General features: G+C 65.0%; 60 protein-coding genes (1 of these 60 only partly in view). 38 read left to right on the top strand and 22 right to left on the bottom strand.

What is annotated here, in order from left to right; genetic code table 11:
* On the bottom strand, positions 1–520 hold the 5' portion of the coding sequence (locus tag ACOYW5_RS00300) for a GNAT family N-acetyltransferase (protein ID WP_423067274.1). It extends 164 nt beyond the left edge of the window; the window shows 520 of its 684 coding nt (coding positions 1–520); the start codon lies at positions 518–520; its stop codon lies off the left edge, out of view.
* A gap of 117 nt (positions 521–637) precedes the next feature.
* Here ACOYW5_RS00300 and ACOYW5_RS00295 point away from each other — a divergent pair, with 117 nt between their 5' ends.
* The 3 genes from ACOYW5_RS00295 to ACOYW5_RS00285 all read left to right on the top strand — a co-directional run bounded on the left by ACOYW5_RS00295 (position 638) and on the right by ACOYW5_RS00285 (position 4,684).
* On the top strand, positions 638–1,129 hold the full coding sequence (locus ACOYW5_RS00295; RefSeq protein ID WP_423067273.1) for a hypothetical protein: 492 nt from the start codon (positions 638–640) through the stop codon (positions 1,127–1,129).
* A 204-nt stretch (positions 1,130–1,333) separates the two neighbouring features.
* The gene (gene corA / locus ACOYW5_RS00290) at positions 1,334–2,320 is read left to right on the top strand and encodes a magnesium/cobalt transporter CorA (RefSeq protein WP_423067272.1); all 987 of its coding nucleotides are present in this window, start codon (positions 1,334–1,336) and stop codon (positions 2,318–2,320) included.
* A 1,272-nt stretch (positions 2,321–3,592) separates the two neighbouring features.
* A complete protein-coding gene (locus ACOYW5_RS00285; RefSeq protein ID WP_423067271.1) occupies positions 3,593–4,684 on the top strand; it encodes a hypothetical protein in 1,092 nt (363 codons plus the stop codon).
* Between the two features lie 58 nt (positions 4,685–4,742).
* Here the strand turns inward: ACOYW5_RS00285 and pip are convergent, their stop codons facing one another.
* Together pip and ACOYW5_RS00275 are read right to left on the bottom strand one after the other, a co-directional pair.
* Entirely contained in the window at positions 4,743–5,705 is a 963-nt protein-coding gene (gene pip / locus ACOYW5_RS00280) for a prolyl aminopeptidase (RefSeq protein ID WP_423067270.1), read from the bottom strand.
* Complete coding sequence (locus tag ACOYW5_RS00275; protein WP_423067269.1) at positions 5,702–6,154, bottom strand: MarR family winged helix-turn-helix transcriptional regulator; 453 nt, start codon at positions 6,152–6,154, stop codon at positions 5,702–5,704. The genes pip and ACOYW5_RS00275 overlap by 4 nt, the downstream gene beginning before the upstream one ends.
* 79 nt (positions 6,155–6,233) lie before the next feature.
* On the opposite strand from ACOYW5_RS00275, the gene ACOYW5_RS00270 reads away from it, so the two are divergent.
* Entirely contained in the window at positions 6,234–6,608 is a 375-nt protein-coding gene (locus ACOYW5_RS00270; RefSeq protein WP_423067268.1) for a cupin domain-containing protein, read from the top strand.
* 39 nt (positions 6,609–6,647) lie between these two features.
* Here ACOYW5_RS00270 and ACOYW5_RS00265 read toward each other — a convergent pair whose 3' ends face one another.
* Positions 6,648–7,850, bottom strand: coding sequence for a pyridoxal phosphate-dependent aminotransferase (locus ACOYW5_RS00265; protein ID WP_423067267.1), 1,203 nt, complete (start codon positions 7,848–7,850; stop codon positions 6,648–6,650).
* A gap of 89 nt (positions 7,851–7,939) precedes the next feature.
* Positions 7,940–8,380, bottom strand: a complete 441-nt coding sequence (locus ACOYW5_RS00260; protein WP_423067266.1) for a DUF4864 domain-containing protein — start codon at positions 8,378–8,380, stop codon at positions 7,940–7,942.
* 142 nt (positions 8,381–8,522) lie between these two features.
* On the opposite strand from ACOYW5_RS00260, the gene ACOYW5_RS00255 reads away from it, so the two are divergent.
* From ACOYW5_RS00255 to ACOYW5_RS00225, 7 genes are all read left to right on the top strand, one after another.
* The gene (locus ACOYW5_RS00255) at positions 8,523–8,861 is read left to right on the top strand and encodes a hypothetical protein (protein ID WP_423067265.1); all 339 of its coding nucleotides are present in this window, start codon (positions 8,523–8,525) and stop codon (positions 8,859–8,861) included.
* Positions 8,862–9,026: 165 nt separating this feature from the next.
* Positions 9,027–10,916 carry a hypothetical protein gene (locus ACOYW5_RS00250; RefSeq protein ID WP_423067264.1) on the top strand — a complete coding sequence of 630 codons (1,890 nt, stop codon included), beginning with the start codon at positions 9,027–9,029 and terminating at the stop codon, positions 10,914–10,916.
* 113 nt (positions 10,917–11,029) lie between these two features.
* The gene (locus tag ACOYW5_RS00245; protein ID WP_423067263.1) at positions 11,030–11,458 is read left to right on the top strand and encodes a CBS domain-containing protein; all 429 of its coding nucleotides are present in this window, start codon (positions 11,030–11,032) and stop codon (positions 11,456–11,458) included.
* 251 nt (positions 11,459–11,709) lie between these two features.
* The gene (locus ACOYW5_RS00240) at positions 11,710–12,309 is read left to right on the top strand and encodes a Spy/CpxP family protein refolding chaperone (protein ID WP_423067262.1); all 600 of its coding nucleotides are present in this window, start codon (positions 11,710–11,712) and stop codon (positions 12,307–12,309) included.
* 805 nt (positions 12,310–13,114) lie between these two features.
* Positions 13,115–14,347: an aminotransferase class V-fold PLP-dependent enzyme gene (locus ACOYW5_RS00235; RefSeq protein WP_423067261.1), complete on the top strand. Its 1,233-nt coding sequence runs from the start codon at positions 13,115–13,117 to the stop codon at positions 14,345–14,347.
* 75 nt (positions 14,348–14,422) lie between these two features.
* A complete protein-coding gene (locus ACOYW5_RS00230; RefSeq protein WP_423067260.1) occupies positions 14,423–14,632 on the top strand; it encodes a hypothetical protein in 210 nt (69 codons plus the stop codon).
* Between the two features lie 59 nt (positions 14,633–14,691).
* The gene (locus ACOYW5_RS00225; protein ID WP_423067259.1) at positions 14,692–15,597 is read left to right on the top strand and encodes a DMT family transporter; all 906 of its coding nucleotides are present in this window, start codon (positions 14,692–14,694) and stop codon (positions 15,595–15,597) included.
* Here the strand turns inward: ACOYW5_RS00225 and ACOYW5_RS00220 are convergent.
* Entirely contained in the window at positions 15,594–15,989 is a 396-nt protein-coding gene (locus tag ACOYW5_RS00220; RefSeq protein WP_423067258.1) for a hypothetical protein, read from the bottom strand. The two genes, ACOYW5_RS00225 and ACOYW5_RS00220, sit on opposite strands and share 4 nt — an antisense overlap.
* Positions 15,990–16,331: 342 nt before the next feature.
* Between ACOYW5_RS00220 and ACOYW5_RS00215 the strand changes: the two genes are divergently transcribed.
* The 5 genes from ACOYW5_RS00215 to arfB all read left to right on the top strand — a co-directional run bounded on the left by ACOYW5_RS00215 (position 16,332) and on the right by arfB (position 19,570).
* A complete protein-coding gene (locus ACOYW5_RS00215; protein WP_423067257.1) occupies positions 16,332–16,943 on the top strand; it encodes a thymidine kinase in 612 nt (203 codons plus the stop codon).
* Positions 16,927–17,319, top strand: a complete 393-nt coding sequence (locus ACOYW5_RS00210; RefSeq protein ID WP_423067256.1) for an acyl-CoA thioesterase — start codon at positions 16,927–16,929, stop codon at positions 17,317–17,319. The genes ACOYW5_RS00215 and ACOYW5_RS00210 overlap by 17 nt, the downstream gene beginning before the upstream one ends.
* A 355-nt stretch (positions 17,320–17,674) precedes the next feature.
* On the top strand, positions 17,675–18,244 hold the full coding sequence (locus ACOYW5_RS00205) for an SH3 domain-containing protein (RefSeq protein ID WP_423067255.1): 570 nt from the start codon (positions 17,675–17,677) through the stop codon (positions 18,242–18,244).
* Between the two features lie 158 nt (positions 18,245–18,402).
* The gene (locus ACOYW5_RS00200; protein WP_423067254.1) at positions 18,403–19,047 is read left to right on the top strand and encodes an SH3 domain-containing protein; all 645 of its coding nucleotides are present in this window, start codon (positions 18,403–18,405) and stop codon (positions 19,045–19,047) included.
* A gap of 1 nt (position 19,048) precedes the next feature.
* Complete coding sequence (arfB, locus tag ACOYW5_RS00195) at positions 19,049–19,570, top strand: alternative ribosome rescue aminoacyl-tRNA hydrolase ArfB (RefSeq protein WP_423069538.1); 522 nt, start codon at positions 19,049–19,051, stop codon at positions 19,568–19,570.
* Here the strand turns inward: arfB and ACOYW5_RS00190 are convergent.
* Entirely contained in the window at positions 19,567–20,724 is a 1,158-nt protein-coding gene (locus ACOYW5_RS00190) for a DUF2652 domain-containing protein (RefSeq protein WP_423067253.1), read from the bottom strand. The genes arfB and ACOYW5_RS00190 overlap by 4 nt on opposite strands.
* Before the next feature lie 134 nt (positions 20,725–20,858).
* Between ACOYW5_RS00190 and ACOYW5_RS00185 the strand changes: the two genes are divergently transcribed.
* From ACOYW5_RS00185 to uppS, 3 genes are read left to right on the top strand one after another with little or no spacing between them, the layout of a single operon-like run.
* Entirely contained in the window at positions 20,859–21,470 is a 612-nt protein-coding gene (locus ACOYW5_RS00185) for a hypothetical protein (protein WP_423067252.1), read from the top strand.
* Positions 21,460–21,846, top strand: coding sequence for a transcriptional regulator (locus ACOYW5_RS00180; protein WP_423067251.1), 387 nt, complete (start codon positions 21,460–21,462; stop codon positions 21,844–21,846). The genes ACOYW5_RS00185 and ACOYW5_RS00180 overlap by 11 nt, the downstream gene beginning before the upstream one ends.
* Positions 21,847–21,905: 59 nt before the next feature.
* Positions 21,906–22,574: a polyprenyl diphosphate synthase gene (gene uppS / locus ACOYW5_RS00175; protein WP_423067250.1), complete on the top strand. Its 669-nt coding sequence runs from the start codon at positions 21,906–21,908 to the stop codon at positions 22,572–22,574.
* A gap of 132 nt (positions 22,575–22,706) precedes the next feature.
* Here the strand turns inward: uppS and ACOYW5_RS00170 are convergent, their stop codons facing one another.
* Both ACOYW5_RS00170 and ACOYW5_RS00165 read right to left on the bottom strand, forming a co-directional pair.
* Positions 22,707–23,657: a Kelch repeat-containing protein gene (locus ACOYW5_RS00170; protein WP_423067249.1), complete on the bottom strand. Its 951-nt coding sequence runs from the start codon at positions 23,655–23,657 to the stop codon at positions 22,707–22,709.
* A gap of 64 nt (positions 23,658–23,721) precedes the next feature.
* Complete coding sequence (locus ACOYW5_RS00165; protein ID WP_423067248.1) at positions 23,722–24,123, bottom strand: DUF2177 family protein; 402 nt, start codon at positions 24,121–24,123, stop codon at positions 23,722–23,724.
* Between the two features lie 113 nt (positions 24,124–24,236).
* On the opposite strand from ACOYW5_RS00165, the gene ACOYW5_RS00160 reads away from it, so the two are divergent.
* Entirely contained in the window at positions 24,237–25,580 is a 1,344-nt protein-coding gene (locus ACOYW5_RS00160) for an NAD(P)/FAD-dependent oxidoreductase (RefSeq protein ID WP_423067247.1), read from the top strand.
* Positions 25,577–26,368 (top strand): DUF1365 domain-containing protein, encoded by a 792-nt coding sequence (locus tag ACOYW5_RS00155; protein ID WP_423067246.1) that lies wholly within the window; start codon positions 25,577–25,579, stop codon positions 26,366–26,368. The genes ACOYW5_RS00160 and ACOYW5_RS00155 overlap by 4 nt, the downstream gene beginning before the upstream one ends.
* 173 nt (positions 26,369–26,541) lie before the next feature.
* Here ACOYW5_RS00155 and ACOYW5_RS00150 read toward each other — a convergent pair whose 3' ends face one another.
* Positions 26,542–27,288, bottom strand: a complete 747-nt coding sequence (locus ACOYW5_RS00150) for an SDR family NAD(P)-dependent oxidoreductase (protein ID WP_423067245.1) — start codon at positions 27,286–27,288, stop codon at positions 26,542–26,544.
* 120 nt (positions 27,289–27,408) lie between these two features.
* Here ACOYW5_RS00150 and ACOYW5_RS00145 point away from each other — a divergent pair, with 120 nt between their 5' ends.
* On the top strand, positions 27,409–28,071 hold the full coding sequence (locus tag ACOYW5_RS00145; RefSeq protein ID WP_423067244.1) for a GntR family transcriptional regulator: 663 nt from the start codon (positions 27,409–27,411) through the stop codon (positions 28,069–28,071).
* Here ACOYW5_RS00145 and ACOYW5_RS00140 read toward each other — a convergent pair whose 3' ends face one another.
* The 5 genes from ACOYW5_RS00140 to ACOYW5_RS00120 all read right to left on the bottom strand — a co-directional run bounded on the left by ACOYW5_RS00140 (position 28,072) and on the right by ACOYW5_RS00120 (position 32,651).
* Positions 28,072–28,482: an allophanate hydrolase-related protein gene (locus tag ACOYW5_RS00140; protein ID WP_423067243.1), complete on the bottom strand. Its 411-nt coding sequence runs from the start codon at positions 28,480–28,482 to the stop codon at positions 28,072–28,074.
* Positions 28,483–28,539: 57 nt separating this feature from the next.
* On the bottom strand, positions 28,540–29,598 hold the full coding sequence (locus tag ACOYW5_RS00135) for an ABC transporter substrate-binding protein (RefSeq protein WP_423067242.1): 1,059 nt from the start codon (positions 29,596–29,598) through the stop codon (positions 28,540–28,542).
* A gap of 68 nt (positions 29,599–29,666) precedes the next feature.
* Entirely contained in the window at positions 29,667–30,521 is an 855-nt protein-coding gene (locus ACOYW5_RS00130; protein WP_423067241.1) for an ABC transporter permease, read from the bottom strand.
* 12 nt (positions 30,522–30,533) lie between these two features.
* Complete coding sequence (locus ACOYW5_RS00125) at positions 30,534–31,295, bottom strand: ABC transporter ATP-binding protein (RefSeq protein WP_423067240.1); 762 nt, start codon at positions 31,293–31,295, stop codon at positions 30,534–30,536.
* A gap of 195 nt (positions 31,296–31,490) precedes the next feature.
* Positions 31,491–32,651: an MFS transporter gene (locus ACOYW5_RS00120; RefSeq protein ID WP_423067239.1), complete on the bottom strand. Its 1,161-nt coding sequence runs from the start codon at positions 32,649–32,651 to the stop codon at positions 31,491–31,493.
* Positions 32,652–32,913: 262 nt separating this feature from the next.
* Here ACOYW5_RS00120 and ACOYW5_RS00115 point away from each other — a divergent pair, with 262 nt between their 5' ends.
* From ACOYW5_RS00115 to ACOYW5_RS00105, 3 genes are all read left to right on the top strand, one after another.
* Positions 32,914–33,588: a dihydrofolate reductase family protein gene (locus tag ACOYW5_RS00115; RefSeq protein ID WP_423067238.1), complete on the top strand. Its 675-nt coding sequence runs from the start codon at positions 32,914–32,916 to the stop codon at positions 33,586–33,588.
* A gap of 487 nt (positions 33,589–34,075) precedes the next feature.
* On the top strand, positions 34,076–35,278 hold the full coding sequence (locus ACOYW5_RS00110) for a hypothetical protein (protein ID WP_423067237.1): 1,203 nt from the start codon (positions 34,076–34,078) through the stop codon (positions 35,276–35,278).
* Positions 35,275–36,372 carry a hypothetical protein gene (locus ACOYW5_RS00105; RefSeq protein ID WP_423067236.1) on the top strand — a complete coding sequence of 366 codons (1,098 nt, stop codon included), beginning with the start codon at positions 35,275–35,277 and terminating at the stop codon, positions 36,370–36,372. Before ACOYW5_RS00110 ends, ACOYW5_RS00105 begins: the two co-directional genes overlap by 4 nt.
* Positions 36,373–36,547: 175 nt before the next feature.
* Here the strand turns inward: ACOYW5_RS00105 and ACOYW5_RS00100 are convergent, their stop codons facing one another.
* Positions 36,548–37,489: a LysR family transcriptional regulator gene (locus tag ACOYW5_RS00100; protein ID WP_423067235.1), complete on the bottom strand. Its 942-nt coding sequence runs from the start codon at positions 37,487–37,489 to the stop codon at positions 36,548–36,550.
* 100 nt (positions 37,490–37,589) lie between these two features.
* On the opposite strand from ACOYW5_RS00100, the gene ACOYW5_RS00095 reads away from it, so the two are divergent.
* Positions 37,590–38,657, top strand: coding sequence for a nucleoside hydrolase (locus ACOYW5_RS00095; protein WP_423067234.1), 1,068 nt, complete (start codon positions 37,590–37,592; stop codon positions 38,655–38,657).
* A 419-nt stretch (positions 38,658–39,076) separates the two neighbouring features.
* Complete coding sequence (gene uvrB, locus ACOYW5_RS00090; protein ID WP_423069537.1) at positions 39,077–41,455, top strand: excinuclease ABC subunit UvrB; 2,379 nt, start codon at positions 39,077–39,079, stop codon at positions 41,453–41,455.
* A 1,376-nt stretch (positions 41,456–42,831) separates the two neighbouring features.
* On the opposite strand, the gene ACOYW5_RS00085 is transcribed toward uvrB, so the two are convergent.
* The gene (locus tag ACOYW5_RS00085; RefSeq protein WP_423067233.1) at positions 42,832–43,470 is read right to left on the bottom strand and encodes a hypothetical protein; all 639 of its coding nucleotides are present in this window, start codon (positions 43,468–43,470) and stop codon (positions 42,832–42,834) included.
* A 589-nt stretch (positions 43,471–44,059) separates the two neighbouring features.
* On the bottom strand, positions 44,060–44,257 hold the full coding sequence (locus ACOYW5_RS00080) for a hypothetical protein (protein WP_423067232.1): 198 nt from the start codon (positions 44,255–44,257) through the stop codon (positions 44,060–44,062).
* A gap of 269 nt (positions 44,258–44,526) precedes the next feature.
* Here ACOYW5_RS00080 and ACOYW5_RS00075 point away from each other — a divergent pair, with 269 nt between their 5' ends.
* Entirely contained in the window at positions 44,527–44,856 is a 330-nt protein-coding gene (locus tag ACOYW5_RS00075; RefSeq protein WP_423067231.1) for a hypothetical protein, read from the top strand.
* A 3-nt stretch (positions 44,857–44,859) separates the two neighbouring features.
* On the opposite strand, the gene ACOYW5_RS00070 is transcribed toward ACOYW5_RS00075, so the two are convergent.
* On the bottom strand, positions 44,860–45,066 hold the full coding sequence (locus ACOYW5_RS00070) for a hypothetical protein (RefSeq protein WP_423067230.1): 207 nt from the start codon (positions 45,064–45,066) through the stop codon (positions 44,860–44,862).
* 170 nt (positions 45,067–45,236) lie between these two features.
* Here ACOYW5_RS00070 and ACOYW5_RS00065 point away from each other — a divergent pair, with 170 nt between their 5' ends.
* The 8 genes from ACOYW5_RS00065 (at position 45,237) to ACOYW5_RS00030 (ending at position 49,827) form a co-directional block, all read left to right on the top strand.
* Positions 45,237–45,974 carry a hypothetical protein gene (locus ACOYW5_RS00065; protein ID WP_423067229.1) on the top strand — a complete coding sequence of 246 codons (738 nt, stop codon included), beginning with the start codon at positions 45,237–45,239 and terminating at the stop codon, positions 45,972–45,974.
* A 634-nt stretch (positions 45,975–46,608) separates the two neighbouring features.
* Positions 46,609–47,052: a Crp/Fnr family transcriptional regulator gene (locus tag ACOYW5_RS00060; RefSeq protein ID WP_423067228.1), complete on the top strand. Its 444-nt coding sequence runs from the start codon at positions 46,609–46,611 to the stop codon at positions 47,050–47,052.
* Positions 47,053–47,127: 75 nt separating this feature from the next.
* Positions 47,128–47,448 (top strand): hypothetical protein, encoded by a 321-nt coding sequence (locus tag ACOYW5_RS00055; RefSeq protein WP_423067227.1) that lies wholly within the window; start codon positions 47,128–47,130, stop codon positions 47,446–47,448.
* 79 nt (positions 47,449–47,527) lie between these two features.
* Positions 47,528–47,923 carry an SH3 domain-containing protein gene (locus tag ACOYW5_RS00050; protein ID WP_423067226.1) on the top strand — a complete coding sequence of 132 codons (396 nt, stop codon included), beginning with the start codon at positions 47,528–47,530 and terminating at the stop codon, positions 47,921–47,923.
* Between the two features lie 142 nt (positions 47,924–48,065).
* On the top strand, positions 48,066–48,434 hold the full coding sequence (locus ACOYW5_RS00045) for an SH3 domain-containing protein (protein WP_423067225.1): 369 nt from the start codon (positions 48,066–48,068) through the stop codon (positions 48,432–48,434).
* 195 nt (positions 48,435–48,629) lie between these two features.
* Positions 48,630–48,992, top strand: a complete 363-nt coding sequence (locus ACOYW5_RS00040) for an SH3 domain-containing protein (protein WP_423067224.1) — start codon at positions 48,630–48,632, stop codon at positions 48,990–48,992.
* Between the two features lie 134 nt (positions 48,993–49,126).
* Complete coding sequence (locus tag ACOYW5_RS00035) at positions 49,127–49,534, top strand: SH3 domain-containing protein (protein WP_423067223.1); 408 nt, start codon at positions 49,127–49,129, stop codon at positions 49,532–49,534.
* Positions 49,535–49,602: 68 nt separating this feature from the next.
* Positions 49,603–49,827 (top strand): hypothetical protein, encoded by a 225-nt coding sequence (locus tag ACOYW5_RS00030; RefSeq protein WP_423067222.1) that lies wholly within the window; start codon positions 49,603–49,605, stop codon positions 49,825–49,827.
* Positions 49,828–49,837: 10 nt separating this feature from the next.
* On the opposite strand, the gene ACOYW5_RS00025 is transcribed toward ACOYW5_RS00030, so the two are convergent.
* The 3 genes from ACOYW5_RS00025 to ACOYW5_RS00015 all read right to left on the bottom strand — a co-directional run bounded on the left by ACOYW5_RS00025 (position 49,838) and on the right by ACOYW5_RS00015 (position 51,733).
* Positions 49,838–50,308, bottom strand: a complete 471-nt coding sequence (locus tag ACOYW5_RS00025) for a hypothetical protein (protein ID WP_423067221.1) — start codon at positions 50,306–50,308, stop codon at positions 49,838–49,840.
* Positions 50,309–50,391: 83 nt separating this feature from the next.
* Positions 50,392–51,339 (bottom strand): DMT family transporter, encoded by a 948-nt coding sequence (locus ACOYW5_RS00020; protein WP_423067220.1) that lies wholly within the window; start codon positions 51,337–51,339, stop codon positions 50,392–50,394.
* A gap of 70 nt (positions 51,340–51,409) precedes the next feature.
* A complete protein-coding gene (locus ACOYW5_RS00015) occupies positions 51,410–51,733 on the bottom strand; it encodes a hypothetical protein (RefSeq protein WP_423067219.1) in 324 nt (107 codons plus the stop codon).
* 260 nt (positions 51,734–51,993) lie between these two features.
* Here ACOYW5_RS00015 and ACOYW5_RS00010 point away from each other — a divergent pair, with 260 nt between their 5' ends.
* Both ACOYW5_RS00010 and uvrC read left to right on the top strand, forming a co-directional pair.
* Complete coding sequence (locus ACOYW5_RS00010) at positions 51,994–52,800, top strand: SDR family oxidoreductase (protein WP_423067218.1); 807 nt, start codon at positions 51,994–51,996, stop codon at positions 52,798–52,800.
* On the top strand, positions 52,761–54,671 hold the full coding sequence (gene uvrC / locus ACOYW5_RS00005) for an excinuclease ABC subunit UvrC (RefSeq protein ID WP_423067217.1): 1,911 nt from the start codon (positions 52,761–52,763) through the stop codon (positions 54,669–54,671). The genes ACOYW5_RS00010 and uvrC overlap by 40 nt, the downstream gene beginning before the upstream one ends.
* Positions 54,672–54,972 lie beyond the last annotated feature (301 nt).

Here is a 54,972-nt window from a genome sequence, read left to right as displayed (position 1 = left end):
ATCCCTTGCCGCGGAACTCCGGCCACGTGCAGACGGCACTGACCTCGGTCAGCCCCTCAGGCTGCATCCGCTCGCCGGCCATTGCCATCAACCGGCCATCCTCGGCCTTCAGCCCATAGTATCGGCCCATCGCGATCGTCCCGGCGCGAAACGGTCCCGGCTCCGTTGCCAGCGCCAACTCCACCATCGCCGGCACATCGGCTTCGACCAGTCGCACCGGCGCAACCGCGGGCAACCCAACCGGTGCATGACACACCATCTGGTAGCACTCGACCTCGCCCAGCAGCTCCCAATCCGCCGGCAATTCATACGAGTCGGTCGTGACCAGCCCGACCGCATCCTCCTCCGGCACCAGCGCCGCAAGCTGCCCGAACGCCTCCGGCACATAGCGCTCCAACCCGACGATCGGTGACATCGCGATGGGGAACCGCCCCGCCATCCCGTTGATCTCGGCGATCGGCCGGTGGCCTGATATCAGCGAGTTCCAGGCGGGGTTGTCGAGGGCGGCAAGCTTGGTCATGGCGACTCCGTTCGCCAGCCGTCTAGCATTCCACCCCGTCCGCCCCCAAGCCCTCCGCATTCATCGGCAGTTCAGCCGACACGACTAGTAATCGCGCCACTCCAAATGGAATCGGCCATGCGCACAGCTCTCGTCCTCGCCGCCATCGCCTTCGCGACTCCTGCCCTCGCCCAGCCGATCACGCTCACCCCGCAGCAGATCGGCCAGATCTTCTGCCTCTCCCGCCTCGGCAACGACATGGCGCCGGTGACTGGCCTGCTGACGGCGAGTCTCACCTCGGAGATCGCGACGGCTCTCGAAAAGAACGACGTGATCCAGAAGGCGCATCCCGACGAGAAGCCCCCGCTCGGCGACGGCATCCCCTGGCAGGCCTATCCAGATTATGCCGACCAATGCCAGCCGGGCGACGTCGACTTCATGATGGACGAAGCCCGCATCCGCATCGACTACGCCTTCAAGGACTACCCCGACGCCAACTTCACCGACACGCTTGCGCTCAAGCTGATCGACGATCCGACAATGAGCGCCCGCATCTGGCGCATCGACAACATCGCCTATGCCACCGATGGCGACCTGCGGGCGATGCTGACCTCTGCCTTCCTCGACTGATCACGTCCTGAGACGGCATTTCCACCCTCTTGACGGGCGCGCGCCAAAGGCGCATTCCGGCCGTGTTTCGGGCGCTTGCGACCGAACTTTCAATAGGAACTGGAAATGAACCCCGACAGTCGAAGTCGATCTTCGATCTTGCCGGCGCTCTAGCCCGAAGCATCGGGTACGGCGCGCCGGCGCGGTGAGCTTTGGAGCCCCGTCATGCTGCGTGCCTACACCCGCGATGGCAACCGCCTCGTCCCCACCGACATCGATCCGACCGCCGAAACCGGTGTCGGTAACGCCGTCTGGTACAGCCTGACCGACCCGACGCGCGAGGAGGACAAGTTCGTCGAGTCCTGTCTCGGCATCGACATTCCGACCCGCCGCGAGATGCAGGACATCGAGCCTTCCGCCCGCCTCTACAGCGAGGAAGGTGCCGAGTTCATGACCATCACCGCCCTCATCGAGGACGAAGCCGGCCAGGTCGTGAAGACGCCGATCACGTTCGTGCTGCGCAACGACCAGCTCGTCACCGTCCGCTACGCCGACCCAAAGCCCTTCCGCCTTTACGAGCGCCTCGTATCGCGCCCCACGACCGCCGACATCAGCGGCGAGCGCGTCATGATCGGCCTGCTCGAATCCTTCATCGACCGCCTCGCCCAGCTGCTCGAGAACACCGGTGACGGCATCGATCTGATCTCGCGCGAAGTCTTCGGCAACAAGTCCACCAAGCCCACCCGCAAGACGCGCGACTTGCAATCGCTCATCGAGCAGATCGGCAAGAAGGGCGACGTCCTCACGCTCGCCCGCGAAAGCCTGGTTTCGATCAGCCGACTCGTCAGCTATCACCAGAGCGCCGGCACCGCCGACCAGCAGGCCATTCGCGAGCGCAAGCAGGAGCTGAAGGTTCTGCAGCGCGACGCCGCCGCGCTCAGCGACCACGCTGCCTTCCTCTCCGACAAGATCACCTTCCTGCTCGATGCGACCCTTGGGCTCATCAATCTCGAGCAGAACCAGATCATCAAGATCTTCTCGGTCGCCGCCGTCGTGTTCCTGCCGCCCACGCTTGTGGCCTCGATCTACGGCATGAACTTCGATTTCATGCCCGAGCTCAACTGGAGCTTTGGCTATCCGTTGGCGATTGGGCTCATGGTGCTGTCCGCGCTCCTGCCCTACCTGTTCTTCAAGCGCAGCGGCTGGTTGTAGCACGCTCCGGAATCGCCGGACGAAACTGACAAAAAACTGTCACATCAGTCCTTTACGCCCGATCACGTCGTCGTGAGACGCCGTGGTGCACCCCGGAATCCCCAATACACGAGCAAACTCATCGACTTAAAAGGCATGCGTCAGACGCATGTCTCGCATGCCCGACTTCTGCTTGATGGGTCAGCATCACGGCCATATATCCCGCGTCGACAGCAGCTGAGCGCTTCTCCCTCCTCCTCCTCGCGCTCGTTGTTTGTTCCTCCTTGCAGTCAGCAGTGATTGCAACTCGGGCCCCGCTCTCCCCTCGAGCGGGGCCCTATTCTTTCCCGGGCTCCAAGTATCTCTGTGACGTTTACGTCATGTCAGCACGACTGACCTTTCCCTGCGGAAACTGCATAGCTGGCATGTAGCACTGCGCATTGTGGACCAAACGGTCAAAGTGCATATTGTGACTGTCGATGTGAGCCGCACCGTATCCTCCTCCCTCGGTCCTGCTCTGCGACACCCGGTTCGAAGTCGTATCCTCCTCCCTCGACTTAGAACCACCGGCAAATGGCGTATCCTCCTCCCTCGTCCATTTGCCACCACTTCAGATTTGGACTTCGGTCCTTTTCATCAGGCTCCATCTTCGGATGGAGCCTCTTTTTTTTGCTTTGCCAAACTGTAAGGCGACGTTGGGTGTCCCCGCGCTCACTCGCCTCACCTTTCGCTGCCCCGGCGCCGTCTTTCCCAACACCCGCCTCACCTTTCCCTACACCGGCGTCATCCCCGCGAAAGCGGAGGCCTAGTGCGAAAGCGCGGCATAGGGCAGCTTTCGCAGCATCTCACTAGTGCCCGCCCTCGTGGGAATGACCAGCAAGGAGTGTTCCGTGCTCACTCCGCCGCCTGCGGCTGGTGGAACGCTGCCCGCGCCTGATGCATGGCTGCCGTTCCGACTGAGCGATTGTTCCCGTCGCCTCGCCCATCGATAGTGGTGCTCAAGAGATTGCGGCCTTCCTCCTCCCTGGCCGCGTTCTCATGGGTCGCCCCGCCTCGGCGTGCCGACCTTTGAAGGCTCCGCTCATCCCCTCGAGCGGAGCCTTTTCTTATCCTCCCCCGTTTGCGGCGGAGGGGCTTCGAACCGTGCCGAAGGCGGTGACGGGCCGCCCTTGGCACGACCTGCCCGGCAGTTCCTGCCCACTCCCAGTTTTCCTCCGCTGATTGCCCAGCATTTCCGGGCGTTTCCGCTGGCACGCCGCGTGCATTGCTACCCGCGTATCCGCGGAGATAACGATGACCAGCGTCGGCACCGTCAGCCAGTCCCTGAGCTACGCCCAGATTCTCGCCAACGCGCAGAAGACGACTCAAACCGCGTCCACCACCACGAGCGGTACGCCGCCCTCCGGCAGTTCCGCCACCAGCGTCACGCTCTCGGATGCCGCCAAGGCCGCCCTCGCCGAGAAGGACTTCGCGACCGTCACGTCCGACGCGCGCGCCACCATGGATGCGCTGCTCGCGGCCGCGAAACTCACCAGCCCGCTCAAGGATGGTGCCCTCGCCATCGACCTCAGCAAGGTCGAGCGCCGCGAGCTCTATGCCATGAGCACCAACGCGGACCAGAAGTTCACCGTTGAAGAGCAGAAGGCCGCGGCGATCGAGATGCAGAACCGCTTCGACCAGGCGCTTGCCGGCCCCACCGCGGTCGGCCGCGTCACCGGCGCCATTAAGGGCCTCTACACCGCCGCCCTCGCCTATTTCGACGGCATGGGTCCCGAGGAAAAGGCCTCGGCCACCTACGCCGACCAGCGCAGCGCCCTCGAGCAGATGCTCAAGACGATCGAGGCCGACCCCGCCACCCTGCCCGGCGCCGTCGCCAACGATCCCATCGACGCCTACATGAAGCGCCTCGCCGACGGTGAAACCGGCGAACTCCGCGACATCGGCTCGGTCGCTGCCGATGCCCGCGCCACGCTCGACGCGTTCTACAAATCGAGCGGCAGCAGCAAGCCCGACTATTCCGAGTTCGACAGCCGCTCGATTGCCGCCGTCGCCCTCAACGCCGGCAGCCAGTTCAGCCTCACCGAATCGCGCGCCGCCAGCAACGAGATGCGGACCCGCTCCGCCTCCGCCCTTCTGCAAAGCCTCAAGTCAGCCGGCTCCTCCACCGACCCCGGCGCCTTCGCCCAGAACGTCATCTCGCTCTACGGCGCCATGAGCCCCGAGGAGCGCTCCGCCGCCGGCTGGTCCGACAATCTCTATGCCGCCGCCGTCGCCAACTACCAATCCGCCAGCAAACTCGGCTCCCTCCTCGGCGCCGCCACCGACAGCTCGATCTTCGGCGGCACGTCGGGCGGATCGGGCATGAGCCTGACGGACTACCTCTAGGAGGCGAAGCCTCTCTTCACCTCCCCCTTCATGGGGGGCCGGGAGGGGGCCGTCTCTCTCAGTCAGCCCCCGCAAACTCATCCAGCGCCGCGACGATCGCCTCGGCCATCCCGGCATCCCCGCTCGAATGCCCGGCCCCATCGATCACCTCGAGCCGCACGCCCGGCCACGCCTTGCTGAGCTCCCACGCGGTCAGCAACGGCCCCTGCAGGTCCACCCGGCCCTGCACTAGCACACCCGGTATCCCCTTCAGCGCCCCAGCACCACGCAGCAACTGGCCCTCCTCCAGCCAACCTACATTGCGGAAATAGTGCGTAACGATCCGTCCACGCGCCAGCATTCGGGCAGGGTCCGCACCGTCCGATGCTCGCCCCTCCTGCACGTTGACCGACACGGTCACGTTGTCCCAATCGTGAAAGTCTCGCGCCGCCTTGGCCCGTATTTCCGGATCGGCGTCGAACATCAGGTCGTTGTAGGCGTGGACCATGCGATCCGCCGGTGTCTCTGGCGGCACGCCTGCCCGGAACCGCTCCCACTGCTCGGGAAACAGCGGCGCCACATCGCGATACATCCAGTCGATCTCTCGCTTGCGGGTGGACGTCACGCCGGCGAAGACCATCGCGGCAACCCGGTCGAGATGCGTCTGGGCATAGGCCAGGCCCAGCGTCACACCCCAGGACATGCCGTAGATCACCCACTTGTCGACGCCGAAGTGCAGCCGCAGCTGCTCGATGTCGCGCAGCAGATGCGCCGTCGTGTTGACCGAGAAATCGACGCCTTCGCCCGACGCATGCGGCGTGCTCCGCCCGCATCCACGCTGGTCGAAGCCGATGATCCGATATCTCGCCGGATCGAAGAACCGCCGCATCGATGGCGAGAACCCCGACCCCGGCCCGCCATGGAGGATCAGTGCCGGAACACCCTTGGGGTTGCCGGCCTCCTCCCAATAGATCGCGTTGTCTTCCCCCACATCGAGCCAACCACTCGCGACGGGCTCGGTGATCGAATAGCCCGCCATCACCCTTTCTCCGCCAGCGCATCGAGCGCCGCGTTGAGTGCCTCTAGTCGTTCCGCCCCGATCTCGCCGCGATAGCGCGCCTCGATCTCCAGCTTCACCGCGTTCCCGTCGGCGATCGCCTTGATCCCCTTGGGCAGCAGGCGGACAATCTTGCCCCGTCCGTCCTGAGGATCCGGCACCCGCTCCACGATCCCGTCCGCAACCAGTTCGTCGACCAGTTGCTGCACCGCCTGTTTGCTGATCCCCATCGCCGCGGGCAGCCCCGACTGCGACATTCCGTCCGGCCGCAACTGCCCCACCACGGCGCCGCGGGCCTCTGCCATCCACCCATGGCCCCGCGCTGCCATCGCCGCGTCGAACTCCACCTTCCACAGGCGGGCTAGGCGCCACAGGCGCCAACCCACATGGTCGATCAATGGCGGCAATGAATTATCGTCAAGCTGCTTGACCACTCGGCGCGCTCCATATAGTCAAGGTACTTGACGATAACCTCTTGCGCCTCTCCGCGCAAGGCAACCCAGGGAACGCGAAATGCCCTTCATCGACAACACCAATGCCCCCCGCTTCGAGATCCCCGGCGTCTCGTTCGCCAGCATCGCCGCCCCGAGCCGCGGCACCGAGGAGAATGCCGTCTGGCGCACCACGGTTGCCCCCAACACGCTTGGCCTCGAGCACCACATGACCCGTGAGGAGATCATCCTCGCCGTCACTGGTCAGGGCGTAATTCATATCGGCAGCGACCAGTACCCGCTGACACCCGGCGACGCCTTCGCCGTCCCCGCCTTCACGAACTTCCGCCTCGCCTGCGCCGGCGATGCCCCGTTCGAGGCGATCACCGTGCTGCCGGCCGGGAGCCATGCCGTAGTCGCCGGCAAGCCGTCTTTCCAGCCACCATGGAGCATCTAGTCGGGTGCGGCGGCGGTGCTTGAACCGCCGCCAACCCCATTAGCTGATTTTCGCGCAGAAATCCTGGATCCGGCCCACTGCATCCTCGAGCTGGCTGTTCGCCGCCGCATAGCTGAGCCGCATGTGTCCCGGCAGCCCGAACGCCGTGCCGTGGACCAGCGCCACGCCCGTCTCTTCGAGCAGCGCCAGCACAAACGCTGCATCGTCCGTCAACGCCCGTCCGCCGCCGGAAGTCTTGCCGAGCAGCCGCTTCACCGACGGGAACACGTAGAACGCGCCCTCCGGCGACAAGCAGTCGATGCCGGTATTGGCATTGAGCCCGTTCACCACCAGGTCGCGGCGCCCCTGGAAGATGTCGCGCCAGTCCTTCAGAAACCCCTGCGGCCCGTTCAGCGCCTCGAGCGCCGCATATTGCGAGATCGACGACGGGTTGGTGGTCGATTGGCTCTGCAGCTTCAGCATCGCCGCCAGCAACGGCCGCGGCGCCGTGCAGTAGCCGATGCGCCACCCGGTCATCGCGTGCGACTTCGACACGCCGTTAAGCGTCAGCGTCCGCTCCCGCAGCTTCGGCTCCACCCCGGCGATCGTCGCGAACGTGCCACCATCGTAGACCAGCACTTCGTAGATATCGTCGGTAAGGATGTGCACATGCGGATGCCGCAGCAGCACATCGGCGAGTTCGCGCAGCTCGCCCGCCGTATAGGCAGCCCCAGAGGGGTTGGACGGCGTGTTGAGGATCAGCCACTTGGTCTTGGGCGTGATCGCCGCTTCCAGCACTTCTGGCTTCAGCTTGAAGCCAGTGGAGGCATCGGCCACGGCGAACACCGGATTGGCGTCGCAGAGCCGGACGATCTCGGGATAGCTCACCCAGTACGGCACCGGGATCACCACCTCGTCGCCCGGGTTCAGCGTCGCCAGCAGCGCGTTGAACAGGATCTGCTTGCCGCCCGACGCGACAAAGCAATCCGCCGCCTCGACATCGAGCCCGTTATCGCGGCGGAACTTCGCGGCTACGGCTTCCTTCAGCTCAGGAATGCCGTCGACATTGGTGTAATGCGTCTTGCCCGAGTTGATTGCCCGGATCGCCGCCTCGCGCACGTTCTCGGGCGTGTCGAAATCCGGCTCGCCCGCCGCCAGCGAGATCACGTCTTTGCCCTCGCGCGCCATGTCTGCCGCCTTGCGCGAAATCGCGACGGTGGCGGAGGGCTGGATGCGGTTGAGCGCGTCGGACAGGAAAGCCACGGTAATCTCCCCGGAAAAAATGGCCGAGAAGCTCTACGGTGTCGGTGTGCGTCGCACAACGGCATCAGCGGCAAAACTGGCCGAAAGCGCTAGATCCCCATCCCGGGCTGCTTGAGAAGCTGCACGCCGCTCACCCGCCAGCCCTCGGTCTCTTCCGACAGCTGATAGAGCGCCTCGTAGAGGCTTTGGTCGTTGCCGACGAGCTTCACCTCCTGCAGCACCACCGTATCGCCCAGCTTCTCGTACTTGCCGAAGCTATGCGAGCGCGACTCCATGATGGGCGCGTAGCCCGATCCGACGATGGCGACGAAGAATGCCTCCGCCGATGGGAATCCCGCGTGGAACGCCGCGGCGGCATATTCGAACGCCCCCGGCGCATCCTTGGCGCGGAACGCCTCGATCTGGCTGGTGATCACCGCCTGCCACGGCTCGACAGGAGCCGTCACCTCCTGTGCCGCAACCGGCAGCACCGCCATTGTCGCGAACAGCCCGACGAGGGCCGATTTCCCAATAGTCCGAGCCAGTTTCATCCGAGCCTCCGTTCGCGGGCGCAGCATCCGCCACAGGATTGCCATCAAATGGTCCGCGCTTCTCCGCCTTAGCAACGAAACATCCACGCATTCGGGGCATCACCTCACCGCGTTGTGATTGCCTAGAGTCAGCGAGTCCCCAATGTCTCCCACCAAGCTCCCCACCGCCCGCAAGGCGCGTGTCTTCTCCGCCCGTCGCCTGCTTCGCAACCCGCTGACCTCCACCGCCGCCATTTCCTTCTCCCTGACCTTCGTCGCCGGCGGCATCGCGCTGCTGACGGGCCTGTTGCCCGCGCGCGCGACCATCGGGATTGGCGAGATCGACACCGGCGTCGTGGTGCTGTTTGTTCCCCTATGCGCCCTTCTCCTCGCGGTCACCTTCGAGGCGGTACGCTCGATCATGCGCGACAGCATGCGCCAGCCCGCGCCACGCAAGACCAACTCGCTCGACGCCTGGAAGCCCGGCACCGGCGAGGGCTGATCAGCCAATCGGAAGCCTTGTCACGCTTCCGTTCATCTTCCCGTTAGCTGCCATGGTCTATGACGCGAGTCAGGGCACCACCCTGCCCGCGTCTTTCTGCTGCAACCATCGCCCTTGGGGTGCGTATGGTCGTGGCATCGATCCATTCGCGACTGAGGAACCGACATGACCCGTAACGCCTTCGCTACGCTCGGCCGCCTGCGCCCGGCGCATACCCTTCTCCTCGCTACGGCGCTCACCGGCTTTGCCGCCACCGGCGCCTTCGCCGAGACCCTGAGCGTCACCGGCATCGCACCGGCCGACGGCGCCTACGGCCTCTCAGTCCCGTCGGTTGAGATCGTTGATGGCAACCTGAACGAAGGCACGGTCCGCGGGCTCTTCACTGGCGCGCCCGGCTCGCTCGATCCGCTCTCGACCCTTACGGCCAAGTCGGTGACCATTCCCGAGCTGTCCTTCAGCTACAAAATCGACGTCGAAGGCGCGGCGCCCACGACCTTCACCTACCGCAACCTCGTGCTCAATGACGTCGTCGACGGCGTCGCCGCCTCGGCAACCATCGCCTCGGCCGATTTCTCCGGCGGCGAAGGCGCTTCGGGCACGTTCGGCGAAATGTCGACCGGCCGCTTCGACCTCGGCGGCATCCTCGGCTTCTACGGCCTCACCGCGACCCCCTCGGCCAGCACCGAGATGAAAGAAGTCTATTCCGACTTCAAGTTCGCCGGCGGCACCATCGGCGCGGGCGACCTCTTCAGCTGCACCTTCGGCCCGGCCGAAGTCGGCAGCTTCAGCGCCCGCCCGCTCAAGCAGAACATGGCCGAGGTCCAGTCCCTGATCCTCAAGGCCGAGGCCGCCCAGACTGCGGGTACGCCGGTACCGCCCGAGGACATCAAGCAGATCGCGCTCTTCTATACCGACCTGCTCACCGCCTTCACGTCGACGCCGATGACCTTCGCCGGCTTCGAGTGCGCCGGTAAGGACGAGGCCGGCAAGGCCATGAACTTCTCCGTCGGCACGATGACCGCCGATGGCTTCGAGCCCGCCAAATACCCGGCCTTCTCGCTCGACGACCTCAAGATCGACGTCGAGGGCGACGGCCACGTCAACTTCGGCAACTTCACCTGGAAGAAGATGGACTTCTCGACCGCCATCGCCACGGTCGAAGCCGCCGCGACGCTCGATGAGGCCTTCTTCGAAGCCAACTGGCGCCAGCTCGTCCCCGCCATGGATGGCTTCAGCCTCGCCAGTCTCGATGTTGATACGCCGAACCCGGACAAGCCCGGCGAGCGCATCACCGGCACCATCGGCTCGTTCGACGCCACGCTCGGCAACTACATCAACGGCATCCCGGCCAACATCGCCCTGAGCCTCGGCAACTTCATCCTGCCGCTCACCGCCGAGATGACCGACCTGCCGGTCCAGGACCTCCTCGCCCGCGGCATCGACAAGCTCGATATCTCGCTCGGCACCAAGCTCGCCTGGGACCAGGCGACTTCGACCATCAAGGCCGACGACGTGACGATCGATCTCGGCAGCCTCGGCAAGATCACCCTTTCGGGCACCTTCGGCAATGCTACCGAAGCACTGTTCGGCGACGACAACGACGCCGCGATGATGGCCGCCATGATGATCACCATCAAGGACCTGACCGTCGAGGTCGAAGACCGCGGCATCGGCTCGATCCTCGTTGCTACCGGCGCCCGTGATGCCGGCCAGCCCGAAGAAGCCTTCCGCACTGCCGTTGCCGGCATGGCCCAGGGCATGACCCTCGCCTTCCTGGGCAACACCACCGAGGCCCTGACCGCCGCGCAGCAGCTCGGCACCTTCCTCCAGGGTGCCTCGCACCTGAAGCTGACAATTACCAGCAAGGATGAAGCCGGCATCGGCATGGCCGACCTCGCTGCCGCCGAAACCAACCCGACTGCTCTCGCCGGCAAGCTGAACGTCGTCGCCGTCGCCGATGGCGAGCCGGTCATCCTGCCGCTGGTCGAACAGGCTCCGGCCGACACCATGCAGGACCAGAAGCGCGACCTGAAGGCTCCAGCCAACACGCAGTAAGCTTTAGAGGGCGCCGGCAATACTGGCCGGCGCCCTGCTTCATTATTGGGCAACTCACCCTTGTCCGCTCTCGCCTTTCAGCGCACTATGGCAGCCTGAGAGGAGGGAATACGATGCAAGTCGAGACTATCCTTCAATCCAAGGGCCACGCGGTACACACCGTCGAAGCCGGCGCGCCGCTCTCCGAAGCCGTGCACATTCTCAACACCAAGAAGATCGGTGCAGTCGTCGTCGTCGATGCCAAAGGCAAGGTCGCCGGCATCCTCAGCGAACGCGACATCGTACGACGGCTGGACAAGGATCCGGTCGCGCTGCTGGCCTCGCCCGTGCGGACCGCCATGACCTCCAAGGTCATCACCTGCACTTCGGCCACCTCTGTCTCCGACCTGATGGAGACGATGACGCAGCACCGCATCCGCCACATCCCCATCGTCGACAGCGGCCAGCTCACCGGCATCGTCTCGATCGGCGACGTGGTGAAGCGCAAGATCGAGGAAACCGAGCAGGAAGCCCAGGCGCTGAAACAATACATCGCGTCTTAGGGTCACCGGCCCCTCCGTGATCCTCCCCCCGTTCACGGGGGGGACCGCCCAAGGCGGTGGAGGGCGCGACCACACGCACCGAGTCCAGTCTCGCCCCCTCCACCAGCTTCGCTGGTCCCCCTCCCCCGCTTCGCAGGGGAGGATCAAGGGTGCCCTTACCTACCTTTCCAACTCTTCACCTTGCCGTAACAGCCCCGCAATCCGGCGCAGGCCATTCTCTCCCTATAGCGAAACCCAAGGGAGAGACCCCGATGACCTCCACCCGCGCCATGGTCCTGGCCGCCCTCGTCGCCGCTCTCGGCCTCACCGCCATGAGCCCAGCCTTCGCCGCCGGCGCTCCGCAGCACCAGCGCCCCGGCACTGGTGACAACCGCAGTCTCGAGTTCCGCCGCGATGGCGCGAGCGGGGTCTTTCAGTTCGCCAGCTTCTCCTGCGCCCCGCGCGCCGCCGATCGGCTCGACCACCGCCTCGATCGCCTGGCCAAGCGCCTCGAACTCTCCGCCAATCAGGAAAAGCTGTTCGAGGATTTCCGCACCTCGGCGCTCACCGCCCAGACCGATTTCGCCGATACCTGCGACACCATCCGGCCCGACCGCAGCGCCGGCAAAGCCGAGCGTCCCGACCTCGTCCAGCGCCTCGAGCAGCGCCTGAAATTCGACGAAGCCCGTCTCGCCGCGATGACCGAGCTGCTCCCGCAGTTCAAGGCTTTCTACGCGAGCCTCAGCGACGAGCAGAAGGCCGATCTCATGCCGCACCACGGCTTCCGCCAGGGCCTCGAAACCCCGCAGCGCGGCCCCCGCTTCCACCGCCCCGGCACCCCCGCGGCCCCCGCCCCCGGTTTGGACGGCTGACCCCAGCGCCGCCGGTCGAGTCCCCAAGCATAGACCGGCCACGCGCCGTCCCCAGAGAAGCCCCGGCGTCCCCTCCCGCCGGGGCTTCGAACTGTCCGCAGGGCAAATCTCGCCAGTGGCGAGATTTGAAGTGAGAAGGCCATGAGAGCTACGCTCGAATGGCATCAATGGTGCCTCAAGCACCGCCCTCTCATGTCCTCCCCCGCGTGGCGGGGGAGGGGGACCAGCGAAGCTGGTGGAGGGGGCGGCCACAAGCACAGTTGAGCCCCTGACCCCATCGCTATTTGGAGGGACTGGAGTGGCGGTGATCCTGACGGCTTTGCAATCCGAACGCGCTCAGGCATCGTCACGCTAGGACAACCGAGGCCGAGGTCAGGTTTTTGGGCATAGTGCCGCCATCAAGAGTGAGGCTTGCCGGGTTGGCGCTCCTTCCGTCGTTGCTCAGCGGCTGCACGAACTTGGGCTTCTGGCCCGACAGATGGATATCTGAGAACGGCGCGTCACTTTACCAGATGGGGATTGGACGATACGAGTACACCCCCGCAATCGGGTCTCCCAGCGTGACATGCGTGGCCGACGGCGAGAACATCTACACCTGTGATGACGGAACGGTGTGGAGGCTCGAACGGATCGATGGTCCCTCTCGGCAAGTGAAGTTCGATGGACGGGTGTTTATCCTGGGACCAATCTAGGCCCCACGCCTTAACCTCGGACGGGCGCGCCCACCCCCTTATCCACACGTCCCCCTTCCCCCCGTCCCCCGCCTCCGCTAACCATCGCTGACCCCGCCTCAACGAGCCCCCCAATGTCCGCCCTGCCTCTCGATCCCGAGCTGATCCGCGCCGAGTTCCCCGCCTTCCGCGAGCCGAATCTCGACGGCTGGGGCTTCTTCGAAAATGCCGGCGGCTCCTACACGTCCCAGCAGGTCCTGACACGGCTCGATCACTACTATCGCGCCACCAAGGTCCAGCCCTACGCCTTCTACCCCGCCTCCCGCGAGGCCGGCGCCGCCATGGATCTCGCGCATCGCCGCATGGCGCAGGCGCTGAATGTCGGCATGGACTGGATCCATTTCGGCCCCTCCACTTCCGGCAACACCTACACGCTCGGCCACGCCTTCGCCGGCTGGCTGAAGCCGGGCGACGCCATCGTCGTCACCAACCAGGACCACGAAGCCAATTCCGGCGTCTGGCGGCGCCTCGCCGACCGCGGCATCGTCATCCGCGAATGGAAGGTCGACCCGCAGACTGGCCACCTCGATCCCGCCAAGCTCGACGAGCTGCTCGACAGTAAGGTCCGCGCCGTCTGCTTCCCGCACGCCTCCAACATCGTTGGGGAGATCAACCCGGTCCACGAGATCACGCAGAAAGCTAAGAGCTACGGCGCCATCACCGTCGTCGACGGCGTCTCCTACGCCCCGCATGGCCTGCCCGACCTGCTCGAGCTTGGCTGCGACATCTACCTCTTCTCGGCCTACAAGGTGTACGGCCCGCACCAGGGCGTCATGGCCATCCGCCCCTCGCTGGCGTCGGAACTGCCAAACCAGGGCCATTTCTTCAACGACACCCAGCCGCGCAAGCGCCTCGTCCCGGCCGGCCCCGATCACGCCCAGATCGCCGCCTCATCCGGCGTTGCCGATTATCTCGAGCGCGTCGCCGAAATCGCTGGCGACAAGGCCGAGGGCGCCAACCCGTTCCGCAAGGCCCACCACGCCATGCGCGCGCAGGAGATCGCCCTGCTCGAGCCGCTGATGGAGTTCCTCCGCGGCCGCAACAACATCCGGCTCATCGGCCCCACCGATAGCGTGAGCCGCGCCCCCACCGTGGCGATCGCCCTTCCCGGCCTCGCCGTCGAAGTTTCCGAGCGCCTCTCCCGCCACAGGATCATGGCCTCGGGCGGCCACTTCTACGCCTACCGCCTGCTCGAAGCCCTCGGCATCAACCCCGGCCACGGCGTCCTGCGCGTGTCATTCACGCACTACACGAGCCCGGCGGAAGTTCAGCAGTTGATCACGGCGCTGGATGCGGAGCTGAAGTAGCGGCAGCGGCCCCAAGCGTTCGATATTCCTGCCGCCCCGTGCCAGTACTATGCTTCCCCCACAAGGGAGGCAGCAATGGCCGACACACCGGACAAGCAGGCGACCACGGCGATTTTCCTCGACCTGCTCAAGCAGGCCGCCGCGGCACACGGCGTTTACGAAAAGAACGAGCTCGGGGGCAAATACGATAACGACTGGCCGCAGTGGTACGCCGCCCACATGACCGACGCGCTTGCCACGTTGGGCTACGACCTCGTCGCCCGACCCGCCCATCAGCGGCGTTGATCGCCGCCATCTGGAAAATCCGTTCGACGCGCCCACCCGGCCCGGCTACACAGCCGGCCATGTCCCGCCCCGTCGCCGTCCTCCTCCTCGTCATTGCCACCGCCATCTGGGGCTTCGCCTTCGTCGCGCAGAAAGTCGCGATGGATCACATGGGGCCACTCTCGTTCAGCGGCACCCGGTTCCTCCTCGGCGGCATCGTATTGCTCCCCTTCGCCGCGCTCGAACTGAAGCGCAAAGCGGTGCAGCCGAGCCGCTTCACCCCGCGGCTCTGGCTTCTCATCGGCCTGCTCTGCGGCGCATTCTTCGTTGGCTCGGTGCTGCAGCAATACGGACTGGCGCTGACCAGCGTGACCAACTCCGGCTTCCTGACGGCGCTTTACGTGTTGTTCGTGCCGCTCATCGCTTATCTCGCGGTGCGCACCAAGCCGCACCCGATCATCTATGTCGGCGCCCCGCTCGCGCTGATCGGCATCTTCTACCTGAACGGCGGTCAGCTCGCAGATTTCCGCTTCGGTGATCTGATGGTGGTGATCAGCGCCGTATTCTGGGGCGGCCACGTTTTCCTGCTCGGCCTGCTCAGTCGCGAAACCGCCCTGCCGGTCGCACTGTCGGCCTTCACCTTCGTCAGCGTCGGCGTCGTCTGCCTTGCCCTTGCGGCAGGCTTCGATGCTGAAGGTTTTGCCGGCCTGTTCGACGTCTGGCCGCAGTTGCTCTACACCGGCATCCTCTCGACCGCCCTGGCCTTCACGCTTCAGGCCGTGGCGCAGCAATACGTGCCCGCCGCCAATGCGGCGATCATCCTGTCGGCCGAGAGCCTGTTCGCGGCCCTCGGCGGTGCGCTGTTGCTGGGCGAGCGGCTACCCCTCATCGGCTATGCCGGCGCGGGGCTCATCTTTGCCGCGATCCTCCTGGTAGAAACCGTACCCGCCCTGCTCGCATCACGCCAGGAGCGCAGGCCGGCTTAATCCACCGGCCGCAGCTTGTATTCCTTGCACATCACGATGTAAGCGCAGAGGTTCACCGAGAGCAGTTCGGGGTTGAGCATGGTGATCGTCGCGTCGCCGGTGACGCCGAACACGCTCATCTTGCCCTTCCACACATTGTCGCCCGAGGGCTTAGCCCGTTCGACCAGGCGCGTGTTGAGATAGGGCCGGTTCTTGGGCGTATCCATGTGGTCGCGCAGCGCGATCAGGTCGACGCACACGTTCTTGCCGCTGTCGCCGCACATGGTGAAATGGTAGGTCGTGCTCTTGTCGCCCGGCCCCCAGTTGCCGGTCAGGTCCGCCGCAGCCGCCGCCGGCCCTACCGCCGCAGCGCCCATTGCCACCGCCAGTGCCACGCTCGCAATCGTCTTCATATCGCTCTCCAGGAGCCGCCCGCCCCACTCGGCTACGGCTCGAAAATGTCGCCATTATGATACTCGGCGTCACGCGCTTGTCATGTCGCCTCAATAGCTTGGCCATGCGCGGTACATGTCCCCCATGGCCCCGCCTAGGCGGCTGCCCCCGCCCAAAGTCAGGCAGCCGAGACGTTCCTACGCAGGACAGGTCGCCGCCAATTGTCCGTCCTGCGGCCGAGCCCCAATTCGGCATTCTAATCGGCCGCCCCCGCCAGGCGGCCGATTTTTTGTTGCCCGGTTTTTTGTTGAGACCTGCCGATTGCTCTCGCCGCCGCTTCGCCGCTGCGGCATGAACGGGCCATGGCCAAGCTCTATTTTTCCTATTCGGCGATGAATGCCGGCAAGTCGACCCTTCTGCTGCAGGCGTCGTACAACTATGTCGAGCGCGGCATGCGCACGCTGCTCTTCACCTCCTCGTTATACGCGGAAGGCGATGTCGGTCTCATCTCCTCCCGCCTCGGCATTTCCGCGCCCGCCGAAATGTTCGGCACCGAGGACGACCTGTTCCAGCGCATCAACGATCACCTTCAGGAATCGAAGGTCGATTGCGTCTTCGTCGACGAGGCCCAGTTCCTCACCGCCGACCAGGTCTGGCAGCTCGCCCGCGTCGCCGACCGGCTCGAAGTGCCCGTGATGTGCTACGGCCTCCGCACCGATTTCCGCGGCCAGCTTTTTCCCGGCTCGTCCGAGCTCCTCGCCATCGCCGACGAGCTGCGCGAAGTCCGCACCATCTGCTTCTGCGGCAAGAAGGCCACCATGGTCGTCCGCCGCGACACCGAGGGCGGCGCGCTCAGGGAAGGCAACCAGGTGTCGATCGAGAAATCGGTGTATGTCTCCCTCTGCCGCCAGCACTGGGAAGAGGAAATCGGCCGCTGGCCGCCAAGAGGACCGCTGCATGACCACGACCACTGACACCACCGAGCCCAAAGGCGCTCTCACCATCCGCACCCTCGCCATGCCGGCCGACACCAACGCGGCGGGGGACATCTTCGGCGGCTGGGTGTTGAGCCAGATGGACATCGCCGGTGGTATCGCCGCCGCCGAGCGCGTGCATGGCCGCGTCGTCACCGTGGCCGTCGAGGCCATGACCTTCATCGCCCCGGTCAAGACCGGCGACGTCCTCTGCGTCTACACCACTGTCGAGCGCATCGGGAACACCTCGATCACCATCGCCATGGAAGCCTGGGCCCGCCGCAACCGGGTCGCCGACCGCGTCAAGGTGACCGAGGGGCGCTTCGTCTATGTCGCCCTCGACGACGAGGGTCGAAAGAAGCCGATTCCGCGCTGATCCCTAGCGCAATCGGCTACTTGCCGATTGTCGCACAGCGCAATCGGCTCCTTGCCGATCACCGCCCCCTGTTCAGCCTCCATTCAGGCGTCCGGCGCCACCAATAGCCTCGTCAATCCGGCTTGTCGTCTGCACACGCGACCGGACCACATCCGCGGCCGGGTGGCCTCTGTCGCGGGTGGGAGGCGCTGCGCCGAGCTTGCTCGCGCGGCGCCTTTTTCCTACAGCGCGCAGCGCTGTTGGCGCCGCGCGCGCAGCGCCAATCATTGTCCCCATGCTGTTGCCGACGCGCCCTTCCAACTGTCACGCATGAAGGTTAGTCTGCCGCTACATTGTTGATTTCCGGGGGTCGTGAATGCTCAAGCAGTTTCTTGCCGCCCTGTCAGCCATCGCGCTGCTCGCCTTCGGCACGGTCGCCGCCAGCGCGCAGAGCGGCACGCCCGCCTGGTCCATCCGCCCGCTCGTCCTCATGGAAGGCCCGGGCCACGCCTACGACGTCGTCGGCGAGATCGAAGCCGATACCCGCATCAGGGTCGATCGTTGTTCCAAGCAATGGTGCCGCGTTCACAAGGGCCGGGAAGCTGGCTGGACCAAGCTCTACTCCATCGATTTCGGCGACGGTCCCGACAGCCGCTACAAATTCCCCAAAGTCGGCTTCAACTGGGGTGGCCCCGGCCTCGTCTGCCTCTACGAGGGCGCCAATTTCACCGGCGCTTCCATCTGCGGCAAACCCGGCTTCCGCTCTCGCGACCTGCTGCTGCTTGATGCCGACAACCGGTTCTCATCCGTCTCCATCGAGGGCGACGTCTCGGTGCTGCTCTGCCGCGACCGCGACTTCCACAGCTACTGCGTGCACTACAACGACAGCCAGAGGCACCTGCACGGCTTTCTCAGCAACAACGTGAGCTCGGTGATCGTCTACTAATTCTTCGTTCACCATCATTTCGCGACAACGCCGCCCACCCGGGCGGCGTTCTGCATTTTCGGCACATTTGAAGTGAAGGCATGGAACCTGCGCGGCACCGCGCCGTTCTCGGCTTGCGGTACCCCAAGACTCCAAGCGTCACTAGAGAGGACTCATCAATGCTCCCCATCAGGCTCGCCGGAGCTGCAGCCCTGCTGCTCGGCTCGCTCCTTTTTGCCTCCGCCGCCAATGCGGCGGTGGCCACCAGCACCGTCAACGTGCGCAACGCGCCGGTGAACGGCGCCGTCGTCGACGTGCTTCGCGCCGGCACCGAGGTCGAGATCGACCGCTGCCAGGCCGGCTGGTGCTATGTCATCAAACCGGGCCCGGACGGCTGGGTCTCGCAGGCGTATCTCAGCGACGACGACTCCGACATCGACACCCGCGTGATCGTTCCCGACGGTCCGGGCCCCTCGCGTCCCGACGTCGATGTGAACATCGGCTTCAACGTCCCCGGCTTCAGCTTCCAGATCGGTTCGGGCGGCTTCGACATTCGTCCCGGCCGTCCCGGCGGCTCGCGTGACCGCGTCTGCTTCTACGAACGCACCCAGTTCCGCGGCGACAGCTTCTGCGCCCGTCCCGGCGAACGCCTCGCCCGCCTCGGTGAGTGGAATGACAGCATCCGTTCGATCGAAGTCCGCGGCGATGCCCAGGCCCTCGTCTGCGAGCGCACCAACTTCAACGGCCGCTGCATCGTGATCTCACGCAGCGTCCCGAACCTGCGCGGCGCCAACGACAACATCAGCTCGCTCCGGGTCCGCTAAGCTGTCAGGATTCACGAAGCGCCGCCCCTCATCCGGGCGGCGCTTTCCTTTTGCGCGCAAATCGCATTCCCTGGGCGGATGCAACCCGGAGCCGGCCATTCCCGACACCATCCACATCGGCGGCCCGATCCACCTGCCCGTCGCCGAGCTCGAGATCGAGTACATCCGCAGCCCGGGCCCCGGCGGCCAGAACGTCAACAAGGTCGCCTCGGCGGCTCAGTTGAGCTTCGACCTCATGGGCTCGCCGTCCCTGCCCGAGCCGGTGAAGCTTCGCGCCGCCGCTGCCGCCGGCAGCCGCCTCACCACCGACGGCCGCATCGTCATCACCGCCAACCGCTTCCGCAATCAGCCGCAGAATCGCGACGATGCCGTCGAGCGCCTCGCCGCCCTCCTCCGCGCCGCCCTCACCCCACCCAAGCCACGCCGGCCCACGCGCCCCACCCTCGCCTCCAAGCGCCGTCGCCTCGAAGGCAAATCCCAGCGCAGCACCACCAAGCGCCTGCGCGGCAAGGTTGACGACTAGCTCGCTGCCACGAGGCTCTCCCGCGCCGCACGGCCAACCGTTTCGGCCGCGATCTCGACGCGCTCCAACCCATCTCCCGCAACCCCCTCGATGTAGTCCTTGAACTTGAGGATATCGCGCTCGAATGTTCCGCGGCCCGCGCGGAACACCGCGTCGGCCATCATCCGCCCCAGCAACGGTCCACTCGTCTTGCTCATCACCTGTGTCAGCCGCGTATCTGTGCCGAAATCCTCGAGCCGGAGCTCTGACAGCCCCGTGACGCCCGCGATCGGTACCGGCGCCGTGTATTGCGTGACAATGCGCAGGAACGGCTGCCACTCCAGCACGGTCAGCGGCACGATGGCGTCGCCGTGGTAACACTGGAACACACTGCCCGTCGTCACCCTGCCGCCCTGCCGGCCGCCGATTTCCACCTTCGTTGCGCCAAGCAGCACGTTGTAGTGCTCCGGCTGGATCAGATAGTCCCATAACTGCTCGCGACCGACTTTGATCACGGCGCTCACCGCGAACAGCTCCCGGTCCGGTGGAATAGTCACTTGCACCAGGTTGCGCTTTGCCTCCCACAACGGATGCATGTCCTGCACCCAGGTCATCGTCGGCGCGAAATTCTCATAGCGCTCCTCATGCGCCGCGAACCCCAGCGCTTCGGGCTCTAGCCCCAGCTGCCGCAGGGCCGCCTCGGTGTAGAGCGTATAGGCCCGCAGCCCCAGCCGCTCGGTCACATGGTTCTTCAGCAACCGATGGATCAGGATCACGTCCGAGCCCACCAGCTCGTCATGCGCGTCGAGCTTCTGCACGCTGAACTCGCCATAGTGGACGAAGAATTTGAGGTCGAGTGACCCGATGTTCCGGCATGCGTTGCACTGGCAGGTGGTGTTTCGCACCATGCGTTCGATGGCCCGGCGGAAGTCGACATACGTGTCTTCGATAGCCTCAGAAAATGTCTGCCCCTGCATGAAGCTGTCGCGCAGCCCATAGCTGATCACCGCATCCCCGGCGAGCCGCGCGATGATTAGCGGCGGCTGCGTGTGCCGGATCAGCAGGTTGAGCAGCGCCGTCAGCGTCTGCTGTGCATGATCCAGCTCGGATTCGCTGAGATACTGGGTGTAGCCGGTGATGTCCGCGATCAGGAAATAGCCGAACTGCGTCGCCATGGTTCCCTCCATGCCGCGCGACCATTCTCGCACAATTTGCTCCGGCGCACACCCCGTGCCGCGAGCCGTCATCACAACTCCGCCCCAATCTGCCCGCCACTATGGTTTGCATCGCAAACTAAATTGAGTCGCAGATGAACGACCTCGACAAAGCCCTGGCCGATATCGTCGAGATCAAGAGCCGGCTGGCCCAGTCGACTTCGTTTCGCGGTCTCGGCCCGGCTGCGCTTGCGCTCACGGGTGCCCTGGCCTTTGCCATCGCCCTCGCCCAATCCCTCTGGTCGGGTGGCAGCCCGGCGCCCTTCCCCTATTTCACCGCTTGGGTCGGCACCGCCGTCGCCGCCTCGGCCCTCATCGGCGCCGAGATGCTGCGTCGCGCCGACCGTCACCACGTCGGCCTCGCCGATCAGATGATCCGCGAAGCCGTGCTCCACTTCGTCCCGGCCGGCGTCGTCGGCGCCGGGCTCCTCGCCTTCTTCGCCCTTTTCGCACCGAATCTCCTCTGGCTCTTGCCGGGCATCTGGCTGCTCCTCGTCAGCCTCGGTATCTTCGCCGCCGCGCGCTCCCTGCCACCGGCCATGATCCTCGCCGGTGCATGGTACCTATTCGCTGGGTTCGTGGTTCTCCTGCTTGCCGCGCGCGACCACGATCTTTCACCATGGTACATGGGAGTGCCCTTCACCGTCGGCCAGTTGCTGGTCGCATTGATCGTTCACCGCTCGACCGAGATCGCCGATGCCCCCTGAACCCGCCCCCTTCGCCTATGACGGGCTCGATCGCGTCATGCACGAAAAGGCCCGACTTGGCATCCTGACCTCGCTGGCCGGACACCCCGAGGGCCTGTCGTTCAACGACCTGCTCCGCCTTTGCGGGCTGACCCAGGGCAATATGAGCCGCCACCTGAGCGTGCTCGAGGAAGCCGGCCTCGTCGCCATCAGCAAAGGCTTCGAAGCACGCCGCCCACGCACCGATATCCGCCTCACCGCCGAAGGCCGCCGCCGCTTCCTCGATTACCTCTCGGTGCTTGAGCAGGTGATCCGTGACGCCTCGGCCAAAATCGAGCCGACCCCCGCCAAGCCAGCTCGCAACGCCCCTGCCGACGGCTGGTGGAAGGGCATCTAGCCCTTCCCGCCCCGAAAAATCACCCATTCGAAGCTCCAGCCACGTCCGAAAGGTTTACAATGCAAACCAATTCTGACCACAGACTCCACGTCGCCATCATCATGGACGGCAACGGCCGCTGGGCCGAATCCCGCGGCATGCCGCGCGCCGCCGGACATCAGGTCGGCGCCGATTCCGTGCGCGCCATCGTCTCCGCTGCCATCGAACACAACATCGGCGCGCTCACGCTCTACGCTTTCTCGACCTACAACTGGCAGCGCCCGAGCCCCGAGGTCGCCGGCCTGATGTCGCTCCTCCGCCACTTCCTGCTCGTCGAAGCGCCGGAGTTGCAGCGCAACGGCGTCCGCATCAGCGTGCTCGGCCGGCGCGACCGGGTCCCGCTCGGCCTCGCCCGCGCCATCACCGCCGCCGAGCGCGCCACGGTCGCAGGCACCCGCCTCCACCTCCGCATCGCCATCGATTATTCCGCCCGCGACGCCATCCTCGCCGCCGCCTCCGACGGCCTCACCGCCGAGGCCATCGCCGAGCGGCTCGGCACCGAGGACGTCGATTTCCTCATCCGCACCGGCGGCGACCAGCGCCTCTCCGATTTCCTGCTGTGGGAATGCGCGCAGGCCGAGCTGTACTTCACCCCGGTGCAATGGCCCGACTTCGGCCCCACCGAGTTCGACACCGCCCTCGCCGATTTCGCCCACCGCACCAGAAGCTTCGGCGCCATCCCCGCCTGAAGAAATCGGGCGGAACCTCCCTCCAGGTTCCGCCCGACCGCAGCGACAGGACCCGACATCCTTCGCTAGGCTGTCTGGAACCTAGATCCGGCCGACCGGCTCAGCATTTCACTATGACATGTAACCCGCGGGTTACTGTCGCGCCGCGCACAGCACCTCGTTGACGCCGCTCACCGTCAGGGCCGGCTGCGGCCCGCCCGATATGGTGAACACTTCATCTCCGATTGCGGCGACCCCCAGCCCATGCCGGGCCGTCGGCATCGGGGCCAGCTCCGCCCACCTGTCAGTCGCCGGGTCGTATGCCTCTACCTCGGCGAACGTGTGCCCGCCGGCCCCGCCGACCTCGCCACCGAATACGATGATCCGCCCGTCGACCGCCGCCGCCCCGATACCGCTCCGCCCGGTCGGCAGCGGCGCAATCGGCGCCCAGCTGTCGGTCGCCGGGTCGTAGACCTCGCCCGCATCGAGCAGGAACGTCTGCTCGTCACGCCCGCCGAATACATAAATCTTGCCGCCCAGCGCCGCGCCCGCAATGTGGTTGCGCGGCACGCTCATCGGCGCCGCCGCGCGCCAACTGTCGGTCGCCGGATCATAGACTTCATGCGTGCCGACGCTCTTGTCCGTCGTCCCGCCGATCGCATGGATCTGGGCATCCAGCACCACGGCGACCAGCGCCCCGCGCGGCGCCGGAAGCGGTGCAACATCGGTTACCGTTCCGGCCGCGATATCGATCGCTCGAACCCGCGCCGTCGGCCGGTTTTCCGGCGCCTCATAGCCGCCAACGACATAGACCTTGCCGTCGAGTACCACGAGCCCGGTGTGGTTCACGTCCCGGTCCAGCGCCGCCAGCACCGACCACACATCCTCCGCCGGGTCGTACCTGAACACCGAAACCAGATCCGTCGCCGGATCGCTGGCCATGCCGCCCGCCACATAGGTCGCCGTCCCGTCCGTCGCCGCCGTGACTTCCGTCCGCTCGGTCGGTAGCGGCGCCGCTTCGCGCCAGGTGTTGGGAATACAGCTCTGCGCCACCGCCGCCGGGCTCGTCAGCAGCAACAGGGCAAGCGGCAGCAAAGCACGCATCGTGATCCTCCCACCCCCGGAGGAAAGCTAGCGCGCCGACAAACCAGTGCCAACCCGCAGAGCGTCAGGGGGCCAGCCACGCCGTCACGAAATACCCGGCCGACGCCGCCACGGCCGTTACGAACGTGCCCCACGCCATATCGACCAGCGCGAGGTTCAGCGACCACCCCTTGAGCGTCGACATATTCGTCATGTCGTAGGTGCCGTAAGCCACCAGCCCCAGCAGCGCCCCCATCAGCAGGGCCTGCCCCCAGCCGCCTCCACCGAGCGCTGGCACCACCACCAGCGCCACGATGCCGACAACGTACAGCGCATAGAACCCGGCAGCGAAACCGAGCTTCGGCTGCTCGAGCAGCAGCCCGCCCATCTCGCTCCGGTAGAAGCCGAGCATTCGGCTCAACCACACGAAATCCAGCCCGAAAAACACCACCGCCGTCGCGGCATAAGCGATCACGTATTTCAGCACCGTCAGCTCCCTTTCGCGTAACTCCCTGGAGTTACGAAAAAAATTGGGAAAAGGTTGCACCTAAATTCCCCGCCGCTCCGTACCTCCTTGCAACAATAGCGAAGAGGTCACTTGTGGGTGCGAATTGGGCTGGGGAACATCGGAAGATCGCAGTCGTGGGGTCCGGCATAGCCGGCTTGTCCGCGGCCTGGCTGCTGGCCAAGCGCTACCCGGTGACATTGTTTGAGAGCGATCGCCGCCTCGGCGGCCATTCCAACACCGTAACCGTCGCTACCGATGATGGCCCGGTTGCCGTCGATACCGGCTTTATCGTCTTCAACGAGGCCACCTACCCCAATCTCGTCGCCCTGCTCGATCACCTCGGCGTTCCGTCTCAGCGGTCCTGCATGTCTTTCGCCGCCTCGATCGCCGGGGGTCGCACCGAATACTCTAGCGTCAGCGTCAACGGCTTCATCGGCCAGCGCAGCAACATCGTCCGGCCGCGCTTCTGGTCGATGGTCAGCGATATCCTGCGCTTCTATCGCGCAGCCCCGCTCCTCCTAAAATCGCCCACCGCCTACGCCGACACCACCCTCGGCGAATACCTCGACACGCACGGCTACAACGATGCCTTCATCGAGGATCACCTCCTCCCCATGGGCGCCGCCATCTGGTCCACCACCGCCCACGAAATGCGCGCCTACCCGCTCGTCGCCTTCGTCCGCTTCTTCGCCAGCCACGGCCTGCTTGAGCTGATCAATCGCCCGCAGTGGCGCACCATTTCCGGCGGCAGCATCAGCTACGTCGTGCGCTTGTCCGATGGCCTCGATATCCGCCTCAACAGCCGCATCCTCGGCATCCGCCGGCACGCCGACGGCGTCGACATCATCGGCACGGACGGCCATGTCGAAACCTTCACCGACCTCGTCATCGCCACCCACGCCGATACCGCGCTCAGCCTCCTCGCCGACCCCAGCGACGACGAGCGCCAGGTCCTCGGCGCCTTCCGTTACACCGACAACACCGCTGTCCTCCACTCCGATACCTCGCTGATGCCGAAGCGTCGCCGCGTCTGGGCCAGCTGGAACTACGTCGGGGAAGCCCGCGACACCAACGACACCCAGCTCTGCGTCACCTACTGGATGAACCGGCTGCAGGAACTGCCGACGAAGACTCCGCTTTTCGTCACCCTCAACCCGATCCGCCCGGTCGCCGAAGGCAAGCTCCACCAGGCCATCGCCTACACCCACCCTCTGTTCGACCACGCCGCCCTCGCTGCGCAGGAGCAGCTTTGGCGCATCCAGGGCAACCGCCGCACCTGGTTCGCCGGCAGCTATTTCGGCCACGGCTTCCACGAGGATGCCCTGCAGTCCGGCCTCGCTGCCGCCGAGGCCCTCGGCGACGTGGAGCGCCCATGGGTCGAACCAGCGGGCGCCTGCCGTATCGCCCGCGCCCCCATCCTCGAGGCCGCCGAGTGACACGCTCCGCCATCTACGCCGGCGACGTCCACCACGCGCGCTTCAAGCCGCGTCGCCACCGCCTGCACTATCGCGTCTTCGCCATGCTGCTCGATCTCGACGAGATCCCGCTTCTGGCGAACCGCCTCTTCGCCCACAACCGCTTCGCAATCTTCAGCTTCCACGATCGCGATCACGGCGACGGGCACACCGGCACGCTCCGCGCCTGGGTCGAGGCCCGCGTCGCCGAAGCCGGTCTGCCCGAAGCAGCGCACCGCATTGAAATCCTCTGCTACCCGCGCCTCTTCGGTTACGTGTTCAACCCGCTCACCGAGTACTTCTGCTACGACCGCTCGGGCACCCTCCGCGCCGTCCTCCATGAAGTCTGCAACACCTATGGTGAGCGCCTCGTCTACGTCATTCGCACCGACGCAGAAGGCGGCCATATCCGCCACGCCGCCCTAAAGCTGCACTTCGTCTCGCCCTTCGTCCCGATGAACTGCCGCTACCAGTTCAACATCGTCCCACCCGGCGAGCGCATCCGCATCGGCATTTCCGAGTCCGACCCCGAGGGCCCCCTCCTCACCGCCAGCTTCAGCGGCAGGCGCCGCGCGTTCACCGAACGCGAACTCCTCCGCCTCCTCTTCGCCTACCCCCTGATGACTCTGAAAATCACCGCCGCCATCCACTGGGAAGCTGCAAAACTCCTCGCCAAAGGCATCCACCTGCATCCCCACACCCCGGCCGCAGAGCGCAGAAGTGTCGTCGTGGAGCAGGATAAGGCAGCAGCCGAACGCACAGTGGCCTGAACTCGGTCCTCCCTTCCCACCGGCCGTCATCCCGGCGAAAGCCGGGACCCACTGCTCAGTTGGTTGGTCCGGATACCGACCGCACCGGTTCATCTCGAATGATCGCTGACTGCAAGGCGCGTTGATCACTCCGCGCACTGGGTCCCGGCTTTCGCCGGGATGACGGCCGGTGATTACTTCGGCAACATCCGCCGCGTCACCGCCAACCGCGCCCAATGCGGCAAAGCCGCCAGCAGCCGGATCGCCACCGACATCCGCAACGGAAACGCAATCTCGAACTTCCCTGCCCTCAGTCCGCGCACGATCCGCTCCACCGCCTCGTCCGTCGAGATCAGGAACGGCATCGGGAAATCGTTCTTCCGCGTCAGCGGCGTATCGACGAACCCGGGGTTAATCACCGTCATCTTCACCCCGAACGCCTCGAGCTCCGGCTCCAGCGCCTCGCACATATTGATCAGCGCCGCCTTCGTCGCCCCATAGCCCGATGCCGTCGGCAGCCCGACATATCCGGTCAGCGACGATACCACTGCGATATGCCCGCTCCGCCGCGCCCTCATCACCGGCATGATCGCCTCGAGACAGTTCGCAGTGCCCTGCACGTTGACGGCAAAGTTCGCGCCGAACTTCTCGGCCGAAAACCCCTTGGCCGACACCGGCACATAGGTCCCCGCATTCAGCACCACGAGCCCGATCGGCCCCATCTCCGCCTCTATCCGCGACACGACGCCCGCCGCCCCCGCGCGGTCGGTCACATCGAGCGGAAAAGCATGGATACCGGCCGTCTCGGCCGCCAGCTGATCGAGGTCACCCCCGGACCGGGCGCTCACCGCCACGCGCCACCCGTCCTTGGCCAACCGCGCCGCCAGCCCCCGCCCGATCCCGCTCCCCGCCCCCGTCACCCACGCCACCCGCTCCGCCAACCCAGCCTCCGTATGTTGCCCCAGCAACTACGGCAGGCCCGACGGTTTGGTTTCATCGTCGAGCGTGGACGACGTCGTCCTGCTCGACTATGCATGCATGATTGCATGCCGAAGGTAATCATGACCAAGCGCAGGACCAAGCCGACCGCGACCGAGCGCGTCAGGACCGTGCTCGCAGATGAGATCGTGCGCGGCGTGATCGGCCCCGGCGTGCCGCTCGACGAAGTCAGCATCGCCGAGCGTTTCGACGTGTCCCGCACCCCCGTACGCGAGGCGATCCGCCAGCTCGAGGTTATCGGCTTCGTCGAGGCCAGGCCACATCGCGGTGCCGTGGTGCCGAGCTTCACGGCCGAGAGGATCAGTGAGATGTTTGCCGTGATGGCCGAACTCGAGGCGCTCTGCGCCCACGAGGCCGCTCTACGGTCAACACCCGAGGAACGCAATCGCCTGACCGCGGCGCACGAGGCCTGCCGAATTGCCGCGCTCGGCGGCGACATCCCGGTCTACTACGAGACCAACCTGCTCTTCCATGACACGATCTATGCCATCAGCCACAACGGCTTCCTTGCCGAAGTGACACTCAGCGTACGCAACCGCGTCGCTCCGTTCCGCAAGGCTCAGTTCCAGAGCACCGGTCGCCTGATGAGGTCGGTCAGCGAACATGAGACGGTCGTCCGGGCCGTTCTCGCCGGTGACGCCGACGCCGCTGCTGCCGCGATGCGCGACCACCTCACCTATGTGCGAAGCAGCGTTGGCAGCGTCACTCCAAATCTCAAGGGCTGATCAGCGCTGCGCGACGTAGCTGCGCCAGCCGCCGAAGTGCGAAATGTCGTCGGCGCCCTCGATTGCCACCGCCTCGACGAGAAAGCCCTTGGCGGCGTCCCCGTTCTTCAGTTGCAGCGTACCGATGCCGAGCGGCGCGGGGATGCGCGACACGAACAGCCCGAACCCGGCCGGGTCCAGCGTCCAGACCTCGACATCGATCGACTGCCCACCCTCGGCCACCCGCAGCAGACCGGGCTTCGGCGGCACCGTTCCCGGCAGCGCGTACAGCCGATAGGCCGGAACCGTCGCTGTCGCCTTGACGAACGTGGCGCCCAGCGCTTGCAACTCGCCATTGAGCGGCATGCCGCTCAGATGTGCGCCCACGACAACCAGTGGAATACCGTCTGTCCCGACGTCTTCGGTGGTCATGCTGTTTCCTTGTGAGGATGGGCCTGCGAGGGGGTCGCAGGCCCGATGTTCAGGTCGTCACGGCGCCTTGGCGGCCTCGATGTCGAGCCCGTCCCAGGCCTTGATGACGATGTCGTCGGTCAGCACGGTGGCGAGATCGACCGGGCCGGCCAGCGCCTGCTGCTCGCCTTCGCCCAGCTGCAGGTAGTCCATGTAGAACGCCCAGGCGTCCGGCATGAACGTGCCGTGCTGCGTCACGCTCTCGGGTGCGGTGTAGTAGGTCTTGACCAGCTCCCAGAACTCCGGCGCCACCGGATTGTCACCCAGCGATGCCGCGGCATACTTGGTCTTCAGCAGTTCGAACGACGCGTCCGAATTAGCCATGCCCCAGGCCCAGCCCTTGATGGTCGCGCGCACGAACTTGGCCAGCAGCTCCGGATCCTTCTCGAACGTCTCGAGCCGCACCGACAGCGCATCGCCCGGAAACTTGGCGATGGCGGCCGGCGTGATCGAGCGGGTCGGAATACCCTGGGCCGGAATCAGCAGCAGGTCGCGTTTGGCGCCCGAATAGGCCTGGATGCGGCCTTCGGTAAACGAGCGGATCGTCGTCGGGTCGCCCTCGCCGGCCACGACCAGCTTCACGTCGGCGCCTTCCTTGAGCCCGGTTTCGACGATCGAAGCCCGTGTCATCGGAACCTCGCCACCGGCCAGGTCGCTGAGGCCAATGGTCTTGCCGGCCATGTCCGCCATGGTCTGCACTTCGCTATCGGCCGGCACGACGATGTCGAACGTGTCGGGATAATAGATCTGCATGATCGCTTTGAGCGGGAACCCGCGCTGCACCGTCTGCATCGTCGCGGCCGATGAGAAGATGCCCCAGTCGACATTGCCGGCGGCCAGCTGGCGCGCCGCGTCGGACGAGCCCTTGGAGTAGTTCAGCACCACGTCGAGCCCTTCCTCGACGTAAAAGCCCTTCTCCTGCGCCATGAAGATGGGGAACATCTGTGCGGTCGGTCCGCCCTGCGCAGTCACGCCGTGGAACTTCACTAGGTCCTGGGCGCTTGCCATCCCGGTCAGGGCCAGCAGGCTCACGCCCACCAGCGTGACGGCAGTCGTCAGTCGAAATGCACGCGTCATTCGGGTTCTCCGTTGCATTGATGGGAATTCCGCCACGCTTCGCCCACGGGCTGCGCGGTCTGTTTCGTCTAGAGCTGTTTCCAGAAGATGATCCGGCTCTCGAGCCACTCGATCAGCTGGTAGACAAGCAGGGTGAACAGCGAGAGCAGGATGATCAGCGAGAACACGCCCGCGATATCGAGCTGGAAGTTCATCGCGTAGATCAGGTAGCCGATGCCGGCCGACGCCCCGACGAACTCGCCGACGATCACGCCGAGCACCGCCAGCGTCCAGCAGAGCTTCACGCCCGCCATCATGATCGGCAGCGCGTTCGGCAGCAGCAGGTAGCGGAACGTCTTCCAGCGCCCGGCGGTCAGCGACTTCATCAGCTTGACTGCATTGGGGTCCACCGAGCTCAGCCCGGTGAGCGTGTTGAGGAACATCGGAAAGAAGCTCATCACCACCGCGATGGCGATCTTGGACGGCTGGTCGAAGCCGAACCAGGTGATAAAGATCGGCGCCAGCACGATCTTGGGCGGCGCCTGCAGTGCCACGAGATAGGGGTAGATCGTCGCGCGCACCGTCTCGAACATCGCGACAAGCACCCCGAGCACCACGCCGCTGGCTGCGCCGATCAGGAAGCCCCAGGCAATCTCCTGCAGCGTCACAGAGACGTTCGGCCAGAAATAGTCCGCGCTCATGACCCGGCCGGTCGCCCAGAACGTATCGACCGGCGAGGGAATGATGAGCTTGTGCACCATCCCGAACTCGGTCGTGACGTACCAGAAGCCGATCACGAAAATCCCGAACCCCAGCGCCAGCAGCCGGTTGCGGATCTGCTTGTTGTCCTGCTTCCGCTTTTCGGTAGCGATGAAGCGCGCCACCGCATCTTGCCGCGCGACCGGCGATGTGCCCGGAGCCGCCGTCGTTGCAGACATTTCCATGGCCATGCCCTCCTAGTGGTCCACGCCGAGCATGCGGCGGATCTCGAACACGAGCTCGGAGTAGCGGGTCTCGCGCATCACCTCGGTTTTGCGCGGGCGCGGCAAGTCGACCTCGACAATGCCCTCGAGCCGGCCGGGACGCGGCGTCATCACGAAGATGCGGTCGCTGAGGAACACCGCCTCGCCGATATTGTGGGTGACAAAGACGACGGTCTTCTTGGTCTTCTCCCAGATGCGCAGCAGCTCGACATTCATCGTCTCGCGCGTGAACTCGTCGAGCGCGCCGAACGGCTCGTCCATCAGCAGCACGCGCGGATCGTGGGCGAGCAGCCGGGCCAGCGCCACGCGCTGCCGCATGCCGCCCGACAATTCGCTCGGGTACCGTTCGCCGAAGCCGTTGAGCCCGACCATTTCGAGCAGTTCGTCCGCCCGCTCGGCCTGCTGCTTCTTGTTGAGTCCCAGGATTTCACCCGGCAGCCGGACGTTCTGTCGGATCGTCCGCCAGGGAAACAGCACCGAAGTCTGGAACATCATGCCGATATCGCGCCGCGGGCTGTCGTGGTGCTGCCCCGCGAGCACCAGTTCCCCATCGGTCTTCTGCTCGAGCCCGCCGAGGATCGAGAGCAGCGTCGACTTTCCGCACCCGCTCGGGCCCACGAGGGAGATGAACTCGCCCTCCTCGATCCCGAACGAGACATCGGTCAGCGCCACAAGCGGCCCCGTAGCCGTGGCGTAGACCTTGTCGATGCCGGTTCCTTCAATCAGGTGCGTCATGCCCGCCTCGTCGATTGCATGCAATTAAGTATGCAACCGACGTGCCAGAGCGTGGCGTATTGATTTTGTTAAGGAATTGTGACCGAGCAAGCGTGCACTTGCGGCAAGTCTGCTAAATAATCCGGCAAGATGCAACAACAGCCCAAAATATGGGCTCATATCTGATCATTGTATGCAACCCTGGTGCTCGGGAGCTTACACCTCGCCGTCGGGGCCCTCCGGCACCGACCGCCACACCAGCAGCGCAACCGCCACCAGCGGTGCGCCGATCATCGGCAGTGCGATCGCCCCCCAGCTGTCGACGACCACGCCGCCGACAGCCGCAGCGACGGCCATGCCGATCATGAACGCCGACATGTTGAGCGAGATCGCCACCGGCACCGCACCCGGCGCGATCTGCGCCATGTGGCTCGCCACCGCGATCGAGTAGGTCCGCACCACAAAACCCTGCGCCCCCGCCGTGAGCATGAGCGCCGGCAACGCCAGGTCAGGAGGCACATGCGGCAGTGCGACGAAGATCAGCATCACCGCGATCACGGCGATGCCCGCGATCGTCGCCGTCCTGCCGCTGCCATAGCGGTCCGACATCCGCCCGGCCGTCGCACTGCAGGCAATCGCGCCGACTCCACCCGCCAGCAGCACCAGCGGCAGAGCACCGTAGCCAACGCCCACCGCGGACATCAGCGCCGCGATGTAGACGATCAGCGGCGACGAGCCGATCATGAACAGCAGCGTCGACAGCAGCGCCCGGCCGACGCCCGGATTGCGCAGCACACGCAGCCGGTCGCGTATCGTCAGCGTGTCGCCCATCATGCCGCGCGGCAGCTTCAGGTACAGCGCCAGCGCCGCAAACCCGGCCATAACAGCCAGCATCACGTAGACGATCCGCCAGCCGAACTGCGCCGCGAGCCAGGCGCCGAGCGGCACGCCCGCCAGCGCCGCAATCGCCTGCCCCATGCTGATCACCTGCATGTAGCGTCCGCGCTTGCCGTATGGCGCCAGCATCGCGGCCGTCGCCATCGCCGTGCCCGTATAGGTGCCCGCGGCCACCGCCAGCACGGTCCGAACCACCACCAGCGCGTCGAATGTCATCATGAACACGATCAGCAGCGCGCAACTCGCAAACGCAAACTCCGCCCCCGCGAGGATGCGTCGCCGTCCCACGCCGCCGAGCACCAGCGCCAGGAACGGCGGCCCGAACGCATAAGCGATCGAATAGAACAGCACGACCAACCCGGCGTGGCCCAGCGTCACGCCAAGGTCGGCGCTGATCAGCGGCAGCAGCCCGGCGATCAAACCACCCTCGATGGCGCCCACGAAGGCCGCCGCCGCCAACCAGAAAAGCCGCGAATCCATGATTTCCCCTCACTACCATTCTAGGGGTGCGGGAACTGCCATGGGAAGAGCGCTGGCGCCTGACGCGGCTCGTCAATTCGTTTGAGCCCCATGGGCAATGCGTGTCTCTGTCACTCCCCTCTCAGTCGTCATCCCCGGGCTCGACCCGGGACCCAGCGATCTCTTGCGCATCACCGGCTCGGCGAACACACCCACGCTCCCCGCACTGGCTTCCCTCCGCAGACGACCTATTTATGGTGCTCACCACCCCACGGAGACGCCAATGAAGCCGCACGTCGTCATGCACATGGGCACCAGCATCGATGCCCGTATCGTCCCGCACGAGTGGCCGGGCACCCGGGCCTTCGGCGAGATCTATGAGCGCATCCACCGCGATCTGAAGGGCGACGCCTGGATCGTCGGCCGCGTCACCATGGCCGAGTTCGGCAAGGGCGAACCGCTCCCCATCAAGGCCACCGAAGCCTACCCGCGCGCCACCTGGAAGGCCCCCGGCGCCGAAGCCGGCCCCTACGCCATTGCCATCGACCAGGGCGCGAAGCTCCATCTCAACATCAATCGCGCCAATGGCGATGCCATCGTCGCCGTCCTCACCGAGGCCGCCCCCGACGACCACCTCGCCGAACTCCGCCGCGACGGTATTTCCTACCTCTTCGCCGGCAAGTCCGAACTGGACCTGCCCCTGGCGCTCGACCGTCTCGCCGCCGATTTCGGCATCAAGCGCCTCCTGCTCGAAGGCGGTGGCGGCATTAACGGCAGCTTCCTCAGCGCCGGTCTCATCGACGAAATCAGCTTGATGATCCTCCCCGTCGCCGACGGCACCACCGGCACCCCCACGCTCTTCGACCGCCCCACCGGCCCCGGTGTCGGCCTCACGCTGCAGTCGGTGGATCAGCTCGAGAATGGCATCCTGCATTTGAAGTACGCGATCACCCGGTGACGCCGTCTGTGCTGGATCGTGTAGGACCGAACACCCCTCGGCCGCCGAACTGAGCCAGCCGGCTCTTTTCGGCCCGGAGCTTCTCCGCAGTGTCCACCTGTTCCTTCAGTCCCGGCAGGAACACGGCTGCCGGCGGTGTTCGGCCACCGCTTCTGGCTAACAGTCTATGTGCGCGAACCTCGCAACTTTATCAATCATATTGCCGCCATACGCAGTTCGGCGTAGACGTTTACCCGAATCAATGCAGGCTGCTTACTCTCGAACGAAAGATGCGAACTAGTACCTGAAACAAAGCTTACGGTGTAATATGCTGAAAGCCGTTGCATGTACTGTGTTTTTTGCCCTTCTGGCGCTTCCTTGTCTTGCCCAGGACGATGATCTTCCTCTGGCCACCACTGGCGGGTCGGTCCTGTCCGAAGGCACCGGCGGCCCGACCCTCGACATTTCAACCTCCGCTAGCGAACTCGAGCCCGGTGAGACGAGCCGGGTGGAAATCGTCGTTCGGGGGCTGAACGGGCTGGAGGCACCGCTGTTCTTGCACCTCGTCAACAATGCGCCCGACGTGGTGACGCTGGAGGGCGGCGATGTGCAGATCCGTGACATCCTGCCCGGCGAGATCGGACCGGATGGCACCTTTGTCGCCACGGCCCTGGTTAGCGCCAAGGATGCGGGAAGCTTCGACATCACCGCACGGCTGCTGGATCGGAAACCGCCGCAGGGGCTGGCGATACCTGCTTCCCATGCGCCCAACGTCAGCGATCCGCCACACGAAGCAACAGTGAGCTACGCCCCCACCCACTATTGGCGGGCGACCTGGCCTCCGCATCTCGCCAAGATCTCGTGGCCGCACCACACCACCGGCGACACCTTCGGCACCCCCCATACCGCCTTGGTGACCTTTGGTCCCAAGGGTATCGAGCACAAACTGGAGACGACCTGGCCTCACATCGAGCGAGTCACCAATTGGAAGCACTATGCCGGGGTCACCTACGGCATGATTCACCACCACCGCGTCACCTGGCCCGATCACGTCGCCGGCGTAACCTGGCCCCCCGGACGCCATGACGCCGGCACCACCTATCGCGAACATGTGGCCCTGATCAGCTGGCCCCATATCCGTGGCGGCAGCTGGCGCCCGCACGCCACCGGGGACTCCTGGGGCCCGATTGCCCCCGCCCATGTCGAGGGAACGACCTGGCCCGGTCATGTCCCCGAGTTGACCTGGCCACCCGGGCATGTCGCTGCGGGCACATGGCCTCCGCACAGTGCGCGCGCCAGCTGGCCATCTGAACATCAGGTACAGGTCAGCTTCCCGCCGCATGTTGCGCTGCTGAGCTTCCCAAAGGGAACGAGCCACGCCGCCGGCACGACCTGGCCGGGCACTGCCGAGCATCAGGCCGGTCAGACCTGGCCGCCGCATTTCGCCAAGGTCACGTGGGCGCCTTACCACGGGGCAGGAGTAACCTGGCCCGACCAGCACGGCCGCGACAGCTGGCCACCCCGAGAGAGCCACGTTGCCGGCCAGACCTGGCCGCCGCACGCCCGGAGCGTCACCTGGCCACCGCACATTGCCGACGGTACCTGGTCGCCGCACTCGCTGGGCACCACCTTCACCCCGCACCACAATGCCGGCGCAAGCTGGCCGGTGCACCAGCAGCCCACCACATGGCCGGCCGACGTGACCCCATGATGCTGCCGCGCCTTGGCCTGGCAGCAGCGCTGTCCCTGTGCACTGCTGCCGGCGCACTATCGGCGCCCGCGGCCAATACCATCAGCTTCAATGAGCACATGATCGAGGGGCTGAAGCGCCAACTCGACCTTGCCGATCCCCTCGCCGTCTTTCGGCTGGTCTTCGAAGCGCTGGACACCGACGTCGTCGTCTATCCGACCGAGAACTATTACTACTTCAAGTTCGACGCCAATGGCCGCACCATCGCCGGCAACCTCCGGCTCGACGCCTCCGACCGGGACGACGGCATCATCCACCTCGGCTACTTCGAGTATGACGAGACCGGTCTGCATCAGGACCGAGACGGCAAGGGGGGGCCGTTCGACGCCGCTGATGGCGTAGACGTCGTGCGGCTCGACCGCTTCACCTACGCCGTTACAGCCTTCGACCGAACCGTTCGTTTTCACCTCGACGACCACGGGCGCGACCCGCCGCCGGACGGCATGCTGCGCGCGGAAGAGACCTTCATCGGACGATTGCAGGACGAGTCCGGCCTGGCTTTCTTCCTGTTGTTCGAGGCGGCGACCTCACACTTCATGTACGTCCTCGACGACGCCACCGCCGATCGCGAGACCTTCCTGCCGAGCGACCCCGATGTGTCGATCGGGCGCCGTACGGGCTTTGCGTTCTATGAGGATAGGGCGCGCAGCCGGCGGGTGCTGGTCGCCGTGAACGGGCGCAATACCGATCGGAACAACTACTTCGACGGTCCTTTCGATCAGCTCCCCGACAACCACGTTGAGGAGAGCAACCTCGGCGACTTCATCGAGCGCGCTTACCCGCACCTGGCCGGCCATATTGACCGGTTCGGCCATTTCACCTCGGAGCAGGACGCCCGCGTCGCCATCACCCCCTACTATGTCTACTACGACCCGCAGGAACTGCAGTTCGTCGGCTCATGCCGCCAGTCCATCCCCGTGCCATCCGAGTTCTACGCCTGCATAACCCCCGATTTCCAGCAGCTGATGGCCAGCGCCCCCGCGCAGCCGGCTGACGCTGCCGTGCCGTCCGATGGCGCGCTCGCAGGCGGACAGGTCAGCGGCAGCGTGCGTTAGCAGCCCCTGCTCCCATTACGCCGACGCCACGGTGGGGAGTCCGCCATGCCCTCGGAGAACCGGAATCCAGCCCACCGGCCCCGGCGTCGGCCTCACGTTTCGGTGGGTGGATCAACTCGAAGCCGGCATCCTGCAGCTGCGCTCCGCGGCAAGGCGCTGGTGGCCCCGCTGGTCCCTAGCGAGGTATCGCGATCAGGTCGGCGGGGCGGTACGGATAGCTGTAGAAGCCGCGGAACCGCGCTGTAAGGAAGGCGATGAACGCGCGGATATGCGCGTTCTCGAACCGCTGCGGATGGTGCAGTACCGTCACCGACTGTTCCGCCGTGCCCCACTCAGGCAGAACCGGCACCAGTTCCCCCGTCGCCAGATGCTCCGCTGCGAAGAAATCCGGAAACAGGCTGATCCCGCGGTTCTGTAGCACGCAGACCTTTGCCACCCACTCGTCGTTGGTGATCAGCGGTCCGTGCAGCCGCACAGCCAGTTCCTCCCGCCCGTTCCGAAGAACCCAGGCTGCCCCGTCGTGGCTTCCACCGACCAGATCGTGCCGCGGCAGGTCGCCGGGATGCGCCGGCACTCCACGCGCACTCAGGTAGGCCGGCGACGCATAGAGATGGCGCCGATACCGATAGAAGCCCTGCGCCACCAGCGTCGCTCCCTCCAGCAATGTCGGCAGCTGTCCGCTGATCAGGCAGTCGAACTCGGCGCTCGCACCGAACAGCAGATCGGCGGTCATGACCTGCAGGTCGAGCGTTATCCCCGGGTGATCCGCGGTGAAGGCCAGCGCCAGCGGCGTCGCCATGTTGGTCGCCAGTTGCTCGGTCACGCCAACACGCAGCCGCCCGCGCAACTCGGGAACCAACCCTGTCGCCGCATCGAGCGCCCGTCGGTGTGCATCGACCAGATCTTCCGCGTGCGAAAGGAACGACTGCCCCGCCGCTGTCAGCGCCATGCCCGCGCCGCTTCGCAGCAGCAACGGCGTGCCGATCTCACTCTCGAGGCGCGCCAGGCGCAGGCTGAGCGTCGCCTTGGGAACACCATGGTCACGTGCCGCCCGCGACAGCGAACCGAGCTGTGCGATCCAGCTGAACGCGTGGACGTCTTCGATCTGCATGATCATTTCGTTCAGTTTTCCGAACGAGCATCCACGGATTTGGCGACCTGACAAGCAGAACATCCACGGGCAAGCCTTTCTCGTTCACTCTCAGGAACGGAACCCGATGCAAAACCTCCTCCGCATAGCCGCAGTCGCCTTGTTCGCCGCTCTCGCCCCGTCCGCCTTCGCCGCCCCGGCCAAGTTCATCCTCGATCAGGACTTCACCGGCCCCGGTGGTTCGGACCTCCAACCCATCCTGCTCTTCCTCGACAATCCCGATGCCGAACTGCTCGGCCTCACCGGCGTCACCGGCGACGACTGGGCCAACAAGGGCGTTGCCCATGCCCTGCGCTTTCTTGAAATCGCTGGCCATCCGGAGGTGCCCGTCTATCGCGGCGCCAGCTATCCGCTGCTCAATACGCCCGAGCGCATGGCCCGCTGGGAGGCCGCCTATGGCCCGATCAGCTGGAAAGGCGCCTGGAACGACGCCGAGAAGAACGGCCCCACGGCTACCTTCGATCCGCTCGCCGTGCCCGATCTGCCCGAGGGCAACCCGACCACTGCACCGCAAGCCCAGTCGGCCGTCGATTTCCTCGTCGAGCAGGTCAACAAGCATCCGGGCGAGATCACGATCGTCGCTGGCGGCCCGCTCACCAACATCGCCCTCGCCGTCCGCCAGGACCCGACCTTCGCCGCTAATGTGAAGAGCGTGGTCATCTCGAACGGTCCGCAGGCCGACTTCGACCCCGCCAGCGGCAAGCCGACCTCAACCGATGCGTTCAACACCGTCTTCGATCCCGAAGCGGCGCAGATCGTCCTCACCGCCGGCTTCCCCTCGATCGTCGTCACCGGCCACATCAACACCACCGTCAATGTGGACCAGGCGCTGATCGACGATATCGCCAAGGTCGGCACGCCGCTCAGCGACTACCTCGCCACCAATGCGTGGAAGGACCTGCCGCTCTGGGATGAAATCATCGCCGCCGTTGCCATCGATCCGACGCTGATCACCCGCAGCGCCACCGTCGATGCCGCCATCGATCTGTCCTTCGGCCGCTCGCTCGGCCAGATGCTGGCCTACGGCCCGGATACCAACCCCGGCATCGGCACAGGCCCCGTTGCGATCGCCCTCGATTTCGACAAGGCCCGCTTCCGCGACATGTTCCTCGCGGCAGTAGCGCGCCTGAAATGACCATCCGGGGCGGCACGTGCTGTCGCCCCGTTCACATTCCGTTCGCAAGCCTCTATATTGGATGGGAACCGCAGCCAACACTGACAGATTCTGACAGCACGCCCCTCTATGGTGTCAGCTGACGTCATCGATTGTCCGAGTCCGCCATGCCCTCCAAGAAGCAGCCTTCCACCGAGTTCTCGATCGACGACTTCATCGGCGACATCGAGAAGGCCGAGGAGCAGCGGCTGTCGAAGGCCCTGCCGCAGGAGCGGCTGAAGAACAAGCGCGCCCTCGACAATGCCGCCCGCCGCGCCGCCGAAGCCAACGGCACAGGCATCCAGCCCCTCGTCCCGCAGCCGGTCCAGCCCGTCCGGCGCGAGGACAAAGAGACAAAGGCGGAAAAGCCGAAGAAGACCGCCCGCTCCGCCGCCACCGGCATGCAGCTGAAGGCGCCGAAATCCAAGGCCAACTCCGTCGATCGTCCCGATTTCGGCGGCATGGGCGAGTCCGAGCAGGCCGGCTTCGGCCATGTCCCCTCCCGCATCACCGCCCGCGACATCTCGCGTCAAGCCGCAAAGGACCCCGAGGTCCTGGAGCAGCTGCGCGACGCCCTCGATACCTCGAAGAAGAAGGTCAAATCGAAGAACATGCCCGGCCAGTCCCTCGCCGGCGCGCAGACCGTGGGCATCTCCGCCACCGTGAAGGCCCTCGAGGACATCATCCTTCACGGCCGCAAGGAGGTCGAGGGCAACACCGAGTGGAAGCCCCACCGCCCCGCCCCGCGCCAGAAATCCGAAGGCGGCATCCCGTTCAAGCTCGTCACCCCATACGAGCCCGCCGGCGACCAGCCCACCGCCATCGCGGAGCTGGTGGAAGGCATCGACAACGGCGAGACCGACCAGGTCCTCCTCGGCGTCACCGGCTCGGGCAAGACCTACACCGCCGCGCAGACCATTATGCGCACCCAGCGCCCGGCCCTGATCCTCGCCCCCAACAAGACCCTCGCCGCCCAGCTCTATGGCGAGATGAAGTCGTTCTTCCCCGAGAACGCCGTCGAGTACTTCGTCTCCTACTACGACTACTACCAGCCCGAGGCCTACGTCCCGCGCACCGACACCTATATCGAGAAGGAATCGACCATCAACGAGCAGATCGACCGCATGCGCCACGCCGCCACGCGCTCCCTGCTCGAGCGCGACGACGTCATCATCGTCGCCTCCGTCTCCTGCATCTACGGTATCGGCTCGGTCGAAGACTACACGGCGATGACCCTCGACGTCCGCAAGGGCCAGAAGCTCGACCAGCGCGAGTTCCTCCGCGCCCTCGCCCAGCTGCAATACAAGCGCGGCGAAGCCAGCTTCGTCCGCGGCACCTTCCGCGTCCGCGGCGATACGGTCGAGCTGTTCCCCGCCCACTATGAGGATGCCGCCTGGCGCATCACCATGTTCGGCAACGAGATCGAGTCGATCGCCGAGTTCGATCCGCTCACCGGCAAGAAGGCGTCCGACCTCCTCTCCGTCCGCATCTTCGCCAACAGCCATTACGTGACGCCGCGCGCCACCCTCTCGGGCGCCATCAAGGAAATCCGCAAGGAGCTCGCCGCGCGCCTGCAGGAGCTCAACGGCGCCGGCCGCTTCCTCGAAGCCCAGCGCCTCGAGCAGCGCACCCTGTTCGATCTCGAGATGATGGAAGCCACCGGCTCCTGCGCCGGCATCGAGAACTACAGCCGCTACTTCTCCGGCCGCAAGCCCGGCGAGCCGCCGCCGACCCTGTTCGAATATCTGCCCGACAATGCCCTCGTCTTCATCGACGAAAGCCACGTCACTGTCGGCCAGCTCGGCGCCATGTATCGCGGCGATTTGCGCCGCAAGGCCACCCTCGCCGAATACGGCTTCCGCCTGCCCTCGGCCATGGACAACCGCCCGCTCCGCTTCGAGGAGTGGAACGCCATGCGCCCGCAGACCATCTACGTGAGCGCCACCCCCGGCGCCTGGGAGATGGAGCAGGCCGGCGGCGTCTTCGCCGAGCAGGTCATCCGCCCCACCGGCCTCATCGATCCGCCCGTCGAGATCCGCCCCGCCAAAGCCCAGGTCGATGACGTCGTCGACGAAATCCGCCAGGTCAACAAGGCCGGCTACCGCTCGCTGGTCACCGTGCTCACCAAGCGCATGGCCGAGGATCTCACCGAATACATGCACGAGCAAGGCCTGCGCGTCCGCTACATGCACTCCGACATCGACACCATCGAGCGCATCGAGATCATCCGCGACCTCCGCCTCGGCGGCTTCGACGTCCTCGTCGGCATCAATCTTCTACGCGAAGGCCTCGACATCCCCGAATGCGGCCTCGTCGCCATCCTCGACGCCGACAAGGAAGGCTTCCTGCGCTCGGAAACCTCCCTCATCCAGACCATCGGCCGCGCCGCCCGCAACGTCGACGGCAAGGTCATCCTCTACGCCGACCACATCACCGGCTCCATGGAACGCGCCATCGCCGAAACCAACCGCCGCCGCGAGAAACAGACGGCCTACAACACCGCCAACGGCATCACCCCCCAGAGCGTGAAGTCGAACATCCAGAACATCGTCGAAAGCGTCTACGAACAGGACCACGTCACGATCAGCATCGGCAAGGACAAGACCGGCAAGGAAAAGGTCCAGGCCGGCGCCAACCTGGCGGCGGTGCTCAAGGACCTGGAGCGCGAGATGCGGGAAGCGGCGACGAACCTGGAGTTTGAGAAGGCGGCGCGGCTGCGGGACGAGATCAAGCGGTTGCGGGAGATGGAGCTGGATGTGTTGGAGGGGGCGAAGGATTAGCCTCACGATCACAATCACTGCCGCTGTTCGGGCATTCACCCCTAAGGCCGCATAGAGGGCAAAGGTGAAGGACTTGGCGAGGCATTACCCGCCCCAAAAAAAGGGCCGCGACCTAATTTGGTCGCGACCCAAAACGGTCAGAACACTCGGCAGCTAGAGAGCCGACGGAGCGCGTCTGATAGCCCAAGATCAAGACTTCCCGGTAGCCGCGCCCATTGATCAGTCTCACAATCATCAACGAATAATGTACGCATCGCTGCTCCGAAGGCCTCTTGTGCCTCAGACACAGATGCTCCAGCTACGTCGGCCCACTCCTGTTGATCGTATATGTCACTGTCTAAAACACGACCTCTCGTGATCACGTACCTTAAGTCACGCAGCACCGCTCTACTTGCCCCAAAAGTGCCGCCATACACTTGATCGTTAGTATGAATGAACGAGTTTACACTCTCCCACGCAAGGGACCTGATCACATAGTCCCTTCCAGCGTCATACCGATTATTCGCACTCTGATCGTACAGCCTGGACAACATCAGCGAAGCCCAACCAAAAAGCACTCTACCTCCGGCCCTCGCCTCTACCTGCCCGCGCTGTATTTGTTCCTCAAGCACCCTCTGCCGCACCAGCTGGAAACTTAGTGTGGGGAAAGCCGTCCGCGCTGCAGTTCTCGCAACCTTTGACACCCATATTGATGTACGCGAAACACCAATGCGTGCGTCGGCCGTGTGCTCCGCATACTTTGTTAGCAGCGAGACCATGTCGCCATAAACCGCCACACGTTCTTCGTCGGACGAGATAGCGGCGTTATCGGCGCCGCAGTGCCCAGGCCGAGAAGCGCCGGGAATGTTGAAGAGTGACGAGATCAACTCCGAAACTAGAGCGATAGTATCTCGATCGTGACCCATCGGTCCCGCAGTCCTCGCGACGTAGGTACCGCACACGTGCCACTTGCAGTGGTGCGCTGCCATATCGTCAGGACTGTAGATGGCACGAGGCAGCATCTTCCGCCGCCCGCGCGTTTCTAGTGCTGCTGCGAAATCAAGAACCCCACCGCCTTCGGAATGCGTGAAGTAAAAATTAAGGAGATGAACCACGCCCAGCTTGTCTACGAAGAACGAGATGGACGTCTCGTTGTCCTCGGAAGGGTACACAAAATAGGAGCTGATTGGCTCTCGCCGATGCTCCTGGTACTTCGACAACCCACATTCGAGCAAGCCTAGACGCAGGGCGACTTCCGCCGCGTGCAACCTATTTCTCCTGACTCGATCAAGCTTACCCCGATGGAGCACGTAGAGCTTAGCTGGCCTTAGCTCAAAGCTCTCAGCCTGTTGACGTTGGATAGCATCGTGCGTCATGCGACACTCCTTCGGGCATTCCTACTTTTCTACATCAGCAAGTTCATCAACTACTTCGTCAAACGGCCATGAAAACTCGATCCGCACCTTACTGTCGCCCGTAGGTACACGATACACCTGTGCCGACGCGCGTAGACTTAAGAGAAACTCCGCAGCCCGTTTAATCGCACCATTCGGCGCCGATAGATTGCGCTTCTCTGGGTTGAACGGGATTCCGGCAAGAGATCTTAGCTCCGTTACGAGCTCGCCCGGTGACCAATCAACAAATCCAACTTTGTTAACCAGTACATGCTCGGACGCGGTTCCCGGAGTCACAACGGCAAATATGTTGCCTCCATCAAATGGGTAGTCCTGCGCCGCAATCTGAATGAGCTGAACGCTGGCCAAAAAGTGCTGCAACCCCTGGCCTTGGTGATCAGGCCCAACCACCATCGTGCCTATCTCTCCAAACACTGCGTCGTCGCGAGAGAAGTCGTACAAAAGTGCGATGGCAGCGGTGCCTTGAGCATCCGACAACTCCAACGCGAGACCGTTCTCTGCAGCAACCTCCATCAGATCGCCTGGCCTTACCCGAACCCCCTCACCACCATGCTGTGTGGCGAACTCTCGTATTCTGGGCAGGTCGCGGCCTGAGTGTGGTATCGGCTTAAGTACGTACAAGGGAGCCCCCCTCTGTTAGGCATCAATTAACTTGCTTGTTGCAATCTGTCAACCTATATGCAATCTGATTGCAGCCCGCAACGAAACAGCGGGCGGCTTGGACCTTGGGGGTTTGGATATGCAATGGGGAGCTAAGAGGGTAGCACCTAGCTTTGGAGACGCCGAAATGACCAGCACGGCATACACATTTGCGAGGAAGCGGGCGGAGCGCACGAAGGCGCAGATCGACTACGACCTTCTTGTGGAAATACATGGTATGTTGTCAGCACAGCCAATCCAGGACCGAAAGCAATTTTCGGACCTTATGGCAACAGTGTTCTCAACGTCGTTGGTCCGGTATCAAGATATGGCCAGTGATCTTGGTTTCAGCTCTACCACTGTCTTTCGGTGGGTGGACGGATCTACTGCTCCCCATCGGAGTATATGGGCCATCGCGTCAAAGTGGATTCTTGAGCATATAGAAGGCACTGTAGTCGCCAAAGGCCCACCAGATTGATTGGCCGCTAGCCTGCGACATTCAAAAGGGGGGAAAGAACCTCCCTTTTGACTGACTGGCGGCGCCCCACGGTGGTTGATTGCGCGCAACAGTTCACCCCTGCTCAATCGTCAGCGTCCCCCGATCCCGGTCTTCGATCGTCTGCAGCGGCAGGCTGAGCCTGAACTCGTCCCCCTCCGGGTGGTAGATCGAGAATCGAAACCCCTTGCGGAGCAGCTCTTCGACTTCCTCCAGGGTGAACTTCGGATGGCGGGTGGTCCGCCCGTTGAGGGGAATGGTGTGCACAGGCATCGTCACGGCTCCGGCATGGACGTTTGGAGCCAGCGAGGATAGAACAAAGCAGGAACGAATTCGAGTCTGTTCATGCCTGACGATGCCATCCTCGCCGGTGCCCGCTCGCGGCCCGAGCGCCACTGCCTCCACTCCCACCGGCTGTCATCCCTGCGAAAGCAGGGACCCATTTCGCCGCCCGCGCCAGACGAGAGTTGGGTCCCTGCTTTCGCAGGGATGACATGCGTTGTGTCGTCGAGAGGCGCGCCCGACAGCGGCATACGGTAGCCATGCCCGAACCCCCATGGCTGCAGAAGCGCTATCCCGGCAAGAACCACCTGCTGCGCCACGCGGCCGAGCAGAATCAGCTCGTCATCGTGAAGTGCAACCTCTGCCGCCGCTCGATCACCTATCTCGCCAGCGACCTCGTAAAGCTCCTGCCGCCCGACGAGCTGGCGCTCGAAGTCCCCTTCACCTGCCACAAATGCGGCACGCGCGAGTTCATGCGCGTGAAACTCACCTCGCCCATGGCCGGCGACTGGGGCAACCTCACCATCCGCCGCCCCGGCCCCGTCCGCCGCATCCAGACCTGGCGTACCGTAAAACTCGGAGACGAATGAGGTTCACTGCGTGTGGCAGGGGTAGCTGCAATAGTAGCAACCGTTGCATTGCGCGTGGTGTCGCCGTGCCTCTCGAACTGCCTCGCGGCAGTTGTCGTAGTCACCTAAATACGTCCGGTTCTCCGCCGCCGGCAGGAACGAGCAGTCGTAGCGGTGCACCTCATGATCACCGTTAGCCTGCGCACGGTCGTTGACGTAGTAGCGAGCCATCCGAGCCTCCTCCTAAAGCGTCGAAGAAAGCCGAGTCGCGGTCCGTACCCATCAGCACACCTCCCTACGGACAAATCCCACCTCTCCCTTCTGACCCGATTGCCCATCAATCCCCGCCCACCCCAACCGCCCCCATACTCCCCTGTCGCACCAGCAGAGGAGTCCCCGCCGTGCCCCGTCCGCCCATCGATCCGCCCGCCGAAAACACCGGCCCCGTGCCGCAGCCCGCCCGGCGCCCGACCCGCGATTTCATCCCCCACACCACCCACGCCAAGGCCGAGCTCTATCTCGTCATCGCGCCTCAGCTCGAGGCGCTGGCCGATGAGCTCATGCAGCTCAATTTGAAGACCACCGGCCTCGCCGCCGAGCCGCAGGTCGTGCGCCAGGCCGCGGGGCTGCTGCGTGATGCCCGCCGCCTGTTGCGCGGCGAGCCGGGCGCCCATCTCGCCGATCTCGAGTTCATCCCGCCCATGCGCGTGCAGGCGCTCGCCCTCGGCCTGCGCCAGCTGTCGCGCGGCGTCGCCGGCTTCCGCGATCGCTATTACGGCTACAATCCGCTCACCGATGGTCCGGCCTGGGCCGTCGCCGATCCCTGGGGCAACCCCGATCCGCGCTGGCTCGGGCGCCCCGCCAGCGTCGATCGCACCGTCGACGAGCTCAACCTGATGACCGCGGAAGTCCTCCGCACCCACCTGCTGGGTCTCGCCGAACGCACGCAGACCCCACTGCCGGCCAACCTGAAACGCCGCGAGGAGCCGGAGGAACCCGAAGAGCCCGAGCCCGCACGGGTTGAGCCCACGCCCGCGCCAGCCTCCCGCTTTCCTCGGGAGTCGAAGGCCACCCGCCGGCGGGCGCTCCGCGTCATCCGCTCGAAGGCCCGCCGCTACCGCCCCAAGCCCGCATCGTAGATCGCTTCACTGACGATGCATTCCATCCCTCATCACCGGGCTTGTCCCGGCCATGAGGGCGGGGCGGGGGCACAAGCCACCTCGAGAAAATTCTTATCCCCCCGCTTTCACCCGCCCTTATTCTCCACCCACCTGCCCCGCATGGGACGGAAGCGCAACGAACGTTTGCGGGCGGGGATCGGGTGGAGCGCGGGTCGCCGCGCTTCAGGTTGAAATTCCGGCCGGCCGGGCTGCTCAGCAGCCAAGCCGCCAGCACACGCCGGGTGGACTCCAGTGACGGGGCCCGCCGATGGCCAGGTTCCCGGTCACGCGGGAACCGGACCCATGCCTGTCCGAAACGTCGGGGCGATGAGCCCGGGGATCTGGACGTACGGGCTGGAGCCAGGCCAGGCGATGCGGCATCGGGTGAACCCGAAGTCCGCCGGATATAGGCCCAAAACCCCGACCGGCCGGCGAGACGAACGCCTCTTTTCTGCGGACTAACCGCTTTCGGGGCGCAAGCCTCGCCGGCCACGTCCCTTCGAGCCGTCCCCCGAGGCCCCGGGCCGTCGGGCGCTTTTCGTCGCCCCGCGACAGCCGCCTTCAACCCTCCGCCAAGCCGCGCTATGGTGCGCAAAACCGGGGGACTTCCGACATGGCCAATCTGCTCACTCTTACCCTGGCCTATCCGACCGAGGCCATCGAGCGCGGCGATACGCTGATCGAGGCCGGCGAGGCTCGGGGCGAGCTGTTCGTGCTGGTCTCGGGCGCGCTCAAGGTGGAACGCGACGGCGTCGAGATCGCCCGCATCACCGAGCCGGGCACCCTGGTCGGCGAAATGAGCGTGCTGCTCGGCACCGATCACTCGGCCACCGTCACCGCCCTCACCCCGGTCGAAGTCCGCCACATCGAGGATGGCCTCCACTGGCTCGAGCAGAGCCCCATCGCCGCCCTCCACGTCGCCACGCTGGCCTGCCAGCGCCTCGATGCCACCAGCGCGCTGCTGGTCGAGCTCAAGAAGGAAAACGCCGGCAACCGCGAACAGGGCTTCCTCGAACGCCTGTTCGGCACCGTCACCGGCGCGGAGCACCGGGCCTGAGCCATCAGCTCAGTCGATACCAGCCATCAATCCCGCTGCATTGATCTTGTCCCCGGGCTGCCGGAACATGCCATCATGTTCGAGCCAGACGACAACGACAAAGCCAACCCCTACCCCGCCCTTCTTTCGAACGGCGGCCCACCCCTCGACGACGATCCCCGTCCCTGGGGCAGCAACGGCATCGGCAACTACTTCGAATGGAAGGCCGCCTCCGAAAAAGCCTTCAACGACGTGCCCTACGACATCGCCGTGATGCGCGCCCGCCGCGCCGATGCCATGGGGCTCACCTATCGCGAATACACACTCGAGATCCTCGAACGCGGCCGCTACCTCAGCGCCGAAGCCGACGCCGAGCGCATCGCCGAGATCAAGCGCCGCCGCCCGGTGCGCTACTGAGCGTAGCTTCGCTGTTGCGCTTGGCCCTACTCCTGCCAGTATTGCCGCCTCTTTGACGGCGAACACCGGAGGCCGGAACATGCGTATGCGCCATATCCTGTTTGTCACCGCAATCCTTGCCGCGGCGCTGGCGCCGCTTTCGGCTGAAGCTGCATCGCGCGGCACGGCCCGGGCATCGGCCGATATCCCGGTGCGCTCCGGGCCCGGCGTCGGCTACGAAAGGATCGCCATCCTGAAAAAGGGCGCCGAAGTTCGCCTGCAGCGCTGCACCCGCGATTCCGGCTGGTGCCTGTTCCTGTCGAAAAGCGGCGATCCGGTCGGCTGGGTCCGCGGCTCCTACCTCATCGGCTCACCCGCCAAGCTCGAGGTAACGCCGCATCGCTTCCTCGGCTTCGATCCCCTCGATCCGCTTGGCTTCTGCGGCCGCGACGAGGACGGCGACTGGGACGACAGCGATCCGTTCTGCGAACAGTGAAGTCTGCCACAAAGATGAACAGATTTTGCTGACCGCGCGAAATCATTCTACATAAACAGGTGTTTCAGCTTCGGTTCAGGCACATCCTTCTAGCTTCACGGTCAAGGCAGTGATGCCACCAAACCGAGAAGGGAAACAGAAGATGTTCGCAACCGCACTCAAGACCGCCGCCATCGCCACCGTCGTCGTGCTCGCCACTGCCGGTGCTTCGATGGCCGCCCAGTACGCCTGGGTCGATCACGACGCCAAGGTCCGCAAGAACCCCGGCCATATCGGGCCGGCGATCAACTGGGTCGAGGAAGGCCAGAAGGTCAAGATCATCGGCCAGCAGCTGAACTACTACAAGGTGCAGATCCCCGGCAAGGACGGCTGGGTCCATGCCAACGTGCTCGACTGGCAGAAGCCCGGCCCGAATTTCCCGTTCCCGAGCGGCGACTATGGCTACGGCTACGGCGGCTCGTTCTGCGTGCAAGGCGACAACGCCTCGTTCTGCCTGAGCGGCGGCTACTGATCGCCACCCACGACGATTGCAGGCGCCTCCGGTCCGTCCGGGGGCGCTTTGTATTTGGTCTACGCCCACCCGCACAAATACGGACCCTAACCCGACATTCGGCTAAAGGCCCGGTTCAGCCTGCGTTCAGGCGCGCAAGAGTAGGGTCACGGTCATAGGCAGCAATGCCAGCGAACTCCAAAAGGACTCCAAACCATGCTTCGCACCCTGAAAACCATCGCCATCGCAACCACAATCGTTCTCGCAACGGCCGGCGCCTCCATGGCCGCCACCTGGGCCTATGTCGACAACAACGCCAAGGTCCGCGACGATCACTACACCGGCGCCTCCACCGTGAACTGGGTCCAGGAAGGCCAGAAGGTCAAAGTCATCGGTCAGTGGAAGAACTGGTACAAGCTCCAGCTCAAGGGCCCGGATGGCTGGGTCAAGGCCAACGTGCTCGATTTCGACTATTACGATGACGACTACTACCCGGTGAAGCCGGGCTACCCGGGCTTCGGCAGCTCGTTCTGCGTCGATGGCAAGAACGCCCAGTTCTGCCTCGGCACCCAGTTCTGATCCAACGCCTGACACATTCGCAGCGGCCTCCCGACACCCGGCAGGAGGCCGCTGTTCATTTTCCATTCAGGAAACCCGGCGCACCGTTTCAACGTTCGGGGGCAGCCGCTTATTTCTCCTGAAAGGACCAGACCATGCCCGCTCACCGTCTCGCTCTCGGCCTCGCCGGCGCGCTGCTGGCACTTGGCATCGGCACGACTGCCGCGATGGCGGCCACCGCCTATGCATCCTCGACCGTCAACGTACGCGCCGGCGCCGGCACGGGTTATCCGGTGGTCGATGTGCTCCGCGCCGGCCAGCGCGTCGAGGTCGACTACTGCCGCGGCGCCTGGTGCATGGTGGAAAAATCCGGCCCGGACGGCTGGGTGAATGCCAACTACCTCAGCGCCGATCGCTACGACGACGATGAGTACTTCGACGACTACGATGACGACTATTACTTCGTCGAGCGCCCGCGCTACCGGTTCCGCCCGATCTACCCCTACTACCGCAGCCAGGTGTGCTGGGGCGGAAAGAACACATCGCTCTGCTTCGGCAACTGACCGGCTTGCCCGCCACACGCTTGGAGACTATCTAGTCTCCAAGCCATGAACTCCGACGGGGATGCGCCGTGACGCCTGCCAACAATGCCAAGCCCTATGTGAAGCTCGCTGCCACGCTGGCCAGCCTCGGGATCGGTATCTACTTCATCGAGCAGTTCGGCCTGCGCGAGATCACCAAGTACTTCAAACTGCACATGAACGAGTTCGTGCTGTCGATCCTCGTCATCGCGCCGTTCGCGCTGATCATCTCCGGCGCCCTGGTCTTCATGATCGGCAAGATGCGCCGCCTCTAGGCGGCATTCCCTACTCGACTCGCAGCCGCTCCACGTCGATTCCCCGCGAGACCAGCGGTTCCGTCATCCGCCGGCCGAGGAACTCGTTGAGCCCGTAAAGGGCGACGGTCGCGATGAGCAGAACGATACCGAACCCACGCATGCCTTCCTGCGTGCCGATGGCAATCGCCGCGAGCAGCGCCGCCGCTCCGCCGCCCAGCAGGATGTACCAGCGCCGCTCGGCCTGGATGCGCAGGTTCCGTGCCCCGGACAGCAGCAGATCCCTGAGCTCGAGATCGCTCATCTGCGCCAGTTCGCTGTTGCCGCCTTCGCGCCTGATGGTCTGCATATATGCCTCGACCCGCCGATCGATGATGTCCTGCCGCTCGGCCTCGCGCCGGCCGCGGAAGAAGTAGCTGACCAGGAGGCCAACCAGCCCCAGCGCCACCAGAACTTCCAGCAGAACCACCATTAGCCAGTCCTCATGGGTTGCGGGGCCCATCGCCCGTCATCCTTCAGATGTCCCCAGCGCATCTGCGATTCAAGACCGGAGCCATTTCGCCGTGGAACGGCGAAAGCCTGAGGTCAGTGAGGAGGCGTCTCTTCCTCGGCATTCGTCGGTGCCGTATTCCGCCCCGCCCGGCTGAGATGCCGCTCGCGCGCCATCACCACGAGGCCCGCACCCACGATGACCGCTCCACCAATCAGCGCGATCGGATCGATCAGGTGCCCGAAGAACTGGTAGCTGAGGAAGATGCCCCACGGCAGCGCCAGATAGTTGAACGGCTGCAGCGTACTCGCCGGTGCCCTGGACAATGCGACGATCATCAGGCCGTGCGCCGCCGTGGAGCTCACCATCATGAACAGCATCTGCCACAGCGCCGTGCCCTCGAACGGCTGCCAGAAGAAGACGCCGACAGCCGTCGTGAGCACCAACCCGACCACGCCCGCATAGACCATGCTGGTCGCGGTGCTGTCTGTAGCCGAGACCTTGCGGGTCAGCGCGATATAGAGCGCATAGGTCGCAGCCGAGACCAAGGCGAACAGAACGCCGCCGTCGATCGGCAACCCGCCCGGCCGCACGATGACCAGTGCCCCGAAGAAGCCGATAGCCACGGCAACGAGGCGGAACACACCGACCCGCTCACCCAGGATCGGGATCGCCATCAGCGTCGCGAGCAAGGGATAGACCAGAACGACAGCCTGCAGCTCGGCCAATGGAACCGTCCGCAGCGCGAGTGCGAACGTCCAGATATCCACCACGAGCAGGATGCCCCGAAACACCTGCAGAAGCGGGTAGCGCGAGCGGAACGCCTGCTTGAGCGGCCCCTGCCGGCTCACCAGCCACAGCGAGAAGGCCGCGAAGGCCCAGAAGCGGACCATCGCAAGCTGGAACGGCGAGTGCGTCTGCACCAGGGACTTGGAGACGGCATCCTGGATGCCGAAGATGATGATCGCGAGGACTGCAAGACCGATGCCGACTGCGACATTGTCGGCCCGCCGGCGGGGCTGGCCGGCATCAGGCTTACTCATGGAAGTATCTCTGCCAGACAACAAATGCCCCGGACCGCTGGCCCGGGGCAGACCATGCACCTTATGCTGCTTAGCTGCTGCTCTTCATAGTGGCATTCTTGATCATGCCGGCGATCGCCGTCAGCACGCCGCCACCGACGAGGCCCGTGAGCCCCTGCCCGGCGAGCGCACCGATATCGAGCCCGCCAGCGCCAGCCGCTGCCGTCGCACCTCCGACCAGCCCGGAGAGCCCGGGTATCTGGCCGGCCAGCCACGTGCCCAGCCAGCCGCCAATCGCGCCGGCGATAGTATTGCCCACCGGACCGAGATTGACCTGCTTCAGGATTGCCGCGATGCCGTTTCCGCCAACACCGCCGCCAATCAGCTGCACCAGAATAGGGATAATTGCTTCCATTGGACGCTCCTCATATCCAGCCAGTGGAAGCCAAGGGAGGCCTCCAACCCGCACAGCGACCATAGGCCTCGTCAAAGAGAGTCGGTAGATCGTTCTTGTTGTTATTCGACGTTCATTCACCGCTCAACTGTTGTTCATCTTCCCCATCACTTTCCGGCAGCAATACTGACCGAAAATCACTTGTGCTCGGAGGAGCTAAGCCCACCTCGCCACCCTCGATTGAAGCCCGCGCGCCAAACCCTTACATTCCGGCTCGACTCATGACATCCGCATCCACACACCAGCCGGCCGACACTCGCCGGGTCGCCCTCGTCACCGGTGCCGCCGATCGCATCGGCGCAGCCATCGCCCGCCGCCTTGCCCGCGAGGGCTGGGCGGTGCTTGTCCACTACCGCAGCTCGGCCGAGAAGGCCGAAGCCGTCGCCGCCGAAATCCGAGCTGCCGACATCCGCGCCGGCGGCGGCAAGGCCGCAACCATCGGCGCCGATCTCGCTGATCGCACCCGTCGCGCCGCCCTGATCGCCGAGGCCGCAAAGCCCTTCGGCCCGCTCACCCTGCTCGTCAACAACGCCTCTAGGTTCGAGCGCGATTCCGTCGTCGACCTCGACGAAGCTCTCTGGGACGCCCACTTTGCCGTCCACGCCGAGGCGCCAGCTTTTCTGGCCCGCGACTTTGCCGCCCAGCTCCCCCAGGGCGAAACGGGCAACATCATCAACATCATCGACGAACGCGTCCTCGCCCTGTCGCCAGCCAATTTCAGCTATACGCTCAGCAAATCCGTGCTCTGGACCATGACCCGCACCCTGGCCCAGTCGCTCGCCCCCCGCATCCGCGTCAACGCCATCGCGCCCGGCCCCGCTGTTGCCCCGCCCGATGTCTCCATCGAGGGCTTCGCCCGCCGCCAATCCGAACTCCCGCTCAGTCACGCCGCCGATGCAGCCGCCATCGCCGACGGTGTCATGGCCATCCTCGCCCTGCCCTCGATGACCGGCCAGATGATCGCCCTCGATGGCGGCGAACATCTCGAATGGCCGGCGCGCCGCGGACCGACCCCGAGGCGCACATGAGCGATACTCCGCTGCACGGCGCCGACATCATCCGCGGCTTCGTCAAGACCCTGCCGAGCGCACCGGGCGTCTACCGCATGTTCGACGAGGCCGGCGAGGTGGTCTATGTCGGCAAGGCGCGCAACCTCAAGGCGCGCGTCACCAACTACACCCGTCCCGAAGGCCTCGACATCCGCATCCGCCGGATGATCGAAGCGACGCGCAACATGGAGTTCGTCCGCACCGAGACGGAAGCCGAGGCGCTGCTGCTCGAGGCCAACCTGATCAAGCGCCTGAAGCCCCGCTTCAACGTGCTGCTGCGCGACGACAAGAGCTTCCCCTACATCCTGATCGCCACCGAGCACGAAGCTGCCGAGCTCAGGAAACATCGTGGCACACGCCGCACCGGCGGGCATTACTTCGGCCCGTTTGCTTCTGCGCTCGCCGTAAAGCGCACGATCACAGCCTTGCAGCGCGCCTTCCTGCTCCGCACCTGTTCCGACAGCTTCTACAAGGCCCGCACGCGGCCCTGCATGCTGCACCAGATCAAACGCTGCTCGGCCCCCTGCACCGGCGAGATCTCGATCGCGGACTACAACGTACTCGTCGACGAAGCCCGCCAGTTCCTCTCCGGCAAGTCGAAATCGGTGCAGGACCACCTCGCGGCCGATATGAACACAGCCGCCGAGAACCTCGATTTCGAGCGCGCCGCCCTGCTCCGCGATCGCCTCAGCGCCCTTGCGCTCGTCCAATCGCAGGGCGACGTGGCCGCCAAGACCGTCGAGGAAGCCGACGTCTTCGCCATCAGCCACGAGGCCGGGCAGTTCTGCGTCCAGGTCTTCTTCTTCCGCGCCTTCCAGAACTGGGGCAACCACGCCTTCCGCCCGCGTGCCGATGCGTCGCTATCGGATGCCGAGGTGCTCGAGGCCTTCATGGGCCAGTTCTACGAAGATCGCGCGCCGCCACGTCAGGTGCTGATCTCGCATGAGCTCAGTGAGCCCGAGCTGATGGAGGAGGCTCTCTCTGGCAAGGCCGGCCACAAGGTCACCATCCTTGTCCCGAAGCGTGGGGAGAAGAAGGATCTCGTCCAGCACGCCCTCAACAATGCCCGCGAAGCGCTCGGTCGCCAGTTGGCCGAGGGCGCGACACAGAAAACCCTGCTGGAGGGCGTCGCCACCCTGTTCGGGCTCGACGAACCGCCGCGCCGCATCGAGGTCTACGACAACTCCCACATTTCGGGCACCAATGCTGTCGGCGCCATGATCGTCGCCGGCGAGGACGGACTGTCGAAAAAGCACTATCGCACCTTCAACATCCGCTCGACCGACATCACCCCCGGCGACGATTTCGGCATGATGCGCGAGGTACTCACCCGCCGCTTCACCCGCCTCGCCAACGAGAGCCCGGTCGAGTCGGAGGATGAGGCAACCGGAATGCCGGACTGGCCTGACGTGGTCTTCATCGACGGCGGCGCCGGCCAGCTCAACGCAGTGCGCGGGGTGATCGCCGAGTTGAACCTCCCCAAGGAGGTGACCTTCATCGGCATCGCCAAGGGCGAGGAACGCGACGCTGGCCGCGAGAAATTCCACATGGAAGGACGCGAGTCCTTCATGCTGCCGCATCGCGATCCGGTGCTCTATTACGTGCAGCGGCTACGCGACGAGGCCCATCGCTTCGCCATCGGCACCCACCGCGCCAAGCGGCAGAAGGCCGCCATCACGAACCCGCTCGACGAAATCGAGGGCATCGGACCGACACGGAAACGGGCCTTGCTGCAACGCTTCGGCTCGGCAAAAGCCGTCAGCCGCGCTGCCCTCGCCGATCTCGAGTCGGTCCCGGGCGTATCCACCGCGCTGGCGCAGCAGATCTACGATCACTTCAACGGCAGTTGATGATGGGAGTTTCGCCTCGACGCCCCTTGCCGGCGTGAAGTCTTTGCCGGTGGGGTGGCGGGACCGTGCCCACCAACCATCGGACGAACTGATGCATCCGACCGCCCTTCGGGCTTCGGAGTTTTCAAAGAACGCATCTCCCTGGTGGAGAGATGAAGCGACGTGCCGGCGAGGCGTTTGCCCCTCGCGGGTAGTCCGCAATATGAATGAGGCTCACGCCTCGCCGGCCGATCGGGGTTTTGGGCGTATGGCACGATGGCTCGGGCGCATCCCGTGCCGCATCGCGAGGAACCTGCCGGCT

It is taken from the genome of Devosia sp. CN2-171, assembly GCF_049354815.1.
GTDB lineage: Bacteria > Pseudomonadota > Alphaproteobacteria > Rhizobiales > Devosiaceae > Devosia_A.
Note: the sequence above shows the minus strand (reverse complement) of the source record. Positions and strands in the feature narration are given on the sequence as shown.

Excerpts from the sequence above, each read along its gene's own strand:
- ACOYW5_RS00295 (WP_423067273.1), top strand. The coding sequence starts at position 638 with ATGCGCACAGCTCTCGTCCTCGCCGCCATCGCCTTCGCGACTCCTGCC.
- corA (WP_423067272.1), top strand. The coding sequence starts at position 1,334 with ATGCTGCGTGCCTACACCCGCGATGGCAACCGCCTCGTCCCCACCGAC.
- ACOYW5_RS00285 (WP_423067271.1), top strand. The coding sequence starts at position 3,593 with ATGACCAGCGTCGGCACCGTCAGCCAGTCCCTGAGCTACGCCCAGATT.
- ACOYW5_RS00270 (WP_423067268.1), top strand. The coding sequence starts at position 6,234 with ATGCCCTTCATCGACAACACCAATGCCCCCCGCTTCGAGATCCCCGGC.
- ACOYW5_RS00260 (WP_423067266.1), bottom strand. The coding sequence starts at position 8,380 with ATGAAACTGGCTCGGACTATTGGGAAATCGGCCCTCGTCGGGCTGTTC.
- ACOYW5_RS00255 (WP_423067265.1), top strand. The coding sequence starts at position 8,523 with ATGTCTCCCACCAAGCTCCCCACCGCCCGCAAGGCGCGTGTCTTCTCC.
- ACOYW5_RS00250 (WP_423067264.1), top strand. The coding sequence starts at position 9,027 with ATGACCCGTAACGCCTTCGCTACGCTCGGCCGCCTGCGCCCGGCGCAT.
- ACOYW5_RS00245 (WP_423067263.1), top strand. The coding sequence starts at position 11,030 with ATGCAAGTCGAGACTATCCTTCAATCCAAGGGCCACGCGGTACACACC.
- ACOYW5_RS00240 (WP_423067262.1), top strand. The coding sequence starts at position 11,710 with ATGACCTCCACCCGCGCCATGGTCCTGGCCGCCCTCGTCGCCGCTCTC.
- ACOYW5_RS00235 (WP_423067261.1), top strand. The coding sequence starts at position 13,115 with ATGTCCGCCCTGCCTCTCGATCCCGAGCTGATCCGCGCCGAGTTCCCC.
- ACOYW5_RS00230 (WP_423067260.1), top strand. The coding sequence starts at position 14,423 with ATGGCCGACACACCGGACAAGCAGGCGACCACGGCGATTTTCCTCGAC.
- ACOYW5_RS00225 (WP_423067259.1), top strand. The coding sequence starts at position 14,692 with ATGTCCCGCCCCGTCGCCGTCCTCCTCCTCGTCATTGCCACCGCCATC.
- ACOYW5_RS00220 (WP_423067258.1), bottom strand. The coding sequence starts at position 15,989 with ATGAAGACGATTGCGAGCGTGGCACTGGCGGTGGCAATGGGCGCTGCG.
- ACOYW5_RS00215 (WP_423067257.1), top strand. The coding sequence starts at position 16,332 with ATGGCCAAGCTCTATTTTTCCTATTCGGCGATGAATGCCGGCAAGTCG.
- ACOYW5_RS00210 (WP_423067256.1), top strand. The coding sequence starts at position 16,927 with ATGACCACGACCACTGACACCACCGAGCCCAAAGGCGCTCTCACCATC.
- ACOYW5_RS00205 (WP_423067255.1), top strand. The coding sequence starts at position 17,675 with ATGCTCAAGCAGTTTCTTGCCGCCCTGTCAGCCATCGCGCTGCTCGCC.
- ACOYW5_RS00200 (WP_423067254.1), top strand. The coding sequence starts at position 18,403 with ATGCTCCCCATCAGGCTCGCCGGAGCTGCAGCCCTGCTGCTCGGCTCG.
- ACOYW5_RS00190 (WP_423067253.1), bottom strand. The coding sequence starts at position 20,724 with ATGGCGACGCAGTTCGGCTATTTCCTGATCGCGGACATCACCGGCTAC.
- ACOYW5_RS00185 (WP_423067252.1), top strand. The coding sequence starts at position 20,859 with ATGAACGACCTCGACAAAGCCCTGGCCGATATCGTCGAGATCAAGAGC.
- ACOYW5_RS00180 (WP_423067251.1), top strand. The coding sequence starts at position 21,460 with ATGCCCCCTGAACCCGCCCCCTTCGCCTATGACGGGCTCGATCGCGTC.
- uppS (WP_423067250.1), top strand. The coding sequence starts at position 21,906 with ATGCAAACCAATTCTGACCACAGACTCCACGTCGCCATCATCATGGAC.
- ACOYW5_RS00170 (WP_423067249.1), bottom strand. The coding sequence starts at position 23,657 with ATGCGTGCTTTGCTGCCGCTTGCCCTGTTGCTGCTGACGAGCCCGGCG.
- ACOYW5_RS00145 (WP_423067244.1), top strand. The coding sequence starts at position 27,409 with ATGACCAAGCGCAGGACCAAGCCGACCGCGACCGAGCGCGTCAGGACC.
- ACOYW5_RS00140 (WP_423067243.1), bottom strand. The coding sequence starts at position 28,482 with ATGACCACCGAAGACGTCGGGACAGACGGTATTCCACTGGTTGTCGTG.
- ACOYW5_RS00135 (WP_423067242.1), bottom strand. The coding sequence starts at position 29,598 with ATGACGCGTGCATTTCGACTGACGACTGCCGTCACGCTGGTGGGCGTG.
- ACOYW5_RS00130 (WP_423067241.1), bottom strand. The coding sequence starts at position 30,521 with ATGGAAATGTCTGCAACGACGGCGGCTCCGGGCACATCGCCGGTCGCG.
- ACOYW5_RS00125 (WP_423067240.1), bottom strand. The coding sequence starts at position 31,295 with ATGACGCACCTGATTGAAGGAACCGGCATCGACAAGGTCTACGCCACG.
- ACOYW5_RS00120 (WP_423067239.1), bottom strand. The coding sequence starts at position 32,651 with ATGGATTCGCGGCTTTTCTGGTTGGCGGCGGCGGCCTTCGTGGGCGCC.
- ACOYW5_RS00115 (WP_423067238.1), top strand. The coding sequence starts at position 32,914 with ATGAAGCCGCACGTCGTCATGCACATGGGCACCAGCATCGATGCCCGT.
- ACOYW5_RS00105 (WP_423067236.1), top strand. The coding sequence starts at position 35,275 with ATGATGCTGCCGCGCCTTGGCCTGGCAGCAGCGCTGTCCCTGTGCACT.
- ACOYW5_RS00100 (WP_423067235.1), bottom strand. The coding sequence starts at position 37,489 with ATGATCATGCAGATCGAAGACGTCCACGCGTTCAGCTGGATCGCACAG.
- ACOYW5_RS00095 (WP_423067234.1), top strand. The coding sequence starts at position 37,590 with ATGCAAAACCTCCTCCGCATAGCCGCAGTCGCCTTGTTCGCCGCTCTC.
- uvrB (WP_423069537.1), top strand. The coding sequence starts at position 39,077 with ATGCAGCTGAAGGCGCCGAAATCCAAGGCCAACTCCGTCGATCGTCCC.
- ACOYW5_RS00080 (WP_423067232.1), bottom strand. The coding sequence starts at position 44,257 with ATGCCTGTGCACACCATTCCCCTCAACGGGCGGACCACCCGCCATCCG.
- ACOYW5_RS00075 (WP_423067231.1), top strand. The coding sequence starts at position 44,527 with ATGCCCGAACCCCCATGGCTGCAGAAGCGCTATCCCGGCAAGAACCAC.
- ACOYW5_RS00070 (WP_423067230.1), bottom strand. The coding sequence starts at position 45,066 with ATGGCTCGCTACTACGTCAACGACCGTGCGCAGGCTAACGGTGATCAT.
- ACOYW5_RS00060 (WP_423067228.1), top strand. The coding sequence starts at position 46,609 with ATGGCCAATCTGCTCACTCTTACCCTGGCCTATCCGACCGAGGCCATC.
- ACOYW5_RS00055 (WP_423067227.1), top strand. The coding sequence starts at position 47,128 with ATGTTCGAGCCAGACGACAACGACAAAGCCAACCCCTACCCCGCCCTT.
- ACOYW5_RS00050 (WP_423067226.1), top strand. The coding sequence starts at position 47,528 with ATGCGTATGCGCCATATCCTGTTTGTCACCGCAATCCTTGCCGCGGCG.
- ACOYW5_RS00045 (WP_423067225.1), top strand. The coding sequence starts at position 48,066 with ATGTTCGCAACCGCACTCAAGACCGCCGCCATCGCCACCGTCGTCGTG.
- ACOYW5_RS00040 (WP_423067224.1), top strand. The coding sequence starts at position 48,630 with ATGCTTCGCACCCTGAAAACCATCGCCATCGCAACCACAATCGTTCTC.
- ACOYW5_RS00035 (WP_423067223.1), top strand. The coding sequence starts at position 49,127 with ATGCCCGCTCACCGTCTCGCTCTCGGCCTCGCCGGCGCGCTGCTGGCA.
- ACOYW5_RS00025 (WP_423067221.1), bottom strand. The coding sequence starts at position 50,308 with ATGGGCCCCGCAACCCATGAGGACTGGCTAATGGTGGTTCTGCTGGAA.
- ACOYW5_RS00020 (WP_423067220.1), bottom strand. The coding sequence starts at position 51,339 with ATGAGTAAGCCTGATGCCGGCCAGCCCCGCCGGCGGGCCGACAATGTC.
- ACOYW5_RS00015 (WP_423067219.1), bottom strand. The coding sequence starts at position 51,733 with ATGGAAGCAATTATCCCTATTCTGGTGCAGCTGATTGGCGGCGGTGTT.
- ACOYW5_RS00010 (WP_423067218.1), top strand. The coding sequence starts at position 51,994 with ATGACATCCGCATCCACACACCAGCCGGCCGACACTCGCCGGGTCGCC.
- uvrC (WP_423067217.1), top strand. The coding sequence starts at position 52,761 with ATGGCCGGCGCGCCGCGGACCGACCCCGAGGCGCACATGAGCGATACT.